The following is a 57,671-nucleotide window of genomic DNA, read 5'->3' as shown; positions in this document are numbered from 1 at the left end:
TGGTACAGAGTTTATTCCTCAAGGAGATCAAGGGCAAATAAGTATTACAGTAGAAACACCAGTTGGAACGAAAAAGGAAAAGACGGAAGAAGTAGCGCAACAAGTTAATCAGAAGCTTGAAGCATATGAAGATGTCATTGATATGAACTATGTCACCATTAGTGGTGGCAGTGCCGAAGCAGCTGTGATGGGTGGCGGCTCTAATCAGGTTTCCTATACATTGCAACTTGTCGCACAAGAAGATCGTAACGGAACGACCGAGCAAATAATGCAAGACATTAACGACGATTTGAAAACAATCGTTGGTGCTGAAATTACTGTAAGTGCAATGGGTGCAGGTGCAATGGGGTCAGGTAACCCAGTGCAAATTCAAGTTAATGGTTCTGATCATGATGTGTTACGTGAATTAGCTGATCAAGTAATCTATACGATTTCTCAAGTGGATGGCATTTATAACCCAACGTCTTCTGTGTCAGAAACTCGTCCTGAGATGAACGTGCTAGTTGATCGTGAAGTAGCAGCACAATATGGATTAACCTATCAGGATGTAATGAGCCAAGTTCAGCTTGGTTTCACGGGTCAAACAGTTATGCAATATCGTGAGAACGGCGACGATATGAATGTAAGACTGCAATATCCTGAAGGGGAACGAACAACAATTAGTGATCTTGAAAATATGGTGATTCAAACACAGCAAGGTACGATGATTCCCTTATCAACTATTGCTGACTTTGAACAAATACAAAGCCCAGCAAATCTTGCTAGAGAGAACCAACAAAGGCAAGTGAATGTAACATCAGATATTATGAACAGAGACCTTGGGAGTGTGACAACAGATGTAAAAGCAGCATTAGATAACATGCATTTCCCAGAGGGATATAATTTTACGATCGGTGGCGAAGCAGAAGACATGGCAGAAGCATTTGCCGATTTAGCGGTCGCACTTGTCTTGTCAATATTCCTTGTTTACGCGGTAATGGCTGTTCAGTTTGAAAATTTCTTATTCCCACTAATTATTATGTTCTCAATGCCTGCAACCGTAATCGGGGTATTGGGAGGATTATTCATTACAGGGAAGCCGCTGAGTATTACGGCCTTCATTGGGGTCATCATGCTCGCCGGTATAGTTGTTAATAATGCGATTGTACTCGTCGACTACATCAATATTGTAAGGGAGCGCGGTGCAAGTCGATATGAAGCAATCCTAGAGGCCGGAGTCAGCAGAATGCGTCCAATTCTAATGACAACCCTAACAACGATTCTAGGTATGGTCCCATTAGCACTTGGATGGGGAGAAGGAGCGGAAACACAACAACCACTAGCGATTACAGTTATTTTTGGATTGGGTGTATCTAGCTTGTTTACCTTATTATTGATTCCTGTGGTATATACTTACTTTGATGATTTGTCGGTTAAGATTAAAGGGTTGTTTGGCAGGAAGAAAGCTAAAACAGAGGAAATGTGATTTGTAAAAAAGCACTCCAAAATAATTGGAGTGCTTTTCTCAGTTGAAATTCTTAATAAAAAAAAAGCAAAATTAATAAATATAAATATGAATTTTTAATGACAAATGTTAAACTAGCGAATAGAGTGGAAATTTTTGAAAATAGTTGGAAGGATTTAATTGACATACTATTGGAGATAAGACAAATAGTAAGAAGGAAATAATTAATTAAAAGCAGGGATATTATGATTAGTATAACAGAACTATTATTAGCATTCATTATATCTTTAGTGTCCACAGTATTACTTGTTTATCCAGTAAAAAAACTAGCACTGAAGATTGGAGCTATGGATGTACCGGATCACCGGAAGGTTCATAAAGAAATTACGCCAAGATTAGGTGGATTGGCAATTTTCTTAGGAACCTTTATGGGACTACTATACTTAAGTCCACAGCACGAAAGTTTTGTTTCTATAAGTATTGGTGCAGTTATTATAATTTTGACGGGCATTTTAGATGATAAGTATCAAATTAGACCAGTCCTAAAACTAGGAGGACAGCTAGCAGCGTCTTTAGTTATTATTTTTGCTGGTATTACCATAGAAAGAATTACAATTCCTTTATTTGGACTTGTAGAATTAAATGAGACCTTTGGGATTATGCTTACCATTGTTTGGGTAATTGGGATATCAAATGCTATCAATTTAATTGATGGTTTAGATGGGCTGGCATCTGGGGTCTCCACCATTGCGTTATCAAGTATTCTGTTTATGGCTATAGCTGACCATCGGCTCTTGGTTATCTATCTATGTGTGGTATTGATAGCGAGTAATATTGGATTCCTCTTTCATAACTTTAATCCCGCTACCATTTATATGGGTGATACGGGATCGATGTTCTTGGGCTATATGATTTCTGTTATCTCGATACTGGGTTTATTTAAAAATGTAACGTTATTCAGTTTCGTAATACCTATAATTGTTTTAGCATTACCAATTTTTGATACATTATTCTCGATTGTAAGAAGAATGCTAAACGGTGAAGGGATAATGATGCCTGATAAGAATCATATACACCATCAACTATTAGCTGCTGGTTTTAGCCACCGAAATACTGTTCTAATTCTATATGGATTTAGTGGTATCTTTGGAGTGTTAGCGATTTTGTTTTCAAATGCATCATTAAGTTTATCACTAGTAATTTCTTTCTTAATGTTAATCTTACTCCACCTTTTTGCAGAGATGGTTGGTGTCGTAGGAAAAGGAAGAAGGCCTGTTCTGAGGTATAGTAAGAAGGTTTACAAGAAGGTGAAAAGTAACAAAACGAAAGTAAAAAATTCCTCTTCGTCTTAAAGAGGAATTTTTTACTGATTTATGGTAATTCAAGATGTTCTCTTAATGTATTACTAATATTGGTTAAAGATTGTTCGTCAAGCATATAGTAGTAAATTCCATCTATATTGCCATTTGAACCCTCAATTTTTAGTTGTTCAATATTTGACGTATTAAAATCCTTATATTCTTTATAGAAGTTGAAAATTTCTTTTAGTTTCATGTTAGAAATCACATTTTCACCATATTCATCAGAAAGGTCATCAATTTTAAATACAGTGCTAGCGGATGTTAGCTTATCAATAACTGCTTTTACTACTTGTTTTTGCCGGTCCCCTCTGCCAATATCGCCAAGAGGATCTTGTTTTCTCATTCTAGCATAGCCAAGTGCCTCTTTACCGTTTAAAAGCATTTCTCCTTCGGTATAATACAACTTCCCTGTATGGTCATCACTGTCTTCTGAGAAATCAAAAGGAACATCTACAGTTACACCTCCAACTATGTCTACCACATTTTTGAATCCTTCAAAGTTAACTGTGGCATAATAATCGATAGGGATATTTAATAAATCTTCAACGGTCTCGATTGTCATTTCCGGTCCACCAAATGCGTAGGAATGGTTTATCTTATCTTCTATTCCTCTACCCGCAATCGTTACGAAAGAGTCTCGTGGTATACTCAACATTTTTAGAGACTTTTGTTCTTGGTTAAATGTTAAAACTATAATGGAATCCGATCTTCCGTTACTTCCACCAGAAGAATAATCTTCAATTCCAAGAAGCAAGACAGAAATAGGATCTTTATCAATCGACACTGTTTCAACTCTTAAATCAGACTTTTCTCTTCCACCAAGGTCATCAAAAGATGCACTTGTAGCTTTATATGCTTGGAAATATAGGTATCCTCCGCCCCCAAGCAGTATGACAACTAATAGAAAAAAAGAAATAATGACTTTTTTAAGTAAGCCTTTTCGCTTAATCTTCTTTTTTAATTCTTTTCGTTTCACAATTAAATATCCCCTTATTTTCAGAAAATTGATGCAAAATCCTCTAAAAAAGTATTATACACTATAAACTATTTCCTGAAAACAATTTGTCGAAATATTAAAGTGGTTGATCTTCATATAATTGTAAGTAAACTAAAGTGTATGATAAAATATTGTCGCTAAGGATTTACTGAAAATATTTTAACAACATTAAATGCATAAATATATTTTCGATATAAGGAGAGTAATTTTATGAATATTAGAAAGGCGATAATTCCCGCTGCTGGTTTAGGCACAAGATTTTTACCAGCCACTAAGGCTCAGCCAAAAGAGATGTTACCCATAGTGGATAAGCCAACGATACAATATATAGTTGAGGAAGCTGTTGCATCTGGAATAGAAGATATCATTATTGTTTCAGGAAGAGGGAAAAGAGCTATAGAAGATCATTTTGACACTTCTTATGAGCTAGAAGAGACATTAGCGAAGAAGGAAAAAGCAGATATTCTTAGTGAAGTTAAACAAATCTCTTCACTAGCCAATATTCACTACATACGACAAAAAGAGCCCAAGGGGTTAGGGCATGCCATTTATTGTGCCAACCGATTTATTGGAAATGAGCCATTTGCTGTTTTGTTGGGTGATGATATTGTTCAATCTGATGAACCTTGTTTAGAGCAGTTAATAAAAATTTATAACCAAAAAGAAGCATCAGTAGTAGGTGTTCAGCAGGTTCCAGAAGATTTGGTATCAAGTTATGGTGTAATTGCACCAGATGAAAAATTTGAGATTGTCAATAATACTATTAAGGTTAAATCTTTAGTAGAGAAGCCATCAAAGGAAGAAGCTCCATCAAATTATGCAGTCATGGGAAGATATATTTTAACTCCAGAAATATTTAATATTTTAGAGAAATTAGAGCCTGGAAAAGGTGGAGAGATACAATTAACGGATGCAATAGAAAAGCTTAATGAAAGTCAAAATGTGTATGCTTACAACTTTACTGGTAAAAGATATGATATTGGTAATAAGCTTGGTTTCATAAAGGCCACTGTCGATTTTGCACTTCAGCGAGAGGACTTAAAAGAAGAACTAATAGAGTTTTTGAAAGAAAAACAGTTTTAACAATACCTGTTAAAAAGAAGCTACATTCCATTCAATCTAAAATGGAATGTAGCTTCTTCTAAAATTATTATAGTTTGAAATGTTGGTGTACCTTTTTGTTATTCAGTATGCCTAATAGTATGAATAAAAATATCATTGATTGAATATTAAGCCACACTTCAGATACAAAACCAATAACTAGGTAGGCTACCAATATAATATTTACAGTACTTGAAGTAACTAATTCTACTGTACTTCTATTTTTTTTGAAAATTGTGATCAAAGTTTTTATATAAATGATCAGTATAAAGGAAATATATATCAAAAAGCCTACTACACCATATCTAGCTAATAAATAAATATAAGCATTATCTGCAAGGGGATAACCATTCTTCATGGGACCTGCTCCAATAATTGGTGATTTTTCAAAGTAGTTCAAATTAACTTCCCATGCTCCATATCTATTATTAAAACTGTCAACCGTTTCTAATGACTCTTTTACTTTATTAACAGTATTTTCTTCCTCATCACTCTCTGTATCTGAGGAATTGTCTTTTTCATCTTTTGTTTTTCTATTTTTATTATTGTTTGCTGAATCTTCACTTTGAGTGTATTTTTCAAAAGTTGACACAATACTATTTGCAGCTGTACTTAAATATGGAATACTTGGGACAAAGGATACCGCAAGAAGTACAAATACACAAAAAATTATTATATATTTTGTTAACAATCCTTTGAAAGTGTCCTTTCTTGTAACCAGAAACATAAATACGGAATAACAAATTAATCCAAATGAAGTAATAATTGTTGTTCTTGAGGTTGATAAAAACACATTAAGTAATGTTAATGTAAGCAATGCAAATAATAAAAGAGTTAGACTTCTGCTTTTCTCTTTCAATAGAACGATCAAAGATAACGTTAGACTAATAACAATTATCAAAAATGAACCATATAAATTGGGATTTTTAAATGTACTAGTAATACGATGCTGATTTTGAATCATATGATGAAAACTTTCATTTTGAGTATATAGCAACCCAAGATTATTATTGATATTAAAAAGATTATAAAATTGTAGAACCCCAAATAATTCAACAACAAAAACTGAAATAATAAAACATTTAAGTAGTGATTTTACATCTTTAACAAAATAAACCGCAATTAAATAGAATGAAGCATAGTAGAAGTAGCGATACAGTTCATAAACATCGGTTAGGGAAGTTTCTTCTTTGAAAGCGAAACTACCATAGACAGTAGATAGAATGACACTAATTGATGCACTTCCAAAAAATAACAAAACTTTATCTTTTGAAAATAGTATATTTGGGCTATGATACTCTTTGCGACTAACTATATATAAGTAAAATAACACCAAGTAACTTAATCCTAACACCATTAGATCGATTAATTTTATACTTACACTACCGAATAAAATACCAGGTGCTGGGGCGAATAGTAGTATTATAATTAGTATGTTAATTATTGTGCTATTCTTTATATGGGTGAACGGCATAGAAAACAATCCTTTCCTTTTATTACAATAATCATATCTTGACATAAAATATCTATTCAGACAATATTAAGGGTAAAAATGTACACATGTTATTATTGTCTCACTGAAAAATAATAACATAAAAATATAAAATTAAACTATAGCAAATTTGAAGGAGAATGATTATGAGTATTTCGGATAGTCAAGAATCGCTAGTAACAATAATAACTCCTTCCTATAATTCAGCAAGATTTATAGGAGAAACTATAAAAAGTGTTTTGAATCAATCGTACAGTAATTGGGAAATGATCATAGTAGATGATTGCTCAAGCGACGATACAGTTAAAATCGTTGAAAAGTACAGTAAAAAAGACGGTAGAATTCATTTAATCAAATTAGAAAATAATAGTGGAGCTGCGGTTGCAAGAAATACTGCTATTTCTAAAGCAAAAGGAAGATATATTGCCTTTTTAGATTCTGATGACATATGGAAACCAAATAAACTAAGTGAACAGATAAAATTCATGCAAACAAATGACTATGCTTTTACATTTACAAGCTATGAAATTATGGATGTTGCAGGCAATTTTACCAGTAAGTCAGTTCACGCTGTTAAAGAGGTAGATTATACACATTTGTTAAAGAGTCCTGGGGCTATTGGATGTTTAACTGTTATCCTAGATAGGGATAAAATTAAAGATTGTAAGATGCCAAATATAAAGACCCGACAGGATTTTGCTCTTTGGTTAAAAATATTAAAAGCAGGGATAAATGCATATGGTTTAAAACTATCACTATCACAATATAGAATTGTTCCGGGTTCTATATCAAGTAACAAAATAAAAGCTGCTAAGAAGAATTGGTTTGTTTATCGCAATATAGAGGGTTTAGGGATTATTAAGTCTTCGTGGTATTTTACAAATTATGCTATAAGGGCTGTTATAAAAACGTATCTATAAAGGTAGTAAAGTTATTTTCTAGGATATTTCATGAAAATTCTATTAAAAATTAAAATAAAAAGTTTCAGTGAATTTCTAGATTCAAGAAATAAAAATCTGTAATAATACTATAATAAGTAGGCTGATCTTAATGAATATAAAAAATTCCCTTTATAGGGTATTAAACAGACTAAGTTCTAACCAAACATTTAAAAAAATACTTTCAAATACGAGTTGGCTGTTTTTAGAACGAGTTCTACGGATGATTGTAGGGCTGTTTGTTGGTATTTGGGTAGCTAGATATTTAGGTCCAGATGACTATGGATTATTAGGATATGCTCAGGCTTTTGTATTAATATTCTCGTCGTTTGCTACTCTAGGATTAGACGGTATAGTTGTAAGGAATGTAGTACGCTCTCCTGAAAAGAAGGATGAGATATTAGGGACGGCCTTCCTACTTAAATTAGTAGGCGGAATTGCAGTAGCTATTATATCTGTTACCCTAGGATTAATAGTTCATAGTGATGAGAAAGTAACAGTCTGGTTAATTGGGATAATTTCTTTCGGTATGATATTTAAATCTTTAGATGTAGTTGACTTTTGGTTTCAATCACAGGTAATTTCTAAATATGTTGCCTATTCTAGAGGTTTTGCCTTCATCTTTACTTCGCTATTAAAAATTTTGGGAATTGTATTAAATCAACCTTTGGCATTCTTTGCAATTGTCACTATGTTAGAAATGATTTTAATCGCACTATTTTTGGTGATTTGGTATAAAAAATCAGGGGATATTCAGGCGTGGTCTTATAGTAAAATTACGGCTATCTCACTTTTAAAAGATAGCTGGCCATTAATATTCTCTGGTTTAGTAATCACAATTTATATGAAAACAGACCAAATAATGCTTCGGCAAATTCTGGGTGATAGTGCAGTCGGACAATACACTGCTGCATTAAGATTGTCAGAGTCATGGTATATTATTCCAACTGTTCTAGTTACAACAGTTGCACCATACTTAACAAACGCTAAAAATAGTCAAAACAAGGATGCATATAATTATTATAATTTACTTCTATATAGAGTAGTTGTCTTATCTGCAGTTCTTATAGCATTACCTATGACTTTTCTTTCTGATTGGTTAATAAGTCTTCTATATGGTTCAGAATACCACAGTGCAGGAGAGGTCTTGTCTATACACATTTGGTCAGCTGTATTCGTTTTTCTTGGCGTGGCAAGGAATCCCTACATTGTTAATGAAAACCTAACTAAATATTCCTTTATTACTAATAGTGGTGGGGCAGTTATTAACCTAGTTCTTAATGCTATATTAATTCCTAAGTATGGTATTGTTGGTGCTGCCTATGCAACTTTAATATCACAGGCAGTAGCCTCATATTTAATGCATGTTTTCTTTTCTAAAGTAAGGCCAATATTTATTATGCAAACAAAAGCGTTGTTTACTTTTTATATTCTAAAAAAATTTAGTAAATAGGTGGTATTATATGACAAAGCCATTAAAGGTGCTATCTTATCGTCCTGGAGTAATAGCAAATGGGACTGCTTTTGAAGCGATGGCATTAATTTATAAGTATTTACAAAACAATTATGGTTGGGAATTTACAATTATGATGGATGATCGTGACACTTTTGAAGACTCCGAATTAAATATTATAACTATTCCTTACGATGCAAGAGCTGTAATAAATCGAACAAGTTTTTTAAAAAAACCATTATTATTTAAAAAACAGATATTAAATAAATATAAGGATAAATTTGATTTTATTCTAGGGTGTGATCCAACTGTATATAATCAGGGTATGCAAGCTGCAGTCTTATCTAGAAGTTGGGATATTCCCTTGGCTTTTGATTCTTCGTTAACATTAATGGGACAAGCCAATTCGATAAATTGGAGACTAAAGCGAAAACAGGTTGTGAAAGCTTTAGAACAATCAAGTATTATCTGGTTGACTGCACCTAAAGCAGCTGAAAGATTCAGGGACTTAGGGCTGTCAAAAGAACAAATCTCTAAACAGTTTGTAATATTAGGGCACCCTGTAGATACTGATTTGTTTTCTCCAGCAGAAGTAAAGAAGAAGCAATCTAAAGAAAAAGTGATACTCTGTGTAGCTAGACTTGTTATGGAAAAAGGTGTCCATTATATAATTGAAGCTGTAGCTCCAATAATGAAAATGGATGATAATGTTAAACTTAAAATTATTGGTTCAGGTGAATCAAAGAAATTTTTAGAAAATATGGTCAAGGATGAAGGATTAGAGGATCAAATTGAATTTTTGGACCCTATACCTCACCACGAACTGCCAGCACTATACAGGAAGGCAGATTTATTTGTAGGTCACCCAGTTTCAACATCTAAATGGGAAGAATACTTTGGAGTTGTTAATGTGGAGGCAATGGCTAGTGGACTACCGGTTGTGTCTTCTAATAGTGGGGGAATTACACATTTAGCTAGAGAAAAGGAAGTAGCTATACTAGTCAATGAGAGAGATATCATTTCTACAACCAACGCCATAGAATTATTATTATATGATGAAGACAAATATCAGGAAATTAAGCGAAAAGGCAGAGAGTATGTATTAAGACAGTATAGTCTGCCAGTAATTGCGGAAAAGTATAGAAAATATATTGAAGCGGCAATGGAATAACCATGCTAAACATAATTGGATGGGATTAAATAATGAAAATGAATGAAAAGCCATTGGTAAGTATAATTACTGTTTGTTACAACAGCGAAGAATTAATCGAAGGGACGATTAAGAGTATTATGTCCCAAACGTATGAGAATATTGAGTATATTGTAGTAGATGGAGCTTCGAAAGATAGTACAGCAGAAATTATTGAAGAATACTCTGATCATATAACGCATTGGGTTAGCGAACCAGACAAAGGTATATATGACGCAATGAACAAAGGATTGTCAATGGTATCGGATTCTAGTAGTTTTGTTAATTTTATGAACTCGGGCGATGAGTTTTTGAATAATGATACCATTGAAAAAGTTATTTCCTTTGCCAAGGGGCAAGATACACTTCCAGATGTAGTTTATGGAGACATTATTTATAATAATCAGGTTAGAAGGTATCCTAATAAATTAAGTTACTTATTTCTTAGTAGAAAAACGCTATGTCACCAAGCAGTATTTTTTAAATCAGACAAACATAAACAAGAAAAGTATGATCTTGAATATAAAATTGCAGCAGATTTTGAAATGATCTTGCGCTTAAAAATGAAACGTAAGTTACATTTTATGAAGATAGATTTACCAATATGCGAATATTTAGAGGGTGGCTTAAGTGATACACAAAGGGACAATTTATATAGAGAAAGAGAAAAAATCATTAAAAAATACCCACCTCTTAACTTTTATAATACAACGATTTCATTAATAAAAAAATTGAAATGAAATATGTTTTACTTAAAAAATAGTGTGTTTTAAAGGGGATTTTTTCATGGATAAAACATGCCATGTTTGTGTAGTTGCACCAGTTCATAAGTTTGATGACGTAAGAATATATACAAAAGAAATATCTACGCTACTCTCTTTAGGATTTAACGTTACTTATTATGCGAGAAATCCAAAAAATGAGACGATAGATTTAGATATTAACTTTGTAGAGGTTCCTACCTTTAGAAAAAGGGCCTCCAGATTTATCAATCTTTTTAAGTTGTTCTTTAAGGTGTTATCAATTAAAGCGGATGTATATCACATACATAACCCTGATACATTACCAATCGGGTTCTTATTAAAAATGTTTGGGAAAAAGGTTATATATGATACGCATGAGGACTTTAGTAAACGTTTATTAATGAGAGAATGGATACCAAGTCCGATTAGAAAAATCGCCGCATCGAGTATTAGTCAAATGGAAAAATTGGCGGGCAAGGTATTTAATGCAGTCATCGTTACACAAACAAATGTTAAAAAACGTATTGGTAAAAAAGCAATTATTATTGAAAATGCACCAGTTTCTAAAAATATGAAGTCTATCCGCGCCATTCCATCTCAAGAAGGTTTCCGAGTTATTTATGTTGGAAGTACATTAAGTAAAACAAGAGGTATTAAAGAGATGGTGGATGCAGTACACCTAGCCAATGAGATGGAAAAAGGAAGTAATATTACCTTCACGTTAGTAGGATCTTTCGATAATGAGGACTACTATAAGGCGTTAACAAAATCTGATGGTTGGAAATGGATAGAGTATAAAGGGTTCCTTCCACAGAAGAATGCTTTTGAATTAATGGCTCAATCCCATATAGGTTTAATTACAATTCTAGATGTTGGTGATCACTCACAAACGAGTCCGAATAAAATTTTTGAGTATCAAATGTTTGGGTTACCTTTTATAGCTAGCGATTTTGAGTCATGGAGAAATAAGTTGGAGAATACAAAATCAGGTTTTTTTGTGAATCCAGCTAATCCAGAAGAAATAGCAAGTTACATTGTTCAATTGTATAAAGATAGAAACATGGTTAAAGAAATGGGTCAGAATGGAAGGGAATATATTCAACATACATTTAATTGGGAAATAGAATCCGAAAAAATTAAACAGTTGTACAAAAGGTTACTAAATTAATTAGTAGTAAGGGTGGGATTAGATGAGACTTATTTTACTTTCTGGTGGGTCAGGTAAACGTCTCTGGCCATTATCTAATGATGCAAGGTCAAAGCAATTCCTTAAAATTTTGGAGGACGAAAACCAGAATCGTATTTCAATGGTACAACGTGTTTGGGCACAATTAGACAAAGTGCAGTTAGCTGAATCAACGGTTATTGCCACAAGTAATTCTCAGGTTGATATAGTGAAAAATCAACTTGGAGAGGATGTTCCTTTAGTCATCGAGCCCGAGAGGCGAGACACATTTCCAGCAATTGCTCTGGCTTGTTCCTATCTATATTCGGAACTAGATGTAAGGGAAGATGAGGTAATATCAATCTTACCTGTTGATCCTTATGTAGAGGATCGTTTCTTTGAACGAATTAAGGACTTAGAAAAGGTGATTCATACATCAATTGCTGACCTAGCTCTAATGGGTGTAACACCAACTTACCCTTCTGCAAAATATGGGTATATTGTTCCGGAGAGTAATACAAAGGAAGGATACTTGAATGTTGCTAGGTTTAAAGAAAAGCCAGATGAAGTAACAGCAGCAGAACTAATTAAAGAAAACGCTCTATGGAATTGTGGAATTTTTGCATTTAAATTAAGCTTCATTCTAAATTTATTAAAGAGAAAAAATTTCCCTACCTCTTACGATAGTCTTATTGAGTTGTATGATCAATTACCTAAAAATAGCTTTGATTTTGAGGTGGTAGAATCAACTGAAAAAATAGTCGCAATTGATTACCAAGGCTATTGGAAGGACCTTGGTACATGGAATACATTGACTGAAGAAATGTCTTCTAACGTAATTGGAAAAGCAATAATTAATGAGGAATCAGTGGATAACCATGTTATCAACGAATTAGATATTCCCGTTGCAGTATTAGGAATTAATCATGTTGTCGTAGCAGTAAGCCCTGATGGGATTCTAGTGTCAGATAAAACATATAGTCAACGCATAAAACAATACGTTAACAAGTTGGAAAATATTATTCCGAAATATGAAGAGACACAATGGGGATCCTATAAAATATTAGATCACGCCAATCATAATAATGGAATTGAAGTGATCACGAAAAAGTTAACTATAGATAGTGGGAAAAATCTAAATTATAGCTATAATAAACGTCGAAGTAAGAACTGGACCATTGTTAAAGGAACTGGAGAGATAATTGTTAATGGTGTAAAACAAGGTATTAATCCGGGTCAGGTTGTTGAAATTACGAAGAGGACTAAACATACAATTAGAGCAATAAATGAGTTAGAAATAATTGAGATTCAAACAGGTACAGACTTGGTGGAAAATGACGAAGTGGTTTTGAATAAAAATTGGGATAGCATAAATAGTACTTTATAGTTTGGAAACTTGACTATAAAGTACTATTTTTATGTGGATTTCAGCATTATTATTCAATATCCCAAAATATACTATAAAAAAATGTCGAAAAAGTATTAACATTTTAGGAGAAATCCTTGATAATAAGAATGTAATATAAATGAGGTGTGTGTGAGGAGGAACTCTAAATTACTATTAGACAACTAAATAGATTAATTGTATTAATCCCATTTTCTATCTTTCTACTATTGTTGATGCCTAATTTATCAAAAGCAGCAACTAGTACTTGGTCTGGGGAACTTTTCTCTAACTTAACATTTTCTGGGATATCATCTCCAATGCAAATTGAAACTAGTAATCTAGAGATTGATTGGGGAAATCAATCACCTGCAGCTAATATTAAAGCAGATGGATTTACTGCTAGATTTCAAAGAGATCTTGTTATAGAAAAAGACAAATTTATGAGTTTCAAAGCTTGGGCAGATGATGGCATCAGGGTTTATGTTGATAATCAACTAATAATTGATTCATGGAAGAATGACTCCTATGGCCTTCGTGGAGAAAACGTTATGTTCTTAAGCCAGGGAACTCATACTGTCAAAGTTGAATACTACGATAATGTTAGAAGAGCAGCATTTCGGGTTGACATAGGGGAAAAAGCTGCATACAAAGAGACTACTGAACAAGTCCATTATCATTGGGGTTATGAAAGTCCAACGGGATTTCCAGTAGATAATTTTTATGCCTACTTTGACCAATCCAGAAACTTTGATGGACAAGAGTATTTTTTACAAACATTAGCTGATGATGGTATTCGTGTTAAAGTTAATGGTGAGTATAAAGTTGATAGATGGACTAACTCAAGTGGACAGGTAAATCGAACAATACTTGGAAAATTATCTGGACATGTATCAGTTGGTACAGAATACTATGACGGTGTGAGAAATGCTACGATTTACTCAGATATTGTACCGTTTGGTCATTGGCTTGGGTACTATTATAACAATGACAAGTTAGAAGGAAGACCGATTAAAGCCCAAACTTTACAACAAGGGGAGCGGGATTCCCTTAGCGAAGATAATGGGAAAGGGTCACCTTTAAGTGGTATTAATTCGGATAAATTCTCTAGTGAATATATTACAGCAAAACGCTTATCTTCTGGATACTATATCTTACGCGTCGGAGCAGATGATGGAGTTCGAGTATATCTAGATGGTAAAAAAGTAGTGGATCGCTGGAGCGTAGGTAGTTACAAAGAGGAATCCTTTAAAATTAATGTCAAGGATATTAACGGTTCTAACATTCATTGGATTAAAGTAGAGTATAGAGAGAATACAGGTAGTAGTAAACTTGCGTTTAATCTTAAGCCTGTTGAAGTGACAGCGGATAAGTGGACCGCAGAGTTCTATCCTAACACTTCACTATCAGGTGATCCTGAATTTGCTGAATATCATTCTGAAAATTTAAGCCTTGATTGGGGAAATAGTAAGCCCGTCGTTAATATACCTGAAGATAAGTTCTCGGCAAAATTTCAAAAGCTATTAGTATTAGATAATAGCAAATTTGTAAATTTTAAGGCTTTTGCTGATGATGGTATTCGGGTATATGTAGATGACCAATTAATTATCGATTCGTGGATAAATAATTCCTACAGTCATCGAGGTGAAAGTCTTCAATATCTAAGCAAAGGGACGCACCGTATAAAAGTGGAGTATTATGATAATGTTAGAAGGGCAGCGTTTGATGTTCAAATAGATGAGAAACCGACATACTCCGAAGTAACAGAGCAAGTCCACTATCAATGGGGATATAATGGCCCGAAAGGTTTCCCGGTTGACGATTTCTACGCTTATTTTGACCAATCAAGAACTTTTGATGGACAAGAATACTTTCTTCAAACACTCGCAGATGATGGTATTCGAGTAAAGGTGAATGGAAAGTACAAGGTAGATAGATGGACAAACTCTAGTGGGAAAGTTAACAGGGCTATTCTTGGAACGTTATCTGGTAATGTTACAATTGGTACAGAATACTATGATGGGGTGAGAAATTCAACTGTCTATTCTGATGTTGTACCATTCGGTAGTTGGTTAGCGTATTATTACAATAATGATAAGCTAGAAGGTAACCCCGAAAATGCTAAAATTATTGCTCCAGGAGCAAATGGCGCTTTATTAGAAGATAGTGGATCAGGGTCTCCGATTACGGGTATTCAAAATGACTATTACTCTAGTAAATATGTAACTGCTAAAAGAATTACAGCAGGTGCATACACATTAAACCTAAGTGGAGATGATGGCGTAAGAGTTTATCTGGATGGGAAATTAGTTGTAGACCGTTGGACAGGTGGAAGCTTCAAGGACAAAGTTTACAAGGTAAATGTAAACAATGTAAATGGATCTAATATTCATTGGATTGAAGTAGAACATCGAGAAGACACTGGTCTAAGTAATATATCATTAAGCTTAGAACCTTTAACGATACCAGTTAATGGTTGGATAGGGGAGTTATACTCTAACAAAAACTTGAGTGGTACGCCGCTCTTGACTGGTTATCCTGTTGCTTATGAACAGATTGATTTTCAATGGGGAGATTCATCACCAGAAGTCACTATTCCTGCAGATGGATTTTCAGGAAGATACCAAGGTAAAGTCAACATCACTGAAGATGGTGATTATACAATGAAGGTATGGGCTGACGATGGTGCAAAGCTCTACGTTGACGGTAAACTTGTAATTAATGCTTGGAGTAACGGTTCTTTAAGATTAACACAAAATAATGTTACTTTAACTAAGGGTACGCATACAGTGGTCATTGAGTATTATGAGAATACTGGCAGTGCATCATTGAAATTTGACTTTGAAAAGTATAACCCAGGTCCAACAAAAATATATACACAAACTCAATACAATTATTCATTTGATCAAATGGTAGATAGACAGATGAATTATGGAGGACCTAAGGCTGACGGAGCTGGTACAATACCTGCAACGAGAGAGTTAGTAGAGTATTATGCTAATCCATCTAACTTTAAAAAGGGAACAGAAAGTTACCTTCAGTTTTTACTGCTTTCAAAACCCGCTGGTTTAAATGTAGACGAGGTAAATAGTAAAATATTGTATAATAAAGGTATTTTTATTGGGAAAGCGCAGGCGTTCATTAATGCAGCTAAGAAGTATAGTATAAATGAAGTCTACTTAATGGCTCATGCTTTACATGAAACGGGTAACGGAAGTTCTACTCTTGCAAAAGGTGTCAGTCAATGGAATCAGTGTAGTGATAAAGGCACAATTGTTAAAGATAGTAATGGGAATCCAGTAAAAGTTGATATCTCTCCAAATAAGGTGTATAACATGTATGGAATTGGAGCATATGATGATTATCCAACTGAATGTGGAGCTCAAAAAGCTCTAAAAGAAGGATGGACATCTCCTGAAGCAGCAATTATTGGAGGAGCCCAGTTTGTTTCTGTTAATTATATTCAAGCTGGACAAAATACACTTTATAAAATGAAGTGGAATCCTAGTAACCCTGGTACGCATCAATATGCAACGCATGTAAGTTGGGCGGTTAGTCAAACTAGTAGAATTCAATCGATTTACAACTTAATTAGCAACTACACAATGCAGTTTGATGAACCGAAGTTTCTAGCCCAACCTGGAGAAACTGAATTACCAAGTAACACGACAATCAGTAGTTATCCAGATGGCACTATAGGATTTACTACTTCTAGTGTTAACTTTCGTAGTAAACCTTCTGTAGATAGTACTACATTAATTAAAACATTAAATACGAATCAAAAAGTAGTTGTATATGGAAGAAATAGTGACGGATGGTACAAAGTAAAGGTTGACAACCAAGAGGGATGGTTATATTCTCCATATGTTGAGTTAAAGAACCTTTATCAAGTTAGTGTTTCATCTGATTCATATCTAAATCTAAGAGAACAGCCAAATTCGGATAGTTCAACACTGGCTAATCTATCAAACAATCAATTATTAACTGCTTTATTAGATTCTAATAATAATGTTATGATGAGTGGTTCTTGGCTTAAAGTTACCTATAGTGGTAAAACAGGCTGGGTTCATGTAGATTATGTAAATCAAATTAAATAGCTCTATAAATAAAGGCACTTGTCAATGCAAATTGACAAGTGTCTTTATTTATAGATACACCCACGCATCATTCCTAATGAGCAACAATAGTGAGGTAAACTAAGAAAATGCCAAGAGGTTCAGTAATTTACACTTATTAGGATGGGGTCTAGCAATTATTGATGATTATTTTAAACGGAAACAAGAGGACTTTCAAAAGTACAGGAAAAGAACGAAAAGAAAGTAAAAATGTATCCTTTAACCGGTGTACTACTTCAAAACTATCTATTTTTGTTGTCTAATGTATTCTATCTTGTATGGTTGACCTGAATTACAGTTAAAGATTAAATTTGAGTGCAATTAGATATTCCTTTAAATAAACAGGTTGTTTTATCCGTTGCATTAAGGTCCTACCCGAGATGAAAGAAAAGGATCAACATTTGGATTTATCTATCCAGTTCGTGAGAAAGCTGTGAATTCTTTTAAGTTAGACCAAGTTACCAGAGAATATATAAATTTATATGAAACATTAATAAGATAAATAACTTATTCCTGGACTTTATATAAAATATTCTAATTTAGGTGATTTTTGGGAATTAGGTAATAAATTTGGTGATGTGTATAATGATGTAAAAAAAATAATATTGTATTTTATTATCCTTTTCTATATAATTGGTAAAGATGTTTTATAGTAATATCTGAAAATAGTTTGACACAATATGAAACCTTATTGTGTGAAATTCGTCTATATATTTGTGCAAATAAAATCAACTATTCAATTATAATACTCAAAGAGACCTAGGAGGATACACATGAAATATGTTTTATTCGTGGCTTGTCTTGCTATTGCAGTGATGATAACGCCACTAATAAAGAAATTTGCTATAAAAATAGGAGCAACAGATCAACCTGATCATCGGAAGGTACACACTAAAGTAATGCCAAGACTCGGGGGATTAGCTATTTTTATTAGTTTTATGATTGGGTTTTTAATTGCTTCTCCTAATAATGAATTAAACTGGGTAGTTATTTTAGGAGCTAGTTTAATAACTTTGATTGGTGCTTTAGATGACAAGTATCAATTGTCAGCTAAGGTTAAATTCACTGGGCAGCTTATTGCAGCTCTTATAACAGTTTTTGGTGGAGTTCAAATTGACTTTATTTCTATCCCATTTGGAGATAAAATTGATATAGGCTTTTTAAGTATCCCAATTACTATATTGTGGATTGTTGGGGTTACCAATGCTATAAATTTGATTGATGGATTAGACGGTCTTGCTGCGGGTGTTTCTTCTATTGCTCTATTAACCATATCAGGTATGGCGATATCTTTAGGGAATACTTATGTTGCTTTACTAGGATTGATTTTACTCGGAAGTACTATCGGATTCCTATTTTATAATTTCCACCCTGCAAAAATATTTATGGGAGATACAGGAGCATTGTTTCTTGGATACATGATAAGTGTACTTTCTATCATGGGGTTATTTAAGAATGTTACTCTGTTCTCCTTAGCTATACCTATTTTGATCTTAGGTGTACCTATCTTGGATACAGTATTTGCTATAGTTAGAAGGATTGTCCATAAGACTCCCATATCTGATCCTGATAAGTTGCATTTGCATCACTGTTTACTAAGACTTGGATATTCACATCGACAAACAGTTTTGGTTATTTATTCCATGTGTGCTTTATTTAGTGTAGCTGCTATTATTTTCACGAGAGCAACTATGTGGGGATCTACTATTACATTAATTGCATTGTTAATCTGCGTTGAATTAACTGTTGAAGTTACAGGTTTAATAGGCCAAAATTACCGACCTTTGTTAAGGCTTTTTGAATCCCAACGTACAAAGAAGTAAGTACTTAACTAAAAAAAAGAATCCTTATAGGGTTCCTTTTTTTATGTCTTTATCTATACCAAGACATTATTCTTTTTGGTGTAATAGGTAGATATTAGAATAGAATATCCTCCGCAGCAAAAGGTGACAACAGAAGAAAAATACACACCAAATAAGCTGATATACTCAGGATGTATATAATACTAAAAACTAAAGGAGACAGTTTTATATAGTGATGTTTCTCATATATTTAGGAATTTTTTAGAACTCTATGACCTTTCTTCAACTAATCTCATATACTCCACACTAGTTTTCATTTTCACTCCCAAATTAAAACAGTTTCAATTAGATAGATAGTTTACTTGATTATAATCAAAGAATCTAACCTCTTACTTGTAGTCAATTACCTGATAGTTCATCTTTTTCCCTGTTCAATTCTATGAAGTTAGAATAGATGTAATGTATTCTTTAATAAGGTCAAGTTTTATAAAGGGAATCTATTATTCCTTAGTTCTTAGATAAGTGGGGTACTAATTTAAAGAAATTAATGTGGTACAACTATTGAAATTGTTGATAGTAAGTTATATATTCTTTATTGATGTTGTTTTTTTAGTGTTTAATCGTTATGTTTAATTTATAAGTAGATAAATTTAAGATATATTTTATAAAAGGTGGATGAGTAATGGAATTAAACGCAAAAATCTATGTAGCCGGTCATAGAGGGTTAGTAGGATCAGCTATTGTAAGAAACTTGAAAGAAAAGGGTTATACAAACTTAATTTATAGAACTAGTAAAGATCTTGATCTAACGGATAAAACAAAAGTCGATGATTTTTTTTCTTCTGAAAAACCAGAGTACGTTTTCCTTGCTGCTGCAAAAGTTGGTGGAATCGTAGCAAATAATGAATACCCAGCAGATTTTATCCGTGACAACTTACTAATTCAAACAAATGTGATAGACGCAGCTTACCGTAATAATGTGAAAAAGTTACTTTTCCTTGGTAGTACATGTATATATCCTAAATTTGCACCACAACCTATGAATGAGGATTCCTTGTTAACAGGTGTATTAGAGCCAACTAATGAACCTTATGCCATTGCAAAGATTGCAGGTATCAAAATGTGTGAATCATACAACCGCCAATATGGTACAAATTATATTTCGGTTATGCCGACGAATTTATACGGGCCTAATGATAATTTCGACTTAGAGTCTTCCCACGTATTACCTGCTTTAATTAGAAAATTTCATGAAGCAAAATTGCATGATAAGTCATCAGTAGAAGTTTGGGGTACAGGTTCACCAAGAAGAGAATTTTTGTACTCTGATGATCTGGCTGATGCAACCATTTTCCTTATGAATACATATGAAGGAAACCAGTTTGTAAATGTTGGTGTTGGGAAGGATATTTCAATTAAGGAGTTGGCTGAAAAGGTAAAAGAAGTTGTCGGCTTCGAAGGTAATATTGAATTTAATACTTCTAAGCCAGATGGAACACCAAGAAAACTAGTTGACGTTACCAAGTTAAATAGCTTAGGGTGGGAAGCAAAGATATCTTTAGATCAAGGCTTAAATCAAGCCTATCAATGGTTTCTAGATAATGTAGCAGATCAATAGGAAATAATTAATTATTATGGAGGATAATATGAAAAAAGCACTAGTTACAGGAGTTACTGGACAAGACGGATCATTTTTAGCAGAACTATTATTAGAAAAGGGTTATGAGGTTCACGGTATTATTCGTAGAAGCTCATCCTTTAATACAGAGAGAATTGAACATTTATATGTTGAGGAATTAAAGAGTAGTGAAAACTTCTATATTCACTCAGGAGACTTGACTGATACGTCCAATATGATTCGTTTAATTAATGAAATTCAACCAGATGAGATATATAATTTAGCTGCAATGTCACATGTGAAAGTTTCTTTTGATGTTCCTGAATACGTAGCGGATGTTGATGGTATAGGGACACTAAGAATATTAGAGGCCGTTCGGATTCTTGGATTAGAAAAGAAAACAAGAGTTTACCAGGCTTCAACTTCTGAATTATATGGTAAGGTTCAAGAGGTTCCACAAAAAGAAACTACACCATTTTATCCAAGGTCACCCTACGCAGTTGCAAAGCAGTATGGGTTTTGGATTACAAAGAACTATCGTGAGTCATATGACATGTACGCTGTAAATGGTATCCTCTTTAATCATGAATCAGAGCGTCGAGGCGAAACATTTGTTACTAGAAAAATCACGCTAGCTGCTGCTAGAATTGCTAAAGGTATGCAGAAAACATTATCATTAGGAAACTTAGACGCAAGACGTGACTGGGGCTACGCCAAAGATTATGTTGAGTGTATGTGGTTAATTTTACAGCACGATAAACCGGAAGACTTTGTGATTGCAACTGGAGAGATGCATACAGTACGAGAATTTGCTACGTTAGCCTTTAAACATGCGGGGATAGAGATTGAGTGGAAAGGTGAAGGTGTAAATGAAAAAGGTATAAACAAATCTACTGGTGATGTTGTTGTTGAAGTCAACCCGGATTACTTCCGACCTGCAGAAGTAGAGCAGTTATTAGGCGACCCAACGAAAGCAAGAACACTACTTGGTTGGAACCCAACTAAAACATCATTTGAAGAATTAGTAAAGATCATGGTAGAATCTGATCTGAAAAAATTTAGTTAAAGAAAAAAAGAGTACTTATCTTTGTGGTTGCCCCTAAGAGTAAGAGTTTTATATTAAGCACCTAATTGGCTGGTATGAATACAGTAACTAACTGGAATCATACCAGCTAATTTTTGAGATTGAACAGGATAAACTTTCTTATGCCGTCTTCTTATAAAACCTTCGTTTTCATATTTCTTATAAAGTTTCACCCACGTTTCAATGGGGGAAATGGTTCTTATGCCCTTGATTCTTAGCAAGCATGCCCATACCCTTCTTTCTATTCGCTTACTGTCAATAACTTAAATTCGCTATATTTAGCCATAAATAAACACCCAAAAAAATAGATTTTTATTCTAACTTTTGGGGTGAAGCACACTTACGATCCTTTTTTTTGAGTAATTCACTTAAGTAGTATTTCCTTTTGATTATTAGTATCTTTTTCAAATTGCCTTTCAAAGAGATAGTCTTTGTGGTAAGTACCTCAATATCTAAGGTATCTAATTATAGAGACTAGAAATAGAGGGGTCCTCAATTAGTGTAAGTCTGATTGGATCCGACCAAATTAATTAAAACCACCCTTTCCGCTTAAACCAAACATACATAGAAACAGCCATCACAATCATGACACCCAAAACTACAAAATACCCATACTTCCAGTTCAATTCAGGCATAAAAGCAAAGTTCATCCCATATACACCAGCAATAAAAGTAAGCGGAACAAATATAGAAGTAATAATGGTTAGTAGTTTCATCACTTCATTCGTTTGGTGTGAGTTGAGTGAAAGATAATTATCACGAATATCATTGGTAATTTCCCGATTAGATGCAACCATATCAGATAGTTTTAACAAATGGTCATAAATATCAAGGAAGTATTCTCTGCGTGCTTTAACCCCTTCTAGATGGTTCGAATTTAAAATCCGATAGAATAGGTCTCTGACAGGATTAATGGTGTGACGGAGCTTGAGAAGCTCGTGTCGGATATCGAATAAATTGTCGAGTAGCACATTCATTGGTTCATTGTTGTCATTATCCTCAATTTCATTCAGCTGATCCTCTATTTCATAAATAATCGGGAAGTAGTTATCGACTATTTTATCAATCACTTCGTAAAAGATCCGATACTCATCCCAGCTACCAGGATCCTTTAATTGAAGTAATCTGCTTCTAACCTGGTTAATCTCTTTCGATTCATACTCATGGAAGGTAACAACATAATCTTCCCCGATGAAAAAATCATGTTCTTCCTTGCTAAGGTCTGCTTTATTGATAGCATGTGTGATGAAAAAATTGAAGTCATCATAATAATCGAGCTTAGGCCGTTGCAAACTTTGAATACAGTCTTCGATTGCTAATGGGTGAAATTTAAGCTTTTCATCTAATTGTGATATTTCGGCTTTAGTTGGTTGATCAAAATCAATCCAGTACCAGCTGTAGTCCACATTTTTTAGGCCTTCAATTGTATCTAATGTGATGGCTTGGTTTGCTTTCGTAACTGCAATTATATTAATCATGTCGCATTGCTCCTTATATGAGCCAGTTTAGTATAAAAAGAGTAGTGTTTACAAGTGAAGAAATTTGTACAAAAAAAAGACGACAATATTATTGTCGTCCACCTACTATATATTCATCGTTTCTTTTCTTATGTAATTTTCATAGGAGGACATGTATTCATGGTAGGTTTTATCTGCTGTAGTAATCTTAAAACCATAGGTGTAACTAGAATCTTTAGATTCTTTTCTGACAACTTCTCCAAATATTTGGTTAGTAGGCGTGAATAAGCTTAACTCGATCGTTAAATATTGACCTACTTCAAAATCTAATTCAGAGGTAAAGCAAATTCCAGATACACTTACATCCTTAAGTGCAATAACTGTTTCCGATTTAAACAAATTTAGTCCATTGACCCTTGTAATCGTCGTTTTCATCGATGGTGCAGTTTGGAACGGAATCCTAGAACCCTGTCTAGTCATAAAATATTATCCCCTTTACCATATTTTTGTCTCTCTATTTAATTGTACATCCTTTAGTAGAGTACTATGTAAAATGACTACTTGTCAATATTTTCTGAAATTGTCCTTTTTGACTAATGTTGGTGTGGGGGAGTTAGGGTTAAATTGGAGTTTTCGGGAGATATCTCATAATATTTGGGAGATAAAAACGAAAATAGGGAGGTTATTAGAAAAAGATAGGGTGATACATCCAACTTTAATACGCAAGATATATTTAGATCCCCTCCCCGCTTAAAAAAAGGGTGTAATTTTGGATTTGGGAGATAAATCAGTATTTTTGGGGGATAACTCGTAATATTTGGGGGATAAAAGCATAAGTTTGGGAGATTAAATAAAAAACAGGGAGAATATAACCAACAAATAGGGGGATAAAACTAAAAAGGCCTGACCCTAAGCGAGGGAAAAGGGCCAGACCTTCCATATAGTTAGCGTGCTTTAGATCTTCGGCTCGAATGTTTGGCAGTCTGTCTCTTCTTGGTTAGCGGCTCTTTTGCCTCTATGGCTAACAACATAAATTGCATCTGCTTTACATTTGTTGCCGTTTGCCCAATATTTACAGTTACTTACTTCACATAATACGTCTTGAGCCAATTTGCACACCTCCCATACAAATAGTAATGCCTAAATATAAGATGAATATGCAAATCTAAATAAGAGGAAAAATTGGTATTACAGTTAAATCAATACTATACATAATCATCAATAAGTTGGGGAAGCTAAAGTCAACAAAAAAAGAACCTATTTCCGGGGAAATAAGTCCTAATCGTTCGACAAATACCGGGTGGTGACAGGCACCCTAGTTCCAGCGTCTGTAATTTGTGAAGTGTTTGCTCCAGTATGAGTTGCTTAGGCTGGTGATTTGAACGCCACTTGAGCTTGCGTGTATGAATTTGTTATCTCCGATGTAGATACCCATATGAGAGATTCCAGCTTTGTATGTTCCACTAAAGAATACTAAGTCTCCTGGTTGTGGGCTAGAGATTGTTGATGATTGATTGTAATAACCTGTTGTATCTGTTCTATTAATATCCATTCCAGCAGTTTTGTGTACATAGTAGATAAATCCACTACAGTCAAATCCACCAGGAGCAACACCTGCCCATTTGTATGGTGTACCAACATGCTTTTTGGCTTCAGCAATTACTTTAGCGGCAAGATTCTCCTCAGGTTGCTCTACTTTAACTGGAGTAGGAGTTGGTGCTGAAGTAGAACCAGTTAGTTTAAGTGTTTGTCCAATATAAATCGTGTTTGTAGTTAAATTATTCCACGACTTCAGATTAGATACAGAAACATTAAAACGATTAGCTATCGCATATAACGAGTCGCCTGCACTTACCTTATAAGTGGTCATATTAGATGTAGATTCAGTTGAAGTAGTAGAATTGCTAGTCTGAGAGATAGATAACGTCTCTCCAACATGAATAATAGAGCTTGTCTTATTATTCCATTTCATTAAATCTGAAACAGAAATACCGTGTTTATGCGCAATTCCCCATAGGGAATCTCCGGATTGAACAGTATAAGACGACCCTGAAGTAGACGTTGTAGTTTCAGAGGTTTCAATAACTTGATTTACATAGATTGAATTAGATGAAAGATTATTAATAGATTTTAAGTTTGAAACAGTTGTATTGTATTTCTGAGAGATTGCCCAAAGCGAATCACCTGGTTGTACAGTATAGGATGCTGCTTCTACTTTTGTTGAAAATCCTGTCGCTATTCCTAAAGTGGCAACTACGGCGATTAACGTTTTGTTTGTTTTTTTCATGCTGCTTCACTCTCCTCGTTGTTTGTTGTTGTTGGCAACAGTATAGCATGGGAATGTCGAAAAATGACGGATGTTATCGATTTGTAACGATACTTAACAATCCTGACATAATAACGGGTAATTATGGATGAGAAGGGTGATCATGCTAAAAAGTTGGGGATATCCAGGTGAAGTAAGGGTTTACTTCACCTGTGCAGAAAGAAAAGATATGCTTACTTGGAGTCGTGGCTGATAACTAATCTTGGATAAATTGCTTCATTTCCAGCTTCTTGTTGATGAGGAGGCAAAGTTGATGTAAGAAGAATGACAACTAAAGTGATGACAATAACCATTAATTTTTTCAAGTCAGTACACATCCTTATAAAGTATTTTTAGAGAGGTTAATAGAAAGTAATTGAAAATAGTAAGAAGCTTTTTTATAGCATTGCTTGTCATGATAAATAGTACCAAGTAACTGTAAACAGTCCGTGAATTCTAATTGATCACCACTTGCTTCGAAATAGGGCATAATTTCTCCCTCTAATTTTTCAATAAATGATTGATTCCAACCGGTATAAAGACAATTTCTGAGCATATAAAACTTATATTTGTACTTTAGGCCTGTACTTATCTTCTCGCCTATATCAATATACTGTTTGGTTAACTCATAATTTCCGATTCGTTTATATACTTCTGCAATGAGAAAAACAGTTGCAGAGTGGTTGTTAGCATCCGTTTGCTCGCTTTTAGTTTTCCATGCCTTTTTGAGATAATGAAGGGCATCGTCGAACATGTCCAATTTTAAATAGGCGTTACCAAGGTTATGCCAAACTGTGTAAGAAAAAAAGGGATACTGCTCTAAATCGGTGGAATTTTTAATAATTTTTTTAAGTACCGTAACAGCCTGATGATATTCATGTTGAAAAAGAAGATTAATGGCGATAATTATTTTGCTTTCGATTACCTTTTTATGCAACAAATGCTCCTGGTAACCTTGTTTGGCTTTCTCTGCATAATAATTAGATTTATAGATGATGTGTAAATTGCTATTTGCAATAGCGAGGTGCAAAAATAACTCTGTATCATCTATATGAAGTGTACTGTTCAATTGCTCAGCTACATTAAGATGATTAAGGGCTTCTCTATATTTAGGAATATGCAAATAATAAAGACCAACAAATTTCATATAATAGAACTCGTCCACAGGCTCGAAAATGCTTTTTAAATCCTCTAGTAACAGCATGGCTTCTTTTGCCTGCTCAAGCTCGTGCATACAAAGTAGATATCGAAAGTGAAATAGCTTATAACGGATATCTAATTCATAATTGTGTGGGTTAGGAAAATGCTCCTGTAATTCCTCATACAAGGAGGACACCTTCTCAAAATCATGGTATTGCATCGCCTCATACCATTTTGTCAATTGATCTGACAGGTAACTATCCAAGTCATTAGTCTCATTTAAATAACTAATTCCAAGCCGTTCACAGAGGGAATCTACAACAAGTGTACTAGGAGTGATTTGTTTGTTTTCGATTTTGCTTAAATAAGAAACCGAACAAATCTCTGCTGCTAGTTCTGCTTGCTTTAAATTTCGTGCTTGTCTTTGTTGCCGAATTATCTTGCCAATGTCATACATGTGTTCACCTTCTTTATAATATTGTGAATTAAATCACAAGTTATAGTATTCGTTATATGGCCCTATATTCCTTCTTATGAAAATAGGGAAAATAGTTTATCAATGACACACTAATAGAAACGTTGATAGGAAAATTTTCCTATCAACGTTTCATTTTTACTAAAGCTTCTATTATAAATGCGACTAAGATTATAATAAATAACGCTAACATGGATTCTAATCCGAATAATGGCATAACAAATATTAACCAGACTACAAAAAAGCCAAACCCCAATAGGAAGGATGTAAAAAATTTAGCCAAAAAGGAGGTAGTGCTAAATAAACTTTTCATAAGGAACACCTCAGAAAAGTTTATGACAAAAGCCTACGAATTGTTACTAAAAAAAGAAAAAACATGGAGATTAGCTGGTCCATGTTTTAGTGATTTAAATTGTCGATATATTTTTTTGCTTCCATTATTGAGAAACCAAATGCTTCTCGAACCTTCTTTACGGCAGCAACGTCTTTTCCTTCAAGCAATAATAAGCGTAGTTCATCATTAATAGGATCATCAAGAAGCTTTCTTTCTTTTCCAATCTGGTCAAAAGTATGCTCTACGTGCTGTAAGCGGTCTTCGAATCCACTAAGCTTGCCAATCAAGGAAAAGAAGGAAAACATTAGCACAACCGATATACTGATAATAATGTATTCCATACTATCCACCTCACAAAGGTAAAATGTTAAGCTAATAAGTCTTTTTTACAGTGCCATCCTTAAACACTCGGTATTCCCCAAAAGTACTTTTATATACATGATTCGCGAAATTTTGTATTTTTTCTTCTTGCCAACTAATAAATAACTGGGAATCAATCAGTCCTTTTTTCAATCCAGCTTCATCGATTGTATCCACTACTCCAGATCCTTTTAACTCTTCTGGTTCTTCAAAAATATAATTCTCATCTGCCCCGATATCATATCTCCACATCGGATTTCCTTCCATAATATCCACACCTACTGCATCTGGTTCACCAATTAATTCAACTATTTCATCCTGTGTCATACCAAGCTTTATGTTATCAATGATGAACTGATCATCTATAATTTCTTTACTAGGTTCCGATTCCGTTACCTGAACAGGTTCTTCCTTTTGAACAACCTTTGTTTCTATTTTAACGGGGCCATCTTTAAACGTTGTATCAGCGCTTACATTACAACCGACTAACAATACTAAACTAGTGATTAACGCAAGAAATACTCTCAATTTAACCCCTCCACATTTTTCTTAATTATATAGACGTATGGGATTTAGAAAATGTTTCAACAATATTACATAACTATTACAAAAATTTAAATAAATAATCAGATTTTTTGCTTTAAAAAAGGGAAGTCCTTATAATGGTGAACTACAACACATATCAAGGAGGAATTTGGATATGTCCGAAACAGAAGTAAACAAATATCGTCAACCTGACTATGATATCGACCCTATCTTTATTAACAGATGGTCTCCACGATCATTTTTGGAAAAAGAAGTGCCTGAAAAGGATTTAATGAGTGTCTTCGAAGCAGCACGTTGGGCACCATCATCGATGAATAAACAACCATGGCGCTTTATCCTTGCACGTACAAACGAGGACCGAGAAAAGTTCCATTCCTTCATAATGGAAGGCAATCTTAAATGGTGTGAGACAGCTCCCGCATTAGCTGTGATCATTTCCAAGAAAGAAGGGGGATCTCACGCATTTGATACGGGAACTGCCTGGGGTTACCTTGCACTACAAGCAGCACAAAAAGGCTTGGCCACGCATGCAATGGGTGGATTTCATAAAGATAAAGCAAGAGAAGTTCTTGGCATACCAGAAGAATATGATTTACATGCTGTCATAGCAATTGGTTACCAAGGGGAAAAGGACCAACTGACAGAGGACTTACAAGAAAGAGAACAGCCATCAGACCGCAGACCAGTAAAGGAATCGGTAATGGAAGGTAGCTTCAAATAGTGGATAATAAAAAGCCCAGGCAGAGTTTGAATAACTCAGCCTGGGCTTTTCCTCCCAAGTGCATGACTTTCTTTATTAATACCAGGGATTTGGAAATAGTTCTTCTGTTTTGTTAGATTATCTAACGGGGTATTTATTTAATTATGAGAGAGTTGTTCTCAACGGTTGGGATATGCGTCAAACTATACACGGAATCCGTCATTTGCTGTGAGTAATGCGTCACTCCGCATCGGATATACACCATTTTGGGGAACATATCCACCACTTTCTAAAAGAAATGCGTCTGGCCTGGTCTCATCAACGTAAGCCAGTTAGTGCCTAACTATATGCGTCGAACGTCAACAAAAATCAGTCACCAAGTATCTACATTCTCACCCACGGATTTAATCCCCACGATAATAAACTCTTCCCTTATTAGACCCTGAAAAAGGTAAACCAGAAGCCTTCAATAACTTATAAGCTATATTCCTACTCTTGAGACAGAGAAACTCTCTACATGCCTGATTAGTCAATTGAGGGTTAAACAATAAGAGGTAATCTTCCATGGCTTGGAGGTGGGCGGATTTAGATTGGTGCTTGCAATGAGGACATCTCCATGTGTGAGAAACTCTTAGCATTGGCAGGTGTTTACACTCTGGGCATTGAACGCCTTGCGATATATCAGATTGGTTAATGTTATATAGTGACTGGATATTTGGAATATATGGGCTGTGCGCCCGTACAAGCTGATCACATAGTTTCCTTAACTGTTGGGGGTTAATATCATATTTACTGTACTTGGCTTGGAGTTCTAGGAAGCGGTTTTTAATATGTGGGTAATGTAGGATAAATTGAAAAATAGATTGAGAGCCGGGGTGCGCCTTTATGATAGTCTCAGGATTACTGATACCAATAATATATTCAATTGGAAAATCCATAATTTGATGAGCAAAAAGCCAGTCAACTAACTGCTCCTGTTGCTCTTGGACTTGAATAATAGGGTCACTAAATCCCTCTTCTTTATTTCCATAGGTTCGAATGAATTGTTTTGAAATAGTATCAAAAAAGAGGGTTCCGGAGAAATTCTTTGCTTCAATGATCAATCCAAAGTTTGGCGTTAATAGTAGCGTGTCAATTTGAAAGAAATACTTATCGTTCTTAATGCGGAGGTCGTTCAGAATATAGAGGTTTTGCTGGGGGAGGCGGTCTAAGTAGTAGTCGAGGTTCTGCTCACCTTTATAACAGGCATTTCTAATTGCTAAATCCTCCTCGATTAGACTTCTCTTACGATGATTTATTGGAAGCCTCCTTAGTAGTGCTTCATCCACCTTGATGATTAAAGGTAGCTTCCGTTGCTTTATTAACATACATACAACTCCTTTCTTTCTATTATTAAAGAGAAATATTCTATGTTAATGAATTAAAATCCTCTAGGAAAGAAAAAAATTAAAGGAATATGATAGAATGCGTCAATCTAGTAAATATATGCGTCAACACTAAGAATTAATGCGTACACATTTAATTGAAATCTAACCAGGATCCTCTATTAAAATGCAAAAGATTGATAGAATAGTCATATATGCGTCAATCTAGAGCTCGTATGCGTCCTTTTCTTACCGGAATGCGTCTGTTCACTTCTTATATGCGTCAGTTCGCCAAATTTATGCTTCGAAATTAACGGAAAATGCGTCAAACCTAGTAAAAATATTAAATGAATTAAAATCCTACTATAGTAAAGACCAAATGCGTCGAAACAGCCGATATATGCGTCGCACCCTCCGGCAAATGCGTTGCACAGGCCGATAAATGCGTCGCAACGGCTAATATATGCGTCCCTCATGGCCACAAATGCGTCGCACAGGCCAAAATATGCGTCTCAACCCCCGCTAAATGCGTCAAACTATCCTTCTCCACACAACAAAAAAACTATTCCCCCTTGATAAAATTCCCAATTAGATATATCATTTTATAAAAGAGGAACATCATATTAGAAATAAAGGCAAACTATTCGAAAGGGTAGGACGCAAAGCTTAGGGTCTACGGTTCGTTTATGAACTACGATCGCCTGGTTACCTAATTAGTCAATAATATATATGGAACTATTAGGCTATTCTATATTTTAGAATAGCCTTTTTTGAATTCCGTCTTACTACTTTAAATTAAAGGTGGGTAATATCATTACGATGAAAATTTTGTTTGTAAAAGCTCCTTCTATTTTTACAGAGGGATTAGTTGGTGTTGTTGGTGATGAGTTCGGGGCTTATGAAGTAAAGGCATATAGTCCAGTTGAGCAAAGAACAATTATGAATGAGAATGCTGAATTAGTCATCATAGATTTAGACACAACAGTAGATGTGCAGCCGATTATCAATTTCTATCTAAAGGAAGAAAAAAAGGTGATTGTTTGGACGGCAAACTTAGATAATAGCCATTTAGTAGAATTATTTAAGGAGAACCTAGCAGGTTATTTCTATAATGGGATGGAAAAAGAAGAATTGATAACAGCATTAGAATCAGTCATACAGGGTAAAGTCTATATCAACACGGAGCTGTATCCGATTCTACTCGGTGATTATCGAAAGAAGAATGCGAAGAATGTCAATCGACCTATTGGGGTATTCACGAACCGGGAGTGGGAAGTGTTAGAGCTACTCATAATGGGGTATAGTAACGAGAAAATAGCGGGTAACCTGTATGTGACAGAGAAAACGGTCAAGACCCATATGAGTTCAATACTAAGAAAATTGAATGTTCCAGACCGAACAAATGTCGTCCTAACAGCACTAAAAAATGAATGGTTTTATATATAAAATCCCATATTTTATCTAGGTAAGGAAACGCAACCATTTCTGTACGCCAACTATTACCATCAGAAACCTTGCGAAATCTCGTGTCACTGTTTGTAAAACTATGATATAATTTCGCTTGTAGTGTGCAACGGAGAGGAAGTATGTTGCTAAAATTCAACCGGAGGTACAGAAATGGAAGAAACAATTTCTTTGAAAGAGATCTTTGAGGTGTTGAAAAAGCGCCTACTCCTAATTATTATACTTACAGTTAGTGCAGCTGCGATTAGTGCAGGGTACACGTTCTTTCTTATTACCCCAACCTATCAAGCTAGTAGTCAATTTATTGTAAGTCAAAACAGTCAACAACAACCAGAAATGCAAAATGTCGATATAAACGAAATTCGTTCCAACATAGAAATCATTAATACGTATAATGTCATTATTAAAAGTAATAGGATACTAGACCAAGTAGTGGAAGAGCTAGACTTAGCAATCTCATCAGCTGCCCTTAGCAGTAAAATAAATGTAGCGAATGCAGAAAATTCACAGGTAGTAACCGTAACGGCTACAGATATTGATCCAGGAGTTGCTGCTGATATCGCGAATACAACGGTACAAGTATTCCAAGCAGATATTCCGGACTTAATGAACGTGAATAACGTCAACATTCTTTCTGAAGCAGATGTATCTGAGAATCCACAGCCAGTAAGTCCAAATCCAGTGCTTAACATTGCGATTGCAATGGTTTTAGGTGTTATGGTTGGGGTCGGATTAGCCTTCTTACTTGAATACCTCGATAATACAATTAAAACAGAAAAAGATGTAGAAGATAAATTAGATCTTCCGATATTAGGGGTGATTTTCCATATTGGGGAAGATGACTTAGTATCAGGGCACTTCAATAAGGTAGCTAACAGAAGAGAAAGGGGAGATTTCAGTGGCCAGACGAAAAAAACTAGCTAAAAATAGTACGATGCGTCATTTGATTGCAAAATTAAATCCAAGATCTCCTATTTCGGAGCAATACCGTACGATTCGTACTAATTTGCAATTCTCTTCTGTTGATGGCAACTTGAAAACAATGCTCGTGACATCCTCTGGACCATCAGAAGGTAAGTCCTCCACGACAGCAAATCTTGCCATCGTATTTGCACAACAAGGTAAAAAGGTGTTATTGATTGATGCCGATATGAGAAAACCAACGTTACACTATACGTTCCGGATGGATAACCGTAAAGGACTGAGCAGTGTCTTAGTTGGAGAAACAAATCTAGATGAATCGGTGATTAAAAGTGATGTTCAAGACCTTGATTTATTATCATGTGGTCCTATTCCGCCGAATCCATCTGAGTTATTAGGGGCAAAAGCGATGGAAAAACTGATCGCCGATGCTTCTGAGTTTTATGATTTAATTATATTTGATACACCACCAGTACTTGCAGTTACGGATGCACAAATTTTAGCAAATATGGTCGATGGTGCATTAATGGTTGTTCGTAGTAAACAAACCGAATATGAAGCAGCACAAAAGGCACGTGACTTATTAACCCCAGCTAAAGCAAAACTACTTGGCGTCGTGCTAAATGATCGTGAACAGAAAAAAGGACATTATTATTATTACGGTACAAATTAAGGGAAATCTCTCAATCAGCTTTTGATTGAGAGATTATTTGATTGAAAAAGCATATACAAGACTTTAGTATGAAGACTAAAGTCTTGTATATGCTTTAAAAAGTCAAGGAAATAAACTTAACAATTTATCGACAAAACTTCCAATCCATTTACAAATTTCATGTGGTACTATCTCATTAGATAAAAATACCTAAGACGAAAGATGAGGATGGAGCGTGAAGTTTGAATGATCGATATTAATTGTCATATACTACCTGGACTCGATGATGGAGCAAAGCATATGGAAGAAAGCATTGCGATGGCGAAGGAAGCATTAAACCAAGGGATTGATAAAATCATTGCAACACCGACACACATGGACGGTAAGTATCATAATTTTAAAAAGGAAATAATGATTGGGATTAATGAGTTAAATCGTCGTCTTAACGAAGAAGGAATAGATTTAGAGGTTTTACCAGGTCAGAAGATTAGAATCAACGGAGACTTGTTAGGTAGTATGGACAAAGATCATCTGCTAGATTTGAATAATGGAAGTCGCTATATATTAATAGATCTTCCTTATAATCACGTTCCGCAATATACGGGACAGGTTATTTTTGACTTACAGTTACAGGGCTACAAGCCAATTTTAGTCCATCCTGAGAAACATCAACAGTTTATGGAGGAGCCGAATGCTCTGTATGAATTGGTGAAAAATGGGGCGCTTGTACAAATAGCTTCAGATAGTGTTGTTGGAAAAAGTGGGAAAAAGGTGCAAAAGTTAACGCATACGTTAATCGAAGCGAATTTAACTCATTTCATTGGATCAGAAGCGAAGGACCATAGCCAGTTTACATATAAAAAGGCTATTTCTGAATTAAGGAAAAGGTATGGCAATAGCATAGCATATTATTATATTGAAAATGCAGTGTTGCTTACGCAGGGGCAAACGGTCCTCGGTGATCCACCGACAAAAGTAAGTAAGCGAAAAAAGATAATGGGAATTATCTAGTAGGGAATAATTGTAGACTGGAAACGCTTTACTTTTTTTTAGACGGAAATACCTATAAATAAATCGAATATTCATCAAAACTCGACAGTAATTTACAATAAATTACTGTTTTTTTTGTGAGAGGACACTGATATACTAATACTATCGTTAAAAATCCTAACCAAACAGAAGGATGATTGAAAATGATTGACATTCATTGTCATATTCTAGCGAATGTAGATGACGGTGCAAAACATATGGAGGCAAGTGTTGAAATGGCGAAAGAGGCTGTTTCACAAGGGATCGATACCATTATTGCGACACCACACCATCTAAATGGAAGCTATGAAAATTACAAGTTAGAAATACTAGAAAATGTAAAAACACTTAATGATAGATTACAAGCAGAAAATATCCCTCTTACTATACTACCAGGTCAAGAAACACGAATAAATGGAGACATGATACAAGACTTAGAACAAGGACATCTATTGCCGTTAAATGAAACAAGTGGCTATTTATTCGTCGAGTTACCTTCCAATCATGTACCTCGATATACAAAGCAACTCCTGTTTGATTTACAAGTGAACGGAGTGAAACCGATTATTGTGCACCCAGAAAGAAATAAACAATTAATAGAAAATCCAGATTTACTTTATGAGTTCGTTAGAGATGGTACGTTAACACAAGTGACAGCGGCCAGTGTTGCTGGAAAATTCGGTAAAAATATCAAAAAATTCAGTGAACAATTAATTGAAGCTAATCTCACGCATTTTGTTGCGTCTGATGCGCATAATACGACAACACGAGGCTTCTGTGTCGAAGAAGCTAACAATCTAATTAACCAACAGTATGGTAGTACGGTAGTTTATAATTTCATAGAAAATGCTCAGTTATTGGTTGATGGTCAACTAATTGTTGGGGATGTGCCAGAAAGAATTAAGAAGAAGAAGTTTCTAGGTTTATTTTAAATATACTAATTTACTTACTTTTAATAAGAATCTGGGGGAGAATAAGTGATGAAAAAGGTTAGAAAAGCAATTATACCAGCAGCAGGTTTGGGTACTAGATTCTTGCCGGCTACGAAGGCTTTACCGAAGGAAATGTTACCTATTGTAGACAAGCCTACTATTCAGTACATAGTGGAAGAGGCTGTTGCGTCTGGAATTGAAGACATTATTATTGTAACAGGTAAGGGGAAACGAGCGATTGAAGATCACTTTGATGCTTCTCCGGAGCTTGAGCGCAACCTAGAAGGAAAAGGGAAATTTGAGTTACTTTCTAAAGTTCAGCACTCTTCTAATTTAGCGGACATTCACTATATTAGACAAAAGGAACCAAAAGGACTTGGGCATGCAGTTTGGTGTGCTCGTAATTTTATAGGGGACGAGCCGTTCGCTGTTCTTTTAGGTGATGATATTGTACAAAGTGATGTACCTTCTCTTAAACAGTTAATTAATCAATATGAGCAAACAGAATCGTCTGTAATTGGTGTCCAACAAGTAGCTGATGACCAAACGCACCGATATGGGATTATTGATCCAGAATCAAGTGAAGGACGTCGTTATCAGGTTAATGCTTTTGTTGAGAAACCAGAACCTGGGACAGCTCCATCTAATCTAGCTATTATGGGCCGTTATGTGTTTACTCCTGAAATTTTCCGTTTCCTTGATAGGCAACAAGTTGGTGCTGGTGGAGAGATTCAGTTGACGGATGCTATTCAGATGTTAAATCAAATTCAGAAGGTATATGCTTATGACTTTGAGGGGACTCGTCATGATGTTGGTGAGATTCTTGGGTTTATTAAGACTACGGTTGAATTTGCACTGAAGAATAAAGAGTTCGGAACCGATGTAGAGAAAATCCTTAGAGATTTATTACCCCAAAGAGTGAAGGAATAAACTATAAAGTATTTATTCTATGTATTTTTTTTGTAGTAAATAGTTAGAAAAGTTAGAAAGTAGAAAGTTGGTGAATGAAAAGTGCCTGTGACCACTTCTAATGATAGTTCGGCATCTAGTGAAATTGGGGAAGTACATTTTCGGGAAATTCGTACTTCTGACAATAGGGGTTATCTAGTAAGTAAACGAGCTTTAGATATAATTGCTTCCATTATAGGTATTATTCTATTATCTCCTATATTTCTAATAGTTTCTTTACTAATTAAGATAGAAGACTCAAAAGGCTATAGTTTATTTAAACAGATTAGAATGGGTAAGGATGAAAAGGAATTCTATATGTACAAATTCCGTTCCATGGTTTCTAATGCGGAGGAGCTTAAGGCTTCTCTAATGGATATAAATGAAGCTGAAGGACCCGTGTTTAAAATTAAAGAGGATCCTCGTATTACAAAGATTGGTAGATTTATAAGAAAAACAAGTATTGATGAGTTACCACAGTTATTTAATGTACTTAAGGGTGATATGAGCTTGGTCGGACCGAGGCCACCTTTGCCAGATGAGGTTGACCAGTATTCTGCTTATGAAAAACAAAGATTGAAGGTAAAGCCTGGATTGACTTGTTACTGGCAGGTTAGTGGAAGAAGTAATATAGGATTCAATGAATGGATGGAACTAGATTTACAATATATCCGTGAAAGAAATTTTATCGTGGACATAAAACTAATATGTAAAACAGTATTGGTTTTATTTGGTTCAAAAGACGCTTACTAAAAGGGTGGAATAAAAATGGATTTAAGTTCTAAAATTTATGTTGCAGGACATAGAGGGTTGGTTGGATCTGCAATTGTGAGAAAGCTTGAAGAGAAAGGCTATACTAATTTAGTTTACAGGACCAGTAGTGAACTAGATTTAACAGATAAAAATAAAGTTGATTCTTTCTTTGAATCGGAAAAACCTGAGTATGTTTTCCTTGCAGCTGCTAAAGTAGGAGGAATTGTTGCGAACAATGAGTATCCTGCTGATTTTATAAGAGATAATTTGTTGATTCAGACTAATGTTATTGACGCTGCATACAGAAATGGTGTACAAAAACTTCTTTTCCTAGGTAGCACTTGTATCTATCCGAAGTTTGCACCTCAACCAATGAATGAGGATTCCTTGTTAACTGGTATTTTAGAACCAACAAATGAACCATATGCAATAGCAAAAATTGCAGGCATAAAAATGTGCGAATCATATAACCGTCAATATGGTACAAACTATATTTCAGTTATGCCTACTAATCTATACGGACCGAATGATAACTTTGATTTAGAAACTTCTCATGTATTACCAGCCTTGATTAGAAAGTTTCACGAAGCTAAGTTAAATGAAACGCCAACAGTTGAAGTTTGGGGTACAGGAAAGCCTAGAAGAGAGTTTCTTTATTCAGATGATCTTGCAGATGCGTCCGTTTATTTAATGAATACTTATGAAGGAAATCAATTCGTTAATGTAGGTTTAGGTAAAGACATTTCAATCGGTGAATTAGCGGAAAAAATTAAGGCAGTAGTTGGTTACGAAGGTGAAATAATCTACAATACATCCAAACCTGATGGCACACCTAGAAAACTTGTAGATGTTACAAAGTTAAGTGAAATAGGTTGGGAAGCATCTATATCCTTAGACCAAGGCTTGAAGGAAGCGTATGACTGGTTTTTAACAAATATAGAGAATGCAACAACTGTTGCTAAATAGATGGAGGGAATTATGAAAAAGGCATTAATCACAGGTGTAACAGGACAAGATGGATCATTTCTAGCAGAACTTCTATTAGAAAAAGGGTATGAAGTACACGGAATTATTCGTAGGTCTTCTTCATTTAATACTAGTCGAATTGAGCATTTATATGTAGAGGAATTGAAGAGTAGCGAAAATTTCTACATTCATTCAGGTGATTTAACCGATACTTCTAATATGATTCGTTTAATAAGTAAAATCCAACCAGATGAGATTTATAACCTAGCAGCTATGTCTCATGTAAAGGTTTCTTTTGATGTGCCTGAGTATGTAGCGGATGTTGATGGTATTGGGACGCTTAGAATACTTGAGGCAGTAAGGATTCTTGGATTAGAAAAGAAAACAAGAATTTACCAAGCTTCTACTTCTGAGTTGTATGGTAAGGTGCAAGAGGTACCACAAAGTGAAACTACTCCATTTTACCCGAGGTCCCCATATGCAGTTGCTAAGCAATATGGGTTCTGGATTACAAAGAATTACAGGGAATCATATGGAATGTATGCAGTAAATGGCATCTTGTTTAATCACGAGTCTGAGCGTCGTGGAGAAACTTTTGTGACTCGTAAAATTACTTTAGCAGCTGCTAGGATTGCTCAAGGGAAACAAGATAAACTTTACCTTGGAAATTTAGATGCAAAACGTGACTGGGGTTATGCTAAGGATTACGTTGAATGCATGTGGTTAATCTTACAGCATGATACTCCAGAGGATTTTGTTATTGCTACTGGGGAAATGCATACTGTTCGTGAATTTGCTACTTTGGCTTTTGAAAATGCAGGAATTGAAATTGAGTGGCAAGGTGAAGGTGTTAATGAGAAAGGTTTTAATAAATCAACTGGTGATGTAATTGTTGAAGTTAGTCCTGATTTCTTCCGTCCAGCTGAAGTTGAGCAACTTCTTGGTAATCCGACAAAAGCTAGAACTAAGCTAAGGTGGAATCCTACTAAGACTTCGTTTGAGGAACTAGTAAAGATAATGGTGTCTTCTGACCTCGATAAAGCTAAAGTCTAAATGTAAGGAAGAGGTACTACATGCACATGAATAATAAATCTAAAAAAAAGAAACTATTAATATATGCACATTACTATGCTCCAGATGTAGCCTCTACTGGCCAAATCCTTAAAGAGTTAGCTGAAGGTATGTTACATGAGTTTGATATAACCATAATTAGTGTAGTGCCTTCTTATACTGGTTCCATAGATGATAAATATAAAACTAAGCTATTCTTTAAGGAAGAGATCAATGGAGTTAAGGTTCTAAGAATTCGTGTACCAGAATTCTCTAAGAGTAGCAAATTAAGTAGGATAAAAAATATCATATCCTATTTTTTTGGGGCAATGGTTGCGACTTTCAAAGTAGGAAATGTGGATTATGTGTACTCCATTTCCCAACCACCAATTCTAGGAGGTCTAATAGGTGTTTGGGGTAAATGGATAAAACGATCAAAATACATTTATAATATTCAGGATTTTAATCCAGAACAAATAATGGCTGTTGGATATAGTAAAAGTACACTGATATTAAAAATGATGATGTGGTTAGATAAATTTAGTGCTAAACAAGCGGATAAAGTAATTGTTGTTGGTAGGGATATGGTAAAAACTATGGAAAAGAGATTTAAGAATAAAAAGGTTCCAAATACAGTATTTATTAATAATTGGATTGATGAGAATGAAATTTACCCATTAGAAACTACTAATGAAAATATAGTATCCTTTAAGAAAAAATATGGTTTGGAAAATAAATTTGTCATTATGTATTCCGGTAACCTTGGGCTTTACTACGACCTTGAGAATTTAATTAATGTTATTAAAAAATTCAAAAGTAGAACAGATGTTATCTTTGCTTTCGTGGGGGAAGGACTAGTACGAGATAAGCTGTTAATGTATAAGGAAGTGCACAAACTTAATAATGTGATTTTCATTCCATATCAAGATAAGAGTCATTTAATATATAGCTTGAATGCATGTGATGCACAATGGTGCATTTCGGCTAAGGGCATTAAGGGAGTAAGTGTACCTTCAAAGTTGTATGGAATAATGGCTGCAGGAAAACCTGTAGTTGGTATTTTGGAGGAAGGTGCTGAAGCTCGTTTGATTATTGAAGAATCCAATTGCGGACTTTTAAGTATACCAGGTGATTACGATGGAATAGAATTTAATTTGCGTTGGTTGATAGACAATGATGATAATCAAGAAATTAAAGATATGGGGATTCGTGGACGTAAATATCTAGAAACAGAACTGACTAAGAGTGTATCTATTGAGAAATATATAGAAGAAATTAAATATTAGGAAGTAAAATAGTTTTATGGAGTATTGATTTCAATTGTTATCTCTTTAACCTGTAGAATTTTTTTAGGAGCCTACTAAACTATGGTTGCATTCCTTAGTTGATATATGGAAATTAATACCCATTATAACTTTCTACCAGAAATTATTTGGAGGATAAGGTATGTATAATAAAATACTTGTAACAGGCGGTTCTGGTTTTATTGGGACTAATCTAATAGTAAACTTTATCAAAAAGGGTTTTGAAGTGGTGAATATAGACCATAATCCGCCAAAGCTCCCAGAACATAAGGTTCTTTGGAAAAACATTGATATAACTGAGTTTGAAGGTTTTAAAGAAGCGGTTTTCTCATTCAACCCTGATTATATAATTCATCTTGCTGCTCGTACAGATTTAGATGGAAAAACAGTGGAAGATTATTCACCAAACATTGTTGGAGTTGAAAATCTTTTGCGAATTGTTAACCTTTTGCCTAGTTTAAAAAAAATATTATTTGCTTCGTCTAAGTTTGTAACAAAGAACGGATATGAAATTAAAGACCAGTTTGACTATTGTCCTCATACAAAGTATGGAGAAAGTAAAGTTTTGACTGAAAGAAGTGTATGGGCCAATAAACCTAAGTGTGATTGGTGTATTATCAGGCCGACTTCAATTTGGGGTCCTTGGTTTGGGGTACCTTATAGGAATTTTTTTGATATGGTAATGCGACGCATGTTTTTCCATATCGGACGAATTAAGTGTTATAAAACATATGGATATATAGGGAATGCAATTTTCCAAATAGAACAATTACTATTTAATGATACTTTAGATGAAAACCATAAAGTTTTCTATATTGGGGATGAACCTGCCTATGAAATTAATGAGTGGGCTGATGAAATAGCATTTGAATTAGGTTTTAAGATTCCAACAATGCCGGTATGGGTTATAAGACTAGCATCAAAATTAGGTGATTTTCTAGGTCTGTTTGGAATTCACTTCCCAATTCAGTCTTTTCGTTTTCAAAACATGACAAATGACGGAACTAATGATTTATCTTGTACTTATAAAATTGCTGGCGAAGTACCTTATTCTAGATTAGAAGGTACAAGAGCTACAATTAAATGGATTAAGGAGAATCAGTTTGATAGATGATGGGTGGTGTAATTATGGGAAAAACTATACGCGTTTTAATGATAAATTATAAAATGCAATGTGCTGGAATTGAATCATTTATTATGAATATGTACAGAAATATTGATAGAACCAAGGTGCAGTTTGACTTTCTGGTTCATTATAAGGAGCGTCAGTTTTATGATGATGAGATTGAGGAATTAGGTGGAAAAATATATAGGTTATCTGTTCGTGAAGATAATAACTTTATAAAGTATAAAAAGGATTTAAAAAACTTTTTCTCTATGCATCCTAAATATGATATTGTTCATGGTCATATGGAGAGTTTTGGTAAATTTTACTTAAAGGCAGCTAAGGATGCAGGAGTTCCTATCAGAATTGCTCATAGTCACATTGCTCAAAGGAATTCAGGGTTGAAAGGCTTTATAAAGAATTACTTAAATAAGTCATTTAAAACATATTCAACAGAACTCTTCGCCTGCTCAGATGCAGCTAGTAATTACGCTTTTGGTGATGATGCAGAAGTTACAATATATAATAATGCAATAGATTCGGAGAGATTTAAATATAATGCTACAATACGTGAACGTGTTAGATATGAACTTGGATTAGAGAATAAGTTTGTCATCGGCCATATAGGTAGATTTAATACACAGAAAAACCATAGCTTTTTAATAGATGTATTTCAGGCTGTTCACGCGAAGGAACCTAATGCAGTTTTGCTATTGATAGGGGAAGGGGATTTAGAGCCTAAGATAAAAGCAAAGGTTAAATATTTGAAATTAACTAATTCTGTCTTATTTATTGGAATACGTAGAGATGTAGAACGTTTGTATCAGGGAATGGACTTGTTCATATTACCATCATTATTTGAGGGATTACCTGTATCGGGTATTGAGGCACAGGCTGCGGGTCTTAAGTGTGTTTTTTCAGATAATGTAACTAGACAGACTACAATTACAAAGAATACAGAATATCTGTCTTTGAGTGAAAATGTTAATACATGGGCAAATGAAATATTAAAATTGAAAGATGGTTATATTAGAGTTGATGAATCTAATTCAATATTGGAATCTGGTTACGACATAAAAAAACAGGCAGAAAGCTTACAAAATTTTTATATTGATGCGGTAAAGAAATTAGGAGATCAAAATGGGCAAATTAATATCAATAATTGTACCTGTTTATAATGCAAAGGATTATGTAGAAGCTTGCATAAAAAGTTTACTTAACCAGACATATAGACCAATAGAAATCATTCTTGTTGATGATGGCTCCTTCGATGGTAGTGAAGATATTTGTAAATATTATTCTAGCCAATATAATAATATTCATTGTAAACGTGTGATAAATGGTGGTGTTTCTAGAGCGAGGAATATTGGTTTGGAAATGGCTAAAGGGACGTATATTGGTTTTGTAGATGCTGATGATTATGTCTCAGAACGAATGTATGAAGAGCTCTACAGTATGATGGTGTCCGTTGAAGATTGTGATTTAGCAGTTTGTGAATTATTCAGTAGAAATGATGAAGAAGTAACTATCTTAACCGCAAGTGAGGCTATTCACGAAATATTTAATGTTAATAGCTTTGGTGGTTTTAGTTGTAATAAGTTGTTTAAAAAAGATATTATTGATTCGTGCGATGTAAGGTTTTCTGAAAATATATATGTTTGCGAAGATACACTGTTTTGTTTTCAATATTGTCAAGAAATTGAAAATATTATTTACTCTAAAGAAAGACTGTATTTCTATAGGAAACACAATGAGAGTGCGTTTAATAAGGGATTTAATAACAAACAAGTAACTGTTATTGTTGCTTTCAATGAAATAATAAGAAAGGCTAAAAAATTTGAGGAAAGTACTACTAAAATGATACAGAGTAATTTTGTTTTAATAGTGTTGAAAATGTGTGTTAAGGCATTACAGTCAAATAATAAAGAGGATCTTAAGTATTATAAAAAATTAAGAGAAAGTATTGTCAAATATTTTAAAGTTTTCTTAATAAATAATAATATTTCTTATAAGTATAAGTTGTTTGGAGTTTTTATCATGTATTTCCCATTAATTGTTAGGCTTTTAAGGTATAGGAAGGTGATTGAATGATTAGTATAATCATTCCTGTTTTTAATGCTGAAAAATACTTAGATGAATGTATTAGAAGTATAATAAATCAAGACTTTAGTGAATTTGAAATAATCTTGGTGAACGATGGTTCAAAAGACAGAAGTCCTCAAATATGCGATTTTTATAGTGGGAAATACGAGAACATTAATGTATTACATCAAGATAATTGCGGTGTTAGTTCTGCAAGACAAAATGGTGTGAATATATCTACTGGTGACTGGGTGTTATTTTTGGACTCTGATGATATAGTTTCTGATAATATGTTTGAATTAATTAAAACCAGCCTTTGTGATGCTGATGTGGTAATGTTTAGTAAAGAATTTAGGGAAACAACTTTTTATCATGGCCCTAAAAGTGAATTAGTGAAAGCAATATTAGGATATGAAACAACAGAAATACTAAGTCGAAATTCTATGTTTAGCGTGTGTAGTAAAGTTTATAGGAAACGTTTTCTCTTAGAAAAGTCAGTAGCTTTTGAAATTAAACTTTTTAATGGTGAAGATATGTTATTTAACATTAATGTGATTTTAAAAACTAATAAGATAAAATTAGTAAATAAATCTTTTTATTATTACCGGGAAAACTCTAATTCTATAACACATACTTATAATGATAAGATTACTTACAATGATAAACTTTTTTTAGATAAACTTGATAGATACATTAGGAGTCACTTTAGTGAAAAGGAATTCAGTGATATATATTTTGAAACTGTATTAAATGGGCTCTTTCTTTGTATACGTAGATTTTTCTCGCACAAAGATAATAAGAAAAGTTTGTTTGTTAAAAAGAAGAACTTTAAAAAATTCATTTCACAAAGGCCCTATTGCATAGCAATTGATGAGTTAAAAATAAACATTAATACCCTTGTGAATCCCCAAAAAACTTTGTTACTTTTATTAAAATTCCGATTAACAGTGCCTGTTCTTATTATATGTGGGTATCAAAAAAAAGTTAAAGCAAAAGGATCAGTAATGATGAATCTTTTATAAATAATGGAGTTGAGAAAATAATATGACAAAGAAGATAGGAATAATTACATTTCATGCATCACATAATAACGGATCTATGCTTCAAGCATATGCACTACAGCAAATAATATCGCAATTCCCTAACTACAGCAATGAAATAATAGATTTTTCAAGTGTTGGTCAAAAGAGGTTCTATTCAATTTTTGTAATACCACGAAATATTAAAGAATTACTTAAAAATGTGATGTTTACTATATTTTATAAAAAGATTAAAAGTCATTACGGTGATTATGAAAGGTTCTTAAAAAATTATATGGTCGTGTCAGATGAGAAATACCATAGTACTCACGAACTTGAACAAGCTAATTTGGAATACGATATTCTAATAAGTGGTAGTGACCAGGTTTGGAATACTAAATGCTTAGATTTTGAAGACGCCTATTTCTTGTCATTTGCCAATAAAAATGTAAAAAGAATCTCTTACGCAGCAAGTATGGCTGCTAATAATATAATTGGGGAAGGTGCGAGAATAGAAAAAAAGTATAGAGAGTATCTGATGAATTTTCAAAATATATCAGTCAGGGAAAGAAACTCTAAGTTGTGGATAGAAGAACTTACGGGTAGAAATATTGATATAGCTGCTGATCCTACTTTATTAATAAGTCCTGATAGTTGGGCTGGCTTAGCATATAACCCAATAGATAAAGGTGATTATATTTTTTATTATGTTAGTTGGTATACTAAAGAAACTAATATAGAAATTCAGAAAATAGCAAAAAAATATAATATGCCAGTTTATGTTGTAAATGCAAAAGAATGGGTAAGGAGGGGCCTATGGCAATATGGGTTCAAGCTTGCTAATCCTGGTGGTCCGAGGATGTTCTTATCATTGATTAAAAATGCTAAGTTGGTATTTACTTCTTCTTTCCATGGTACTATTTTCTCAGCTGTTTTTCAAAAGGATTTTTGGTATGTAAAGAGTCCTATTGCAAATAAAAATGACGATCGAGCATCATTTATTCTAGAACAATTAGGTATAGAAGAAAAATTAATTACAAAGGACAGCATAGAAAAAATCGATTTATGGCAAGAGATAGATTACAAAGAAGTTAGAAAAAGAATTGACGATTTAAAAGACAAATCAATGAAATATTTGAGTGATATTTTAAATTGAGTATAATAATAAAAATTAACTAGGGAGCCAAAATGGAAACAAAAAGTAACAGTCTATTGATATGGTGGTTAGTACTATTACTTGTGCCATATATGTCTACGTATTTATCCTTAATAAATCAAAATGTTTATATCCTTACCATAGTAAGTCGGGCAATGTCATTTACAATTATTTGTGGCTTATATCTTTTTAGAAAGAATAAAAGGTTACCATCTATATCAACTTTTTCCTTACTATCAATACTTTACATGTTCGTTTTACTCTTATCAACTTTCATAAATCAAGGAGATATTTTTAAGTTTTTGGGATATTTGGTCACTTGCTTAGGGATATTGTTACTAATTGATTTATATTCACAAGTTAATAGAGATATAATTTTATCTGCACTAGTATATATATTTCGTCTAATGGTCTACATTAATTTTCTTCTAATGATCGTCTACCCTGACGGGGTATACACTGTAAATGATATTTATTCTTCTGCAGTGACTAGATATAATTTTCTTGGCCTAGATAACCAAACTGGACCATATTTTATTTTATTAATGACTTTAAGTCTTTGTCGACAATACACAAGAGGAAGCCGGATTAATGTATTGTGTAAAACCGATATTGTCATTTGTATTATCAGTATTCTTTTTTTATGGAGTGCTACAGCTGTTGTTGGCCTTATTATATTTTTAGCGTTTATTTTACTTATATCAAAAAATAAACATTTGGCAAATTTAAGGACAAGTTATCTAATCATAGGGCTGTTATTTGTCATAGTTGTTATTTTTCAAGCAACTACAATGTTAAAACCTATATTCGAAGGTCTTCTAAATAAAGATGTGACACTCACTGGAAGAACATTTATATGGAAAGAAGCAATTTCAATGATTATACTTAAACCTATTTTAGGGTATGGAATTCAAGATTCACCAAACTTAGTTTATTTCTTTATATATCAAGATTTTAGAACCGCACATAACGAATATTTGCAGGTTTGGCTACAAGGCGGTATTGGTTGTGTACTTATTCTTATTGCACAATTGTCAAGGGTTAGACGGGTGATTTCTCAATCTGGGTACCAAGATAAATCTTCATTAATTTTACGAGGAGGCATTGTTACAATTTTGGTTATGATGCTAACTGAATCCTATGGGCAAATGTTAGTTTTTTATGTATTGATTTTTTACACGTATTTTCATCATCGTCACTACCTAATTCGTACTTGATAAAGAATTTTTGGACAATAATTGTAGTTAAGTGTCTATTTCTTGCTGAAATTATTTTCAACTGAATAGTAAATTTTGAGTTAGAAATCTTCAGGGGAAACAGTGTTTTCTTTTCTTAAAAAAAATACAAATGTTGAGAGGTAATATGAGTTCTATTAGAAAAAACTTTATTTACAATGTTATTTATCAACTTCTTGTCTTAATTCTCCCGATAATAACGGCACCATATATCTCTAGAGTATTAGGACCAGTGGGACTAGGAACCTATTCTTATACTTATTCCATAGCTAACTATTTTTTGTTGTTTGCAATGTTAGGTGTAGCTAATTTTGGCAATAGGAGTATAGCAATGGTACGAAATGATCCAAGAAAGATAAGTGAAACCTTTTGGAACATTTTTACTATGCAATTCATTAGTGCAATATGTATAACAATTATTTATATTTTCTTTTGTATATATTTTTATGGGGAAAATAAATTAATTGGTATTATTCAAACTATATTTGTTCTATCTGCTATATTTGATGTTAATTGGTTTTTTTCTGGTATTGAAAAATTCAAATTAATTGTTATAAGAAATTTTATTATAAAAATATTAACTGTGCTTCTGGTTTTTATATTTGTGAAAAGTACAGATGATCTTTGGATATACGCAATGATTATGTCACTTGGAACACTTATTAGTCAGAGTATTATATGGATATTCTTAAGGAGATATTTACATTTTGTAAAGCCAAATGTTGCAACTATTAAAGACAATATTAAGCCTTATTTGATCTTATTTCTTCCAGTTCTAGCATATAGTATATATCGTATTATGGATAAGATAATGATTGGTAGTTTAAGCAACTTGCAACAATTAGGTTACTATGAAAATGCTGATAAGATCTTGGTTATCCCAATGGGTATTATTGTTGCTTTAGGGACTGTTATGCTTCCTAGGGTTTCAAATTTAGTTTCTAATGGGCAACGTGATCTACAAAAAAGATATATTGAGATGTCAATGAAATATGTATCTATAATATCGTGTGCCCTAATGTTTGGAATGGCTGGAATCTCAGAGGTTCTAGCTCCTGTTTATTTTGGAGAAGAATTTGCCCCATCAGGTAAATTAATTATGTATCTGTCACCTATTATTTTGATTTCTTCATTTGCAAATGTAATAAGGACGCAATATCTGATTCCTGAAAAGAAGGATAATTTATATGTCATATCTATGATAGTTGCTGCTATCCTAAATTTTGTATTAAATTACTTTTTAATACCTCTATATGGTGCTAACGGGGCAATAATAGGGTCAATAGTTGCTGAATCTACCATTTTGATAATCCAAATAATATCTGTCAAAAAGGAATTACCAATAAAAAAATATTTTTTAGATAATTATATCTATTTCTTATTCGGTTTTGTTATGTTTATAACTGTAAAGTTTACAGGGGAACTACTAAAGGAAAATATTAGTACGCTAATAACTCAAATTATCATTGGCTCAGTGGTTTATTGCTCATTAGTTATTTTATATATGATTGTCACTAAAGATTCCTTTTTGAAAAAGATGTTAATTCGTAAAAAGGATGTATTTTAATATTAACATAGAGCACTACTGTAAATATAAAAGGAATTCATTATAATTGGAAAGTGCATATTTTCAATAAATACAAGGTAATGTTAGAGGTAGAACACTTGAAATATTTTTTGGTAAGCTTCCTAAATCAGTTAAGAAAACTATTAGGTATATTCACCAAGGCACGGAAAATAAAAAATTAGACATAATTGAAGAAGTAAGTCTATCAAGTGCACAGAAAGTTTAACTTGAAATAAGATGAGGATTTCAAACGGTGTAGAGGTAATAGTATTATTGAAAGCGAAGGACTAAAGCATTTACTGTTGACTATGTGCTAAAAAAAATTTTTTAGTTAAGTTTATAATCATAAAAGACAACACTCATACACTCCTATGGTTTCGGCCAAAACTAAACTTTTTGTAAACTAAGAGGAGGTTTTAGGGGGCTTACTTGACCCTGTCTTTTGTTATCCTCTATTAGTGGAAGGCGTTAGAAGACACTTCTTATTATGTTGGTGTGGTTAACTTTATTTTCTTATTTGGTTAAGACTAATGGCATTGTCCCCTTTGTCACATTGATAGAATTATAGTTCAATTAATCAAATTACTGTACACAAATACTTAAATTAATAAAGGAGGATTACTTTGAAACTTATATTACTTTCCGGTGGATCAGGAAAACGCTTATGGCCACTATCAAATGATACACGTTCAAAACAGTTTTTAAAAGTACTAGACAGTAAAGAAGACGAAAAGCTATCTATGGTACAAAGAGTTTGGGGTCAATTAGAATCTGTAGGACTAGAAAAAGATTCTGCCATAGCAACATCAAAACTACAACGTGAAATGATACACAGTCAATTAGGTTTAGATGTTCCAATAGTAACAGAACCAGAAAGACGTGATACATTTCCAGCTATTGCTTTAGCTGCTTCTTATCTTCACTCTGTTGAGTTAATGCCTGAGAATGAAGTTGTAGTTGTATTACCAGTGGATCCGTATGTAGAAGATGAGTTTTTCGAAAGAGTAAAGGATTTAGAAGAAGTTATTGAGGACACCAATGCAGATTTAGCCTTAATTGGTGTTAAGCCAACATATCCTTCTTCCAAATATGGGTATATTGTTCCGAGTAACCATAATGGTAACCATGTTGAAGTAAGTCATTTTACTGAAAAACCAACAGAGGAAAATGCGAAGTCTTTAATTAAAGAAAATGCTTTATGGAATTGTGGTGTTTTTGCCTTTAAACTTGGTTACTTACTAGATTTGTTGAGAGAAAAAAAATTACCACTAAACTATGAAGAGTTAAATAGTCACTATAGCGAATTACCTAAGATTAGCTTTGACTATGAAGTTGTTGAAAAAGCACAAAGTATTGTTGCTTTACCATACGATGGTTATTGGAAAGACCTTGGTACTTGGAATACGTTGACTGAAGAGATGGCTACTACACAGGTTGGAAAAGGTGTTATTAGTGATGATTCTACTAATACGCACTTAATTAATGAACTAGATATCCCTGTTACAGTACTTGGTGTTAAAGATGTGGTAGTCGCTGCAAGCCCTGATGGAATTTTAGTGAGTGATAAAGCTTCTAGCCCTAGAATCAAAGAACTTATAAAGGATTTCGATCAACCTCCAATGTATGAAGAGAGAATCTGGGGATGGTCACGTACATTGGATTACTCTAAGTATGATAATGGGGAAGAAATGGTTACCAAGCGTATATGCATACAAGAAGGTAAAAACTCAACGTATCATTATCATAACTTAAGAGATGAAGTGTGGACGATTGTAAAAGGTGAAGGTGAATTAGTACTAGATGATAGTATTAGAAGAGTGAAAGCAGGAGATGTTGTTCACCTACCAGCAGGTAAAAAGCATGGTGTTCGTGCTATTTCAGACCTTGAATTTATTGAAGTACAAACAGGTTCAGGAATTAGTAGAGATGACATTCATAGACTAGCTTACGACTGGGATGAAGTTATATCTTTGTTCCATAAGTCTAAGTCAACAGTTATTCTGTAGGGGATATAGATGATAACTATTGCTTACTATATATCAGATTATGGATTTGGACATGCTACCCGAAGTATTTCTTTGATTCGTGAAATAATAAGTAAATCCACACAAGATGTAAGGATTATTATATGCAATTCATTTGCTTTTGGATTCCTAAGAGATTCTTTAGAAGGTTTACCTGTCCAATATAGAGTGATTGAGACGGATGTAGGATATATTCTTAAAGAAAATAGTATGGAACCTAATCCAGTTGAATTAGAGCAGTCGTATTTAGATTTCGTTCATACCTGGGATAACAAGATCCTAATAGAAAAAGAATTTCTCCTATCAAATTGTATTAACTTAGTCATCTCTGATATCTCACCACTCCCATTTATACCAGCAAAAGAATTAGATATTCCAACTATTGGAATATCTAATTTCACTTGGTATACGGCCTATAAAGATTTAGTGGAACAAAAATATCTAACTACATTTAGAAATGCATACACTCAAATAGACCATTTCTTAAATCTAGCCGGTAGCTTTGAGCCTGATTGGGGAAAAAACAGTAATGAAAGCTTTGGATTCTTAGCGAGACAGGCTGATTATCAAGAAGTGAAAAATATACTGGATCGTGTTAATCCAAAGCGAGATAAGACGGTGATTTACTTTGGCTTAGGGATGAAGGTTGGAATAGATTTACATGATTTAAAGCTTTGGAATAGTAAAGGCTGTGTATTTCTTGTTTCTAGTAATGTAAATATAGACAATCCAAATGTCTTTCAGATACCGAGAGAGTACACGGAGTCACAGAACTATATAGCAGCTGCTGATGTTGTTATATCCAAAGCTGGTTGGAGCACTGTTAGTGAAGCTGTTATTAACAGCAAGCCGCTGATTATATTAGATAGAAATATCATGAACGAAGATAGGAATACGGCCAGTTACCTGAAAAGTATAAATCATGTTAAATTAGTTAGCTGGGAAGATTTACATCAGTTACAAATTACGGAAGAATTAAAAGTTGAGTTATCCAAACAAGTAACTACTGAATGCCCTAATGAGGTCTATCAGTTAGTATCGAGAGTTTTAGAATTACTAGAGAACTAGTTAAATAAACTATTTAATATAAATTGGTGAGGTTTAAAAATATGAGATGGAAGTGAATTTATGTTAAAGAATTCCATCTCATAGCTTTCCTCATCAATTTTTATTTGACCATCAAAGGAATATGTTTTATAGACAATACATAGCCCGTATGTCTCATCTCCATTGGGGTATGAAAAATGTAACTCTTCGCCAGCGAAAATTTCAACTAGTTCGAGGGTATGCGCATTCAAGCCTGTTTCTTCATATAGTTCCCTTTTGGCACAATCGATGGGAGTTTCTCCTAATTCTAATTGTCCACCAGGCAAGCCCCAATCATTTGTATCTGATCTAAGTTGAAGTAATATCTTGTTAATTTGGGTAGGAAAGAAGTTACATACAGAATTTGGTTATGATATCCCAAATGATCGAATAGGTGAAGCTTGGGTAATATCTGTTCATCCCGATGGACCAAGTAAAATCCTAAACGGAGACTCATCAGGCAGTAAACTAGACTTTGTATGGAAAAACAATGGAGAATTGTTTAATAAAAGTAAAGATAATAAGGAAGAATATCCTCTACTTGTAAAAATTCTGGATGCTAATAATGATTTATCTGTCCAAGTACATCCTAATGATCGTTATGCGCGCGAAGTAGAGGGACAGCCGTATGGGAAGGCGGAATGTTGGTATGTCCTTAGCACTGAAGAGGATGCGGAGTTGATATTTGGACACCATGCCCAAACAAAGGGAGAGTTTCAACAAATGGTAGTAGAGGGAAAATGGGACAACCTTCTTCGCCGCATTAAAGTAAGTGCAGGTGATTTTGTGTACGTACCAAGTGGTACTATCCATGCGATTGGTAAAGGAATGGTTATTTTAGAAACACAATTCTGATATCACCTATCGAGTTTATGATTATGACCGTACAGATAATGAAGGAAATAAAAGGGAGCTCCATTTAGAAAAATCAATAGAGGTAACGACAGTACCACATGTTAATCCAGTTATGCATATGAAACAAGAAGTAAAGAATGGATTAGTCACTAAAAGGCTTGTAGAGGAAACATATTTTACAGTGTTCCACTGGCGTTTAGATGGAGAAGTGGAACAACAGTTATCTAGTGACTTTTTACAGGTAAGTGTCATAAGGGAAGCGCAACAATGAAAGTGAATGGTGCTAATTTTGAAATTAAAAAGGTGATCATTTTATTTTGCCAGCAACTATTGAGGAATATAGCTTGTCTGATAATGCTGAGTATATTGTGTCTCATTCATAAAAGAACTTATTAAAGTTAAATAGACTTAAAGGATATTAAAATATCTCAAGGGAATGAGAGAGTATGTATGACGTCAGGGAGTATATGGACAATAGATATAAAATTTATGAATTAATAGATGGAAATACAAATTCCTTGGTTAAGGTTGCGCCTGAAATATTCGGGACTGGTTACATGTGCTAGATAATTTTGCTGCGATTGATCTTGTACTTCATAAATGAGTTAATGGTGAAATATATCATTGGCGGATAAACTGAACTTTCAAATTTGCAAGTAGTAGAACTATATTAAAAGCGTTAGGGAAATCGGAAGACTTAATTAAATTTGTAGAATACCACATAGGACATGATAAACGCTATGCGGTTGACACAACAAAAATTGAACAACTTGGATGGAAGCCAACCTATGACTTTAGTACAGGGATTGCTCAAACAGTGAAGTGGTATTTGAGTTGAGGTTAATCAATAAGAAAATAAGCATCCCTCAAAAGGGATGCTTTATGTAACGATTTTCATTAATCTGATCAGCTCTTTTAGCAATTACCATCAAACTCATTATAAATATGCCTATAGCGCTACCGAAAACAGTACCTAATACAAATGTAATCATAGCTTATTCCCCCTGGTTGGATGATGGTTACTATATATGTATTATACAACACTTTGTAAGCGTTTTCCGTAAATGGATAAAAAATAGTATAAAAGGTGGACTTGAGGTCTTCGGTGAGGTTTATTGATAGGCTCATCATATTGTGCTCAAGCAAAAGAATTACAAAGGATCATACCTAGTAAAGAAAAAATAAACCTTCCTTAAACTTGATATAAGCGAGCAAATAGGTTATAAATTGAGGGGACAACTTTTCACAATCTTTCTTGGGTTGCTCAACTTTTTTGAACTTTTTATTTATTCCCAAATATGGTGTCATGCATAAACAACATTAGAATCACAAACAACGGCATCTTATTTTGCAAATACTCTTTATTTTAAAGTTGGGACATTATTTAAGATGCATACTTTGGCCTTGATAATTCCTTTTGCATTTTTTATACAAAAGGAAAAGACATGGGTTAGTTTAAAAAATTGGGTATTCCTCTTGCTATTAATGCTTCTTTGACAACTATGGGTGAAGATCTAAGTATTAACTGGAAAGTTCAAAAACAATTTGCTAATTGGAAAATTCAACAATCACAGTCATATAAAATATATTTCTCTAAAGCAAATGGTAAAGAATATGTCTTAAAAAAATATTCTTTACCTGCTTTTGCTGAAAAGTATCGTAAGTATATATTAAAAGTAATAAAGGAGCATAAGCAATGAAGATCCTTCATTTAAATACGAATGATAAAATTGGCGGAGCTGCTAGGGCAGCTGACCGTTTACACAGAGCTTTAAATCAGCATGTTAATATAGATTCTTTGATGTTTGTTCAACGTAAAACTGGAGATAGTCCAGATGTTATTGGACCCAGTAGTAAGATTGAAAGGGGAGAATCAATAGCTAGGCCTTATATAGATAAATTGCCTTTATTAAGGTATCGACATCGTCAAGGTAATCCTTGGCATGTTTCATGGGTTCCTAGAAACATTAAAAAAGTAATTAATGACATTAACCCTGATGTTGTCCATTTACATTGGATAAACGATGGATTCATATCTATTAAAGAATTGGAAGGAATAAATCGTCCAATTGTATGGACGTTACATGACTCTTGGCCTTTTACTGGGGGGTGTCATATTCCATATAACTGTGATAGATATACTAGATCTTGTGGCTCTTGCCCGCAACTTCGTTCAGATAACAATAAAGATATTAGTTACCAAATTCTTAAATCAAAAATTAAAAATTGGTCGAATAATGATATAAATGTAGTAACGCCAAGCAATTGGATGGCTGAATGTGCTAGAAATAGTTCGGTTTTTAGGAACAATAATATTACAGTTATTCCTAATGGATTAGATGTTGATAAATTTAAGCCTATAAACCAGAATGTATCAAGGGATGTATTAAATCTTCCGAGTCAAAAGAAACTTATTTTATTTGGAGCAATGAGCAGTACAAGCGATTATAATAAAGGATTTCATTTTTTAATTAAAAGTTTAGAATTGTTATCACGTAAGTATTCCGATGAAGTCGAACTTATAATATTTGGATCTAGTAGACCACTTGACCCACCTGATTTTCCTTTTACCGCGCATTATATGGGAAACATCAATGATGATGCTACTTTGGCTCTATTATATTCAGCAGCTGACGTCATGTGTGTGCCATCTCTACAAGAATCCTTTGGTCAGACTGCATCAGAATCGCTAGCCTGTGGTACTCCTGTTGTGGCATTTAATGCTACTGGACTTAAAGATATAGTAGACCATAAACAAAATGGGTATCTAGCTGAAGCATACGATGAAAATGAACTTGCACAGGGGCTTGAGTGGGTTCTTTCAAAAGAAGATATTAAAGCTCAGCTATCTAAAAATGCAAGAGATAAAGTAATGGAAAGTTTTAATATTAGAGAGGTATCTAAAAAATACTTAGAATTATATAAGAGTATTATGAAAACAACCGTCTAATCATAATGGTTATCCATAATAGATTATTATCAAAATAAGGTAATATGGAAGCGGGCTTGTCAAGAAAAGTGTGTAAGTTTAAATATACTTTACAACTCTACTATCTAAGTTATCATGGATAAGCGGTTGGTTCATGGCAATTGACCAATTTTTAATGTGGCCACCGTCCTACTTTTCTCAAGTTCTTTTATACGTAAAAATAAGACTTTCAGGGGAGCGTTCTCGTTGGGGAATGCTTCTTTTTTTGACTTTTCTGAAGTTAGAGTGGATGCTTTCTACGGGTTCGTGGTGAACTACTTTTTACCGAATGGATGATATAGCCTACTTTTACAAGTGAAAATAACAAATACTTACTTTCACTCTTGGTTGAGGCAACGGGAAGTTCCTCATATCCTTGCTCATAATGATGATAATAGATAAATATGTGGCTGGAAACATCAAAACAGAATTAGCAGTTGTCAACAAATCACTCCCAAATAAAGGGGTCTGATCCTGTCGAAAAAAAGTGTTTGATTTGTCTGTAAGAGAAGGCCAGTATTGTTGTTCGGCCATATGATCTTATCCCCTTCTATATTTCTTACTAGTGTTCGCTAAGAAATTTCACCAAACAATGCTTTGCCAACCATCATTAAGCCCTGCTAAACTAAAATGGACAGTTTTTGTTCGATAAAAATGAAATGAAACCTCTATTTATCTGATTGCTTAGAAAGTACGGATTATTATCATATCATTTTCAACATTCCCCTTTTTTTCCTCCATCTTTCCTAGATAACCTCATTATTTAAACCTATATGCCTATTCAGCATTTAGATAAAACAGGAAATATGTAATATACCAATAGTTTCAGTGATTCGCTACCATAGTAATAGAAATATTTGGAAGGGGATAGGCGGATGTTAGTGAGTGCGGAAGAGGCGGAGAAGGATACGTATGAGGTATCTGCGCAAAGCAGCCGAACTAGAGGAATTCTTGTCACGGCTTAATCATGTTATTCAAGATTTTCACCATGCCCACCAGACGTTTACGAGTGGGAGAAGTAAGTACGCGGCACATTGGCAAGGGGATGTGAGACATGCGTTTGATCGAGTGGCAACGGACGTGAATCAATCGAGGAGTCGGGTGGAACATACATACAGCGAGCTACGGCAGGAAACGAGGAATAAGATTCACTATTACAGGCAGAAAGCGGCTAATTTGTTATGAGTGGGTTAATCGGAAATTTATTTAACATTGTAGGCGGGTATTTGAATGTACATAGGCTACAACTCTTAAAGGTGGAGGAGTTGTGCCATGAGTAAAATAAACGTGAATCTGGGAGAATTGAAGCATCTATCTAGTATGATTGGGAAAGCAGAGCATCAATCTGATGATGCAGTTCAGACCCTCCGTCGGCAATTTCGGTCACTTCAAGCAAGTTATCCTGGTGTTGTACCAGGCTCTATTGATAGTTATACAGATAGACTGGAGAGGGAATTAAAACAGTATAAAAGAGAGCTAAATGATGCGCGGTACATTGTCCATTTAACTGTCGACCGTATGTTGGAGGATGAACGATCTTTAAAGCGAAAAGCGTCAAAAATAAAACCATCTCCTAATCTAGATATATGGAATAATATTCAGCGGAATTTCCATCATAGTAATTTTGAATGGAACGGCAAGAAGGTAATGACGAAGGATTTACTTGCTTTAATCGGGAAACTAATTTTTCGATATTTTTTGTTTAGGATAACACAGCCAGAACAAAAACCCACAGAAAAAGCTAGTTCATTAAAACAGCTTACTAGTAATCCCAAAATGTTTGCGAAGATCATAAATGTCGTGGCGCAAGAAAAAGTGGAGGAGATAGCTAAATCCGCGGCAACCGATGTGGTAAAGTCCCCTTACTTTTGGAAGTATATGGGGAGAGTAGACCCTGATTTGAAGGAGTTGGGTGAAAGACTTGCTGATCCGGAATGGGACTCCCTGATTAATAGCTACTTCAAAGCAAATGCTTTCACCGAGAGCTT

At 34.0% G+C, this 57,671-nt stretch carries 52 protein-coding genes, 2 pseudogenes and 1 riboswitch (1 of these 55 running past the window's edge); of the genes and pseudogenes, 40 read left to right on the top strand and 14 right to left on the bottom strand.

From position 1 onward, the window contains the following. Both H7K77_RS04815 and H7K77_RS04810 read left to right on the top strand, forming a co-directional pair. Positions 1 to 1,465: the final stretch of an efflux RND transporter permease subunit gene (locus H7K77_RS04815; RefSeq protein WP_186576590.1), read on the top strand. It extends 1,625 nt beyond the left edge of the window; only the last 1,465 of its 3,090 coding nucleotides appear in the window; the start codon falls outside the window, past its left edge; its stop codon occupies positions 1,463 to 1,465. A 224-nt stretch (positions 1,466 to 1,689) separates the two neighbouring features. Further along, complete coding sequence (locus H7K77_RS04810) at positions 1,690 to 2,796, top strand: MraY family glycosyltransferase (protein WP_186576589.1); 1,107 nt, start codon at positions 1,690 to 1,692, stop codon at positions 2,794 to 2,796. A 19-nt stretch (positions 2,797 to 2,815) separates the two neighbouring features. Here H7K77_RS04810 and H7K77_RS04805 read toward each other — a convergent pair whose 3' ends face one another. Beyond that, a complete protein-coding gene (locus H7K77_RS04805) occupies positions 2,816 to 3,781 on the bottom strand; it encodes an LCP family glycopolymer transferase (protein ID WP_328701031.1) in 966 nt (321 codons plus the stop codon). 231 nt (positions 3,782 to 4,012) lie between these two features. Here H7K77_RS04805 and galU (H7K77_RS04800) point away from each other — a divergent pair, with 231 nt between their 5' ends. Further along, positions 4,013 to 4,885, top strand: a complete 873-nt coding sequence (gene galU / locus H7K77_RS04800) for a UTP--glucose-1-phosphate uridylyltransferase GalU (protein WP_186576588.1) — start codon at positions 4,013 to 4,015, stop codon at positions 4,883 to 4,885. A gap of 67 nt (positions 4,886 to 4,952) precedes the next feature. On the opposite strand, the gene H7K77_RS04795 is transcribed toward galU (H7K77_RS04800), so the two are convergent. Further along, complete coding sequence (locus H7K77_RS04795) at positions 4,953 to 6,260, bottom strand: O-antigen ligase family protein (protein ID WP_222599218.1); 1,308 nt, start codon at positions 6,258 to 6,260, stop codon at positions 4,953 to 4,955. A 281-nt stretch (positions 6,261 to 6,541) separates the two neighbouring features. On the opposite strand from H7K77_RS04795, the gene H7K77_RS04790 reads away from it, so the two are divergent. The 10 genes from H7K77_RS04790 to gmd (H7K77_RS04745) all read left to right on the top strand — a co-directional run bounded on the left by H7K77_RS04790 (position 6,542) and on the right by gmd (H7K77_RS04745) (position 21,868). Further along, positions 6,542 to 7,315 carry a glycosyltransferase family 2 protein gene (locus H7K77_RS04790; RefSeq protein WP_407926414.1) on the top strand — a complete coding sequence of 258 codons (774 nt, stop codon included), beginning with the start codon at positions 6,542 to 6,544 and terminating at the stop codon, positions 7,313 to 7,315. A gap of 130 nt (positions 7,316 to 7,445) precedes the next feature. Beyond that, complete coding sequence (locus H7K77_RS04785; RefSeq protein WP_186576585.1) at positions 7,446 to 8,786, top strand: flippase; 1,341 nt, start codon at positions 7,446 to 7,448, stop codon at positions 8,784 to 8,786. Positions 8,787 to 8,796: 10 nt separating this feature from the next. After that, the gene (locus H7K77_RS04780) at positions 8,797 to 9,957 is read left to right on the top strand and encodes a glycosyltransferase (protein WP_186576584.1); all 1,161 of its coding nucleotides are present in this window, start codon (positions 8,797 to 8,799) and stop codon (positions 9,955 to 9,957) included. Positions 9,958 to 9,989: 32 nt separating this feature from the next. Then, positions 9,990 to 10,715 carry a glycosyltransferase family 2 protein gene (locus H7K77_RS04775; protein ID WP_186576583.1) on the top strand — a complete coding sequence of 242 codons (726 nt, stop codon included), beginning with the start codon at positions 9,990 to 9,992 and terminating at the stop codon, positions 10,713 to 10,715. Between the two features lie 46 nt (positions 10,716 to 10,761). After that, on the top strand, positions 10,762 to 11,886 hold the full coding sequence (locus H7K77_RS04770) for a glycosyltransferase family 4 protein (RefSeq protein WP_186576582.1): 1,125 nt from the start codon (positions 10,762 to 10,764) through the stop codon (positions 11,884 to 11,886). Positions 11,887 to 11,908: 22 nt separating this feature from the next. Then, a complete protein-coding gene (locus H7K77_RS04765; protein ID WP_186576581.1) occupies positions 11,909 to 13,270 on the top strand; it encodes a sugar phosphate nucleotidyltransferase in 1,362 nt (453 codons plus the stop codon). 233 nt (positions 13,271 to 13,503) lie between these two features. Continuing rightward, the gene (locus H7K77_RS04760) at positions 13,504 to 17,364 is read left to right on the top strand and encodes a PA14 domain-containing protein (protein ID WP_186576580.1); all 3,861 of its coding nucleotides are present in this window, start codon (positions 13,504 to 13,506) and stop codon (positions 17,362 to 17,364) included. A 791-nt stretch (positions 17,365 to 18,155) separates the two neighbouring features. Next, entirely contained in the window at positions 18,156 to 19,205 is a 1,050-nt protein-coding gene (locus tag H7K77_RS04755) for an MraY family glycosyltransferase (protein WP_186576579.1), read from the top strand. Between the two features lie 661 nt (positions 19,206 to 19,866). After that, a complete protein-coding gene (gene fcl, locus H7K77_RS04750; protein WP_186576578.1) occupies positions 19,867 to 20,802 on the top strand; it encodes a GDP-L-fucose synthase in 936 nt (311 codons plus the stop codon). 28 nt (positions 20,803 to 20,830) lie between these two features. Continuing rightward, a complete protein-coding gene (gmd, locus tag H7K77_RS04745) occupies positions 20,831 to 21,868 on the top strand; it encodes a GDP-mannose 4,6-dehydratase (protein WP_186576577.1) in 1,038 nt (345 codons plus the stop codon). A gap of 548 nt (positions 21,869 to 22,416) precedes the next feature. Here gmd (H7K77_RS04745) and corA read toward each other — a convergent pair. The 7 genes from corA to H7K77_RS04710 all read right to left on the bottom strand — a co-directional run bounded on the left by corA (position 22,417) and on the right by H7K77_RS04710 (position 28,485). After that, entirely contained in the window at positions 22,417 to 23,364 is a 948-nt protein-coding gene (gene corA, locus H7K77_RS04740) for a magnesium/cobalt transporter CorA (protein ID WP_186576576.1), read from the bottom strand. Positions 23,365 to 23,469: 105 nt separating this feature from the next. After that, on the bottom strand, positions 23,470 to 23,823 hold the full coding sequence (locus H7K77_RS04735; RefSeq protein ID WP_186576575.1) for a PilZ domain-containing protein: 354 nt from the start codon (positions 23,821 to 23,823) through the stop codon (positions 23,470 to 23,472). Positions 23,824 to 24,297: 474 nt separating this feature from the next. Next, positions 24,298 to 24,453 carry a DUF1540 domain-containing protein gene (locus H7K77_RS04730; protein ID WP_186576574.1) on the bottom strand — a complete coding sequence of 52 codons (156 nt, stop codon included), beginning with the start codon at positions 24,451 to 24,453 and terminating at the stop codon, positions 24,298 to 24,300. A gap of 205 nt (positions 24,454 to 24,658) precedes the next feature. Further along, positions 24,659 to 25,630 (bottom strand): LysM peptidoglycan-binding domain-containing protein, encoded by a 972-nt coding sequence (locus H7K77_RS04725; protein WP_186576573.1) that lies wholly within the window; start codon positions 25,628 to 25,630, stop codon positions 24,659 to 24,661. Positions 25,631 to 25,988: 358 nt separating this feature from the next. Further along, on the bottom strand, positions 25,989 to 27,245 hold the full coding sequence (locus H7K77_RS04720; RefSeq protein WP_186576572.1) for a helix-turn-helix domain-containing protein: 1,257 nt from the start codon (positions 27,243 to 27,245) through the stop codon (positions 25,989 to 25,991). Between the two features lie 417 nt (positions 27,246 to 27,662). After that, a complete protein-coding gene (locus H7K77_RS04715) occupies positions 27,663 to 27,938 on the bottom strand; it encodes a hypothetical protein (protein ID WP_186576571.1) in 276 nt (91 codons plus the stop codon). Between the two features lie 31 nt (positions 27,939 to 27,969). Next, positions 27,970 to 28,485: a hypothetical protein gene (locus tag H7K77_RS04710; RefSeq protein WP_186576570.1), complete on the bottom strand. Its 516-nt coding sequence runs from the start codon at positions 28,483 to 28,485 to the stop codon at positions 27,970 to 27,972. Between the two features lie 172 nt (positions 28,486 to 28,657). Between H7K77_RS04710 and H7K77_RS04705 the strand changes: the two genes are divergently transcribed. After that, positions 28,658 to 29,224 (top strand): nitroreductase family protein, encoded by a 567-nt coding sequence (locus H7K77_RS04705; protein ID WP_186576569.1) that lies wholly within the window; start codon positions 28,658 to 28,660, stop codon positions 29,222 to 29,224. A 383-nt stretch (positions 29,225 to 29,607) separates the two neighbouring features. On the opposite strand, the gene H7K77_RS04700 is transcribed toward H7K77_RS04705, so the two are convergent. Further along, the gene (locus tag H7K77_RS04700) at positions 29,608 to 30,570 is read right to left on the bottom strand and encodes a nuclease-related domain-containing protein (protein WP_186576568.1); all 963 of its coding nucleotides are present in this window, start codon (positions 30,568 to 30,570) and stop codon (positions 29,608 to 29,610) included. Between the two features lie 621 nt (positions 30,571 to 31,191). Next, a riboswitch (cyclic di-GMP riboswitch) is annotated at positions 31,192 to 31,280 on the top strand. 106 nt (positions 31,281 to 31,386) lie between these two features. Between H7K77_RS04700 and H7K77_RS04695 the strand changes: the two genes are divergently transcribed. From H7K77_RS04695 to H7K77_RS04605, 19 genes are all read left to right on the top strand, one after another. Next, on the top strand, positions 31,387 to 32,013 hold the full coding sequence (locus tag H7K77_RS04695) for a response regulator transcription factor (RefSeq protein ID WP_186576567.1): 627 nt from the start codon (positions 31,387 to 31,389) through the stop codon (positions 32,011 to 32,013). 171 nt (positions 32,014 to 32,184) lie between these two features. Next, positions 32,185 to 32,955 (top strand): YveK family protein, encoded by a 771-nt coding sequence (locus H7K77_RS04690; RefSeq protein WP_186576566.1) that lies wholly within the window; start codon positions 32,185 to 32,187, stop codon positions 32,953 to 32,955. Then, the gene (locus tag H7K77_RS04685; RefSeq protein WP_186576565.1) at positions 32,930 to 33,625 is read left to right on the top strand and encodes a CpsD/CapB family tyrosine-protein kinase; all 696 of its coding nucleotides are present in this window, start codon (positions 32,930 to 32,932) and stop codon (positions 33,623 to 33,625) included. The genes H7K77_RS04690 and H7K77_RS04685 overlap by 26 nt, the downstream gene beginning before the upstream one ends. Before the next feature lie 225 nt (positions 33,626 to 33,850). Next, positions 33,851 to 34,615, top strand: coding sequence for a tyrosine-protein phosphatase (locus tag H7K77_RS04680; RefSeq protein WP_186576564.1), 765 nt, complete (start codon positions 33,851 to 33,853; stop codon positions 34,613 to 34,615). A gap of 182 nt (positions 34,616 to 34,797) precedes the next feature. Next, positions 34,798 to 35,565: a tyrosine-protein phosphatase gene (locus H7K77_RS04675; protein WP_186576563.1), complete on the top strand. Its 768-nt coding sequence runs from the start codon at positions 34,798 to 34,800 to the stop codon at positions 35,563 to 35,565. Positions 35,566 to 35,613: 48 nt separating this feature from the next. Further along, positions 35,614 to 36,495 (top strand): UTP--glucose-1-phosphate uridylyltransferase GalU, encoded by an 882-nt coding sequence (gene galU, locus H7K77_RS04670; RefSeq protein WP_186576562.1) that lies wholly within the window; start codon positions 35,614 to 35,616, stop codon positions 36,493 to 36,495. 81 nt (positions 36,496 to 36,576) lie between these two features. Further along, positions 36,577 to 37,266 (top strand): sugar transferase, encoded by a 690-nt coding sequence (locus H7K77_RS04665; RefSeq protein WP_186576561.1) that lies wholly within the window; start codon positions 36,577 to 36,579, stop codon positions 37,264 to 37,266. Between the two features lie 15 nt (positions 37,267 to 37,281). Then, positions 37,282 to 38,232 (top strand): GDP-L-fucose synthase, encoded by a 951-nt coding sequence (gene fcl, locus H7K77_RS04660; protein WP_186576560.1) that lies wholly within the window; start codon positions 37,282 to 37,284, stop codon positions 38,230 to 38,232. A 12-nt stretch (positions 38,233 to 38,244) separates the two neighbouring features. Further along, a complete protein-coding gene (gene gmd, locus H7K77_RS04655; RefSeq protein WP_186576559.1) occupies positions 38,245 to 39,285 on the top strand; it encodes a GDP-mannose 4,6-dehydratase in 1,041 nt (346 codons plus the stop codon). Positions 39,286 to 39,305: 20 nt separating this feature from the next. Beyond that, the gene (locus H7K77_RS04650; RefSeq protein WP_186576558.1) at positions 39,306 to 40,568 is read left to right on the top strand and encodes a glycosyltransferase family 4 protein; all 1,263 of its coding nucleotides are present in this window, start codon (positions 39,306 to 39,308) and stop codon (positions 40,566 to 40,568) included. A 160-nt stretch (positions 40,569 to 40,728) separates the two neighbouring features. After that, positions 40,729 to 41,700: an NAD-dependent epimerase/dehydratase family protein gene (locus H7K77_RS04645; RefSeq protein WP_186576557.1), complete on the top strand. Its 972-nt coding sequence runs from the start codon at positions 40,729 to 40,731 to the stop codon at positions 41,698 to 41,700. Positions 41,701 to 41,714: 14 nt separating this feature from the next. After that, a complete protein-coding gene (locus tag H7K77_RS04640) occupies positions 41,715 to 42,869 on the top strand; it encodes a glycosyltransferase family 1 protein (RefSeq protein ID WP_186576556.1) in 1,155 nt (384 codons plus the stop codon). Then, positions 42,832 to 43,782, top strand: a complete 951-nt coding sequence (locus tag H7K77_RS04635; RefSeq protein WP_186576555.1) for a glycosyltransferase family 2 protein — start codon at positions 42,832 to 42,834, stop codon at positions 43,780 to 43,782. The genes H7K77_RS04640 and H7K77_RS04635 overlap by 38 nt, the downstream gene beginning before the upstream one ends. Next, positions 43,779 to 44,795 (top strand): glycosyltransferase family 2 protein, encoded by a 1,017-nt coding sequence (locus H7K77_RS04630; RefSeq protein WP_186576554.1) that lies wholly within the window; start codon positions 43,779 to 43,781, stop codon positions 44,793 to 44,795. Before H7K77_RS04635 ends, H7K77_RS04630 begins: the two co-directional genes overlap by 4 nt. Before the next feature lie 22 nt (positions 44,796 to 44,817). Further along, the gene (locus H7K77_RS04625; RefSeq protein WP_186576553.1) at positions 44,818 to 45,948 is read left to right on the top strand and encodes a polysaccharide pyruvyl transferase family protein; all 1,131 of its coding nucleotides are present in this window, start codon (positions 44,818 to 44,820) and stop codon (positions 45,946 to 45,948) included. Positions 45,949 to 46,250: 302 nt separating this feature from the next. Next, positions 46,251 to 47,165 (top strand): O-antigen ligase family protein, encoded by a 915-nt coding sequence (locus H7K77_RS04620; protein ID WP_186576552.1) that lies wholly within the window; start codon positions 46,251 to 46,253, stop codon positions 47,163 to 47,165. 130 nt (positions 47,166 to 47,295) lie between these two features. After that, positions 47,296 to 48,750 (top strand): flippase, encoded by a 1,455-nt coding sequence (locus tag H7K77_RS04615; protein ID WP_328701028.1) that lies wholly within the window; start codon positions 47,296 to 47,298, stop codon positions 48,748 to 48,750. 623 nt (positions 48,751 to 49,373) lie between these two features. Continuing rightward, positions 49,374 to 50,756, top strand: coding sequence for a sugar phosphate nucleotidyltransferase (locus tag H7K77_RS04610; protein ID WP_186576550.1), 1,383 nt, complete (start codon positions 49,374 to 49,376; stop codon positions 50,754 to 50,756). Positions 50,757 to 50,765: 9 nt separating this feature from the next. Beyond that, positions 50,766 to 51,842: a glycosyltransferase gene (locus H7K77_RS04605; RefSeq protein WP_186576549.1), complete on the top strand. Its 1,077-nt coding sequence runs from the start codon at positions 50,766 to 50,768 to the stop codon at positions 51,840 to 51,842. Here the strand turns inward: H7K77_RS04605 and H7K77_RS04600 are convergent. Further along, a complete protein-coding gene (locus H7K77_RS04600; protein ID WP_222599222.1) occupies positions 51,839 to 52,147 on the bottom strand; it encodes an NUDIX domain-containing protein in 309 nt (102 codons plus the stop codon). The two genes, H7K77_RS04605 and H7K77_RS04600, sit on opposite strands and share 4 nt — an antisense overlap. 40 nt (positions 52,148 to 52,187) lie before the next feature. Between H7K77_RS04600 and H7K77_RS21680 the strand changes: the two genes are divergently transcribed. From H7K77_RS21680 to H7K77_RS21185, 3 genes and pseudogenes are all read left to right on the top strand, one after another. Continuing rightward, a complete protein-coding gene (locus tag H7K77_RS21680; RefSeq protein WP_328701027.1) occupies positions 52,188 to 52,715 on the top strand; it encodes a type I phosphomannose isomerase catalytic subunit in 528 nt (175 codons plus the stop codon). 118 nt (positions 52,716 to 52,833) lie between these two features. Further along, positions 52,834 to 52,986, top strand: a complete 153-nt coding sequence (locus tag H7K77_RS21675; RefSeq protein ID WP_328701026.1) for a hypothetical protein — start codon at positions 52,834 to 52,836, stop codon at positions 52,984 to 52,986. Between the two features lie 267 nt (positions 52,987 to 53,253). Next, positions 53,254 to 53,553, top strand: a pseudogene (locus tag H7K77_RS21185) (GDP-mannose 4,6-dehydratase); the annotation flags it as partial. 28 nt (positions 53,554 to 53,581) lie between these two features. Here the strand turns inward: H7K77_RS21185 and H7K77_RS04590 are convergent. Further along, a complete protein-coding gene (locus H7K77_RS04590; RefSeq protein ID WP_186576548.1) occupies positions 53,582 to 53,707 on the bottom strand; it encodes a DUF3789 domain-containing protein in 126 nt (41 codons plus the stop codon). Between the two features lie 471 nt (positions 53,708 to 54,178). Between H7K77_RS04590 and H7K77_RS04585 the strand changes: the two genes are divergently transcribed. Both H7K77_RS04585 and H7K77_RS04580 read left to right on the top strand, forming a co-directional pair. After that, entirely contained in the window at positions 54,179 to 54,415 is a 237-nt protein-coding gene (locus H7K77_RS04585; protein WP_186576547.1) for a hypothetical protein, read from the top strand. Further along, entirely contained in the window at positions 54,412 to 55,665 is a 1,254-nt protein-coding gene (locus H7K77_RS04580) for a glycosyltransferase family 4 protein (protein ID WP_186576546.1), read from the top strand. Before H7K77_RS04585 ends, H7K77_RS04580 begins: the two co-directional genes overlap by 4 nt. A gap of 78 nt (positions 55,666 to 55,743) precedes the next feature. Here H7K77_RS04580 and H7K77_RS21180 read toward each other — a convergent pair. Together H7K77_RS21180 and H7K77_RS04575 are read right to left on the bottom strand one after the other, a co-directional pair. After that, a pseudogene (locus H7K77_RS21180) lies at positions 55,744 to 55,944 on the bottom strand (IS256 family transposase); the annotation flags it as partial. A gap of 48 nt (positions 55,945 to 55,992) precedes the next feature. Next, positions 55,993 to 56,217, bottom strand: a complete 225-nt coding sequence (locus H7K77_RS04575; protein ID WP_186576545.1) for a hypothetical protein — start codon at positions 56,215 to 56,217, stop codon at positions 55,993 to 55,995. Between the two features lie 378 nt (positions 56,218 to 56,595). Between H7K77_RS04575 and H7K77_RS04570 the strand changes: the two genes are divergently transcribed. Together H7K77_RS04570 and H7K77_RS04565 are read left to right on the top strand one after the other, a co-directional pair. Then, a complete protein-coding gene (locus H7K77_RS04570) occupies positions 56,596 to 56,868 on the top strand; it encodes a hypothetical protein (RefSeq protein ID WP_186576544.1) in 273 nt (90 codons plus the stop codon). 87 nt (positions 56,869 to 56,955) lie between these two features. Then, positions 56,956 to 57,671 (top strand): hypothetical protein (locus H7K77_RS04565; protein WP_186576543.1); only part of this gene is annotated, 716 nt, incomplete at its 3' end.

Source organism: Aquibacillus kalidii (assembly GCF_014280935.1).
In the GTDB taxonomy this organism is placed as follows: domain Bacteria; phylum Bacillota; class Bacilli; order Bacillales; family Amphibacillaceae; genus Aquibacillus_D; species Aquibacillus_D kalidii.
The sequence above is the reverse complement of the archived record's forward strand: the minus strand, read 5'-3'. Positions and strand labels throughout refer to the sequence as shown.

Excerpts from the sequence above, each read along its gene's own strand:
- H7K77_RS04635 (WP_186576555.1), top strand. The coding sequence starts at position 42,832 with ATGGGCAAATTAATATCAATAATTGTACCTGTTTATAATGCAAAGGAT.
- H7K77_RS04625 (WP_186576553.1), top strand. The coding sequence starts at position 44,818 with ATGACAAAGAAGATAGGAATAATTACATTTCATGCATCACATAATAAC.
- H7K77_RS04755 (WP_186576579.1), top strand. The coding sequence starts at position 18,156 with ATGAAATATGTTTTATTCGTGGCTTGTCTTGCTATTGCAGTGATGATA.
- H7K77_RS04580 (WP_186576546.1), top strand. The coding sequence starts at position 54,412 with ATGAAGATCCTTCATTTAAATACGAATGATAAAATTGGCGGAGCTGCT.
- H7K77_RS04720 (WP_186576572.1), bottom strand. The coding sequence starts at position 27,245 with ATGTATGACATTGGCAAGATAATTCGGCAACAAAGACAAGCACGAAAT.
- H7K77_RS04675 (WP_186576563.1), top strand. The coding sequence starts at position 34,798 with ATGATTGACATTCATTGTCATATTCTAGCGAATGTAGATGACGGTGCA.
- H7K77_RS04630 (WP_186576554.1), top strand. The coding sequence starts at position 43,779 with ATGATTAGTATAATCATTCCTGTTTTTAATGCTGAAAAATACTTAGAT.
- H7K77_RS04770 (WP_186576582.1), top strand. The coding sequence starts at position 10,762 with ATGGATAAAACATGCCATGTTTGTGTAGTTGCACCAGTTCATAAGTTT.
- H7K77_RS04680 (WP_186576564.1), top strand. The coding sequence starts at position 33,851 with ATGATCGATATTAATTGTCATATACTACCTGGACTCGATGATGGAGCA.
- H7K77_RS04700 (WP_186576568.1), bottom strand. The coding sequence starts at position 30,570 with ATGTTAATAAAGCAACGGAAGCTACCTTTAATCATCAAGGTGGATGAA.
- H7K77_RS04780 (WP_186576584.1), top strand. The coding sequence starts at position 8,797 with ATGACAAAGCCATTAAAGGTGCTATCTTATCGTCCTGGAGTAATAGCA.
- H7K77_RS04695 (WP_186576567.1), top strand. The coding sequence starts at position 31,387 with ATGAAAATTTTGTTTGTAAAAGCTCCTTCTATTTTTACAGAGGGATTA.
- H7K77_RS04790 (WP_407926414.1), top strand. The coding sequence starts at position 6,542 with ATGAGTATTTCGGATAGTCAAGAATCGCTAGTAACAATAATAACTCCT.
- fcl (WP_186576560.1), top strand. The coding sequence starts at position 37,282 with ATGGATTTAAGTTCTAAAATTTATGTTGCAGGACATAGAGGGTTGGTT.
- gmd (WP_186576559.1), top strand. The coding sequence starts at position 38,245 with ATGAAAAAGGCATTAATCACAGGTGTAACAGGACAAGATGGATCATTT.
- H7K77_RS04690 (WP_186576566.1), top strand. The coding sequence starts at position 32,185 with ATGGAAGAAACAATTTCTTTGAAAGAGATCTTTGAGGTGTTGAAAAAG.
- H7K77_RS04575 (WP_186576545.1), bottom strand. The coding sequence starts at position 56,217 with ATGGCCGAACAACAATACTGGCCTTCTCTTACAGACAAATCAAACACT.
- H7K77_RS04760 (WP_186576580.1), top strand. The coding sequence starts at position 13,504 with ATGCCTAATTTATCAAAAGCAGCAACTAGTACTTGGTCTGGGGAACTT.
- H7K77_RS04640 (WP_186576556.1), top strand. The coding sequence starts at position 41,715 with ATGGGAAAAACTATACGCGTTTTAATGATAAATTATAAAATGCAATGT.
- H7K77_RS04785 (WP_186576585.1), top strand. The coding sequence starts at position 7,446 with ATGAATATAAAAAATTCCCTTTATAGGGTATTAAACAGACTAAGTTCT.
- H7K77_RS04570 (WP_186576544.1), top strand. The coding sequence starts at position 56,596 with ATGAGGTATCTGCGCAAAGCAGCCGAACTAGAGGAATTCTTGTCACGG.
- H7K77_RS04605 (WP_186576549.1), top strand. The coding sequence starts at position 50,766 with ATGATAACTATTGCTTACTATATATCAGATTATGGATTTGGACATGCT.
- H7K77_RS04765 (WP_186576581.1), top strand. The coding sequence starts at position 11,909 with ATGAGACTTATTTTACTTTCTGGTGGGTCAGGTAAACGTCTCTGGCCA.
- H7K77_RS04705 (WP_186576569.1), top strand. The coding sequence starts at position 28,658 with ATGTCCGAAACAGAAGTAAACAAATATCGTCAACCTGACTATGATATC.
- corA (WP_186576576.1), bottom strand. The coding sequence starts at position 23,364 with ATGATTAATATAATTGCAGTTACGAAAGCAAACCAAGCCATCACATTA.
- H7K77_RS04715 (WP_186576571.1), bottom strand. The coding sequence starts at position 27,938 with ATGGAATACATTATTATCAGTATATCGGTTGTGCTAATGTTTTCCTTC.
- gmd (WP_186576577.1), top strand. The coding sequence starts at position 20,831 with ATGAAAAAAGCACTAGTTACAGGAGTTACTGGACAAGACGGATCATTT.
- galU (WP_186576588.1), top strand. The coding sequence starts at position 4,013 with ATGAATATTAGAAAGGCGATAATTCCCGCTGCTGGTTTAGGCACAAGA.
- H7K77_RS04735 (WP_186576575.1), bottom strand. The coding sequence starts at position 23,823 with ATGACTAGACAGGGTTCTAGGATTCCGTTCCAAACTGCACCATCGATG.
- H7K77_RS04615 (WP_328701028.1), top strand. The coding sequence starts at position 47,296 with ATGTTGAGAGGTAATATGAGTTCTATTAGAAAAAACTTTATTTACAAT.
- H7K77_RS04725 (WP_186576573.1), bottom strand. The coding sequence starts at position 25,630 with ATGAAAAAAACAAACAAAACGTTAATCGCCGTAGTTGCCACTTTAGGA.
- galU (WP_186576562.1), top strand. The coding sequence starts at position 35,614 with ATGAAAAAGGTTAGAAAAGCAATTATACCAGCAGCAGGTTTGGGTACT.
- H7K77_RS04645 (WP_186576557.1), top strand. The coding sequence starts at position 40,729 with ATGTATAATAAAATACTTGTAACAGGCGGTTCTGGTTTTATTGGGACT.
- H7K77_RS04650 (WP_186576558.1), top strand. The coding sequence starts at position 39,306 with ATGCACATGAATAATAAATCTAAAAAAAAGAAACTATTAATATATGCA.
- H7K77_RS21675 (WP_328701026.1), top strand. The coding sequence starts at position 52,834 with ATGAAACAAGAAGTAAAGAATGGATTAGTCACTAAAAGGCTTGTAGAG.
- H7K77_RS04775 (WP_186576583.1), top strand. The coding sequence starts at position 9,990 with ATGAAAATGAATGAAAAGCCATTGGTAAGTATAATTACTGTTTGTTAC.
- H7K77_RS04795 (WP_222599218.1), bottom strand. The coding sequence starts at position 6,260 with ATGGTGTTAGGATTAAGTTACTTGGTGTTATTTTACTTATATATAGTT.
- H7K77_RS04810 (WP_186576589.1), top strand. The coding sequence starts at position 1,690 with ATGATTAGTATAACAGAACTATTATTAGCATTCATTATATCTTTAGTG.
- fcl (WP_186576578.1), top strand. The coding sequence starts at position 19,867 with ATGGAATTAAACGCAAAAATCTATGTAGCCGGTCATAGAGGGTTAGTA.
- H7K77_RS04590 (WP_186576548.1), bottom strand. The coding sequence starts at position 53,707 with ATGATTACATTTGTATTAGGTACTGTTTTCGGTAGCGCTATAGGCATA.